Annotated in this window: 51 protein-coding genes (2 of these 51 only partly in view); 18 read left to right on the plus strand and 33 right to left on the minus strand. The window is 59.2% G+C overall.

What is annotated here, in order from left to right:
• Nucleotides 1-363 carry the 3' portion of an endolytic transglycosylase MltG gene (mltG, locus tag JK208_RS02895; RefSeq protein WP_211574250.1) on the plus strand. Its footprint begins 687 nt before the window's first position, so 363 of the gene's 1,050 nt are visible here — the last part of the coding sequence; the start codon falls outside the window, past its left edge; it ends in the stop codon at nt 361-363.
• 35 nt (nt 364-398) lie between these two features.
• Here the strand turns inward: mltG and JK208_RS02900 are convergent, their stop codons facing one another.
• The 3 genes from JK208_RS02900 to JK208_RS02910 all read right to left on the minus strand — a co-directional run bounded on the left by JK208_RS02900 (nt 399) and on the right by JK208_RS02910 (nt 2,689).
• Nucleotides 399-1,265, minus strand: coding sequence for a lipid-binding SYLF domain-containing protein (locus tag JK208_RS02900; RefSeq protein WP_211574251.1), 867 nt, complete (start codon nt 1,263-1,265; stop codon nt 399-401).
• An 86-nt stretch (nt 1,266-1,351) separates the two neighbouring features.
• Nucleotides 1,352-2,140 carry an inositol monophosphatase family protein gene (locus JK208_RS02905; RefSeq protein ID WP_211574252.1) on the minus strand — a complete coding sequence of 263 codons (789 nt, stop codon included), beginning with the start codon at nt 2,138-2,140 and terminating at the stop codon, nt 1,352-1,354.
• A gap of 9 nt (nt 2,141-2,149) precedes the next feature.
• Nucleotides 2,150-2,689: an MmcB family DNA repair protein gene (locus JK208_RS02910; protein ID WP_211574253.1), complete on the minus strand. Its 540-nt coding sequence runs from the start codon at nt 2,687-2,689 to the stop codon at nt 2,150-2,152.
• An 83-nt stretch (nt 2,690-2,772) separates the two neighbouring features.
• Between JK208_RS02910 and JK208_RS02915 the strand changes: the two genes are divergently transcribed.
• Nucleotides 2,773-3,663: a hypothetical protein gene (locus JK208_RS02915; protein ID WP_211574254.1), complete on the plus strand. Its 891-nt coding sequence runs from the start codon at nt 2,773-2,775 to the stop codon at nt 3,661-3,663.
• A gap of 17 nt (nt 3,664-3,680) precedes the next feature.
• Here JK208_RS02915 and JK208_RS02920 read toward each other — a convergent pair whose 3' ends face one another.
• The 6 genes from JK208_RS02920 to JK208_RS02945 are packed head-to-tail and all read right to left on the minus strand — an operon-like array spanning nt 3,681 to nt 9,507.
• Nucleotides 3,681-4,751, minus strand: coding sequence for a glycosyltransferase (locus JK208_RS02920; RefSeq protein WP_211574255.1), 1,071 nt, complete (start codon nt 4,749-4,751; stop codon nt 3,681-3,683).
• Nucleotides 4,748-5,503, minus strand: a complete 756-nt coding sequence (locus tag JK208_RS02925) for an NTP transferase domain-containing protein (protein WP_211574256.1) — start codon at nt 5,501-5,503, stop codon at nt 4,748-4,750. The genes JK208_RS02920 and JK208_RS02925 overlap by 4 nt, the downstream gene beginning before the upstream one ends.
• Nucleotides 5,500-6,315 carry a sterol desaturase family protein gene (locus tag JK208_RS02930; RefSeq protein ID WP_194261394.1) on the minus strand — a complete coding sequence of 272 codons (816 nt, stop codon included), beginning with the start codon at nt 6,313-6,315 and terminating at the stop codon, nt 5,500-5,502. Before JK208_RS02930 ends, JK208_RS02925 begins: the two co-directional genes overlap by 4 nt.
• Nucleotides 6,312-7,421: an LptF/LptG family permease gene (locus JK208_RS02935; RefSeq protein ID WP_211574257.1), complete on the minus strand. Its 1,110-nt coding sequence runs from the start codon at nt 7,419-7,421 to the stop codon at nt 6,312-6,314. Before JK208_RS02935 ends, JK208_RS02930 begins: the two co-directional genes overlap by 4 nt.
• Nucleotides 7,418-8,572 carry an LptF/LptG family permease gene (locus JK208_RS02940; protein WP_211574258.1) on the minus strand — a complete coding sequence of 385 codons (1,155 nt, stop codon included), beginning with the start codon at nt 8,570-8,572 and terminating at the stop codon, nt 7,418-7,420. Before JK208_RS02940 ends, JK208_RS02935 begins: the two co-directional genes overlap by 4 nt.
• On the minus strand, nt 8,569-9,507 hold the full coding sequence (locus JK208_RS02945) for a metallophosphoesterase (RefSeq protein WP_211574259.1): 939 nt from the start codon (nt 9,505-9,507) through the stop codon (nt 8,569-8,571). Before JK208_RS02945 ends, JK208_RS02940 begins: the two co-directional genes overlap by 4 nt.
• Nucleotides 9,508-9,627: 120 nt before the next feature.
• Here JK208_RS02945 and JK208_RS02950 point away from each other — a divergent pair, with 120 nt between their 5' ends.
• Both JK208_RS02950 and JK208_RS02955 read left to right on the plus strand, forming a co-directional pair.
• Entirely contained in the window at nt 9,628-10,593 is a 966-nt protein-coding gene (locus JK208_RS02950; protein WP_249201879.1) for a diacylglycerol kinase family protein, read from the plus strand.
• Nucleotides 10,586-11,524 carry a hypothetical protein gene (locus JK208_RS02955; protein ID WP_211574338.1) on the plus strand — a complete coding sequence of 313 codons (939 nt, stop codon included), beginning with the start codon at nt 10,586-10,588 and terminating at the stop codon, nt 11,522-11,524. The genes JK208_RS02950 and JK208_RS02955 overlap by 8 nt, the downstream gene beginning before the upstream one ends.
• A 35-nt stretch (nt 11,525-11,559) precedes the next feature.
• Here the strand turns inward: JK208_RS02955 and spt are convergent, their stop codons facing one another.
• The 5 genes from spt to JK208_RS02980 form a co-directional block, all read right to left on the minus strand.
• Entirely contained in the window at nt 11,560-12,753 is a 1,194-nt protein-coding gene (spt, locus tag JK208_RS02960) for a serine palmitoyltransferase (RefSeq protein ID WP_211574260.1), read from the minus strand.
• The gene (locus JK208_RS02965; protein ID WP_062027581.1) at nt 12,750-13,004 is read right to left on the minus strand and encodes an acyl carrier protein; all 255 of its coding nucleotides are present in this window, start codon (nt 13,002-13,004) and stop codon (nt 12,750-12,752) included. Before JK208_RS02965 ends, spt begins: the two co-directional genes overlap by 4 nt.
• A gap of 113 nt (nt 13,005-13,117) precedes the next feature.
• A complete protein-coding gene (locus tag JK208_RS02970) occupies nt 13,118-14,929 on the minus strand; it encodes a fatty acyl-AMP ligase (RefSeq protein WP_211574261.1) in 1,812 nt (603 codons plus the stop codon).
• Nucleotides 14,929-16,059 carry a sensor domain-containing protein gene (locus JK208_RS02975; RefSeq protein ID WP_211574262.1) on the minus strand — a complete coding sequence of 377 codons (1,131 nt, stop codon included), beginning with the start codon at nt 16,057-16,059 and terminating at the stop codon, nt 14,929-14,931. Before JK208_RS02975 ends, JK208_RS02970 begins: the two co-directional genes overlap by 1 nt.
• Complete coding sequence (locus JK208_RS02980) at nt 16,056-17,423, minus strand: lipopolysaccharide biosynthesis protein (protein ID WP_211574263.1); 1,368 nt, start codon at nt 17,421-17,423, stop codon at nt 16,056-16,058. Before JK208_RS02980 ends, JK208_RS02975 begins: the two co-directional genes overlap by 4 nt.
• Before the next feature lie 226 nt (nt 17,424-17,649).
• Between JK208_RS02980 and alr the strand changes: the two genes are divergently transcribed.
• Nucleotides 17,650-18,753, plus strand: coding sequence for an alanine racemase (gene alr, locus JK208_RS02985; protein WP_211574264.1), 1,104 nt, complete (start codon nt 17,650-17,652; stop codon nt 18,751-18,753).
• 6 nt (nt 18,754-18,759) lie between these two features.
• Here alr and JK208_RS02990 read toward each other — a convergent pair whose 3' ends face one another.
• The 3 genes from JK208_RS02990 to JK208_RS16050 form a co-directional block, all read right to left on the minus strand.
• A complete protein-coding gene (locus tag JK208_RS02990) occupies nt 18,760-21,414 on the minus strand; it encodes a hypothetical protein (protein ID WP_211574265.1) in 2,655 nt (884 codons plus the stop codon).
• Between the two features lie 153 nt (nt 21,415-21,567).
• Nucleotides 21,568-22,155, minus strand: coding sequence for an HD family hydrolase (locus tag JK208_RS02995; protein WP_211574266.1), 588 nt, complete (start codon nt 22,153-22,155; stop codon nt 21,568-21,570).
• Nucleotides 22,156-22,184: 29 nt separating this feature from the next.
• Nucleotides 22,185-22,310, minus strand: coding sequence for a hypothetical protein (locus tag JK208_RS16050; RefSeq protein ID WP_268898541.1), 126 nt, complete (start codon nt 22,308-22,310; stop codon nt 22,185-22,187).
• A 206-nt stretch (nt 22,311-22,516) separates the two neighbouring features.
• Between JK208_RS16050 and JK208_RS03000 the strand changes: the two genes are divergently transcribed.
• The 3 genes from JK208_RS03000 to JK208_RS03010 all read left to right on the plus strand — a co-directional run bounded on the left by JK208_RS03000 (nt 22,517) and on the right by JK208_RS03010 (nt 25,402).
• Nucleotides 22,517-22,738 carry a hypothetical protein gene (locus JK208_RS03000; protein ID WP_211574267.1) on the plus strand — a complete coding sequence of 74 codons (222 nt, stop codon included), beginning with the start codon at nt 22,517-22,519 and terminating at the stop codon, nt 22,736-22,738.
• 143 nt (nt 22,739-22,881) lie between these two features.
• The gene (gene cysG, locus JK208_RS03005; RefSeq protein WP_211574268.1) at nt 22,882-24,303 is read left to right on the plus strand and encodes a siroheme synthase CysG; all 1,422 of its coding nucleotides are present in this window, start codon (nt 22,882-22,884) and stop codon (nt 24,301-24,303) included.
• A 142-nt stretch (nt 24,304-24,445) separates the two neighbouring features.
• Nucleotides 24,446-25,402, plus strand: a complete 957-nt coding sequence (locus JK208_RS03010) for a glutaminase (protein ID WP_194266403.1) — start codon at nt 24,446-24,448, stop codon at nt 25,400-25,402.
• Between the two features lie 3 nt (nt 25,403-25,405).
• Here the strand turns inward: JK208_RS03010 and JK208_RS03015 are convergent, their stop codons facing one another.
• Nucleotides 25,406-26,740 (minus strand): Nramp family divalent metal transporter, encoded by a 1,335-nt coding sequence (locus JK208_RS03015; protein ID WP_211574269.1) that lies wholly within the window; start codon nt 26,738-26,740, stop codon nt 25,406-25,408.
• A 169-nt stretch (nt 26,741-26,909) separates the two neighbouring features.
• Here JK208_RS03015 and mntR point away from each other — a divergent pair, with 169 nt between their 5' ends.
• A complete protein-coding gene (mntR, locus tag JK208_RS03020; RefSeq protein ID WP_211574270.1) occupies nt 26,910-27,401 on the plus strand; it encodes a manganese-binding transcriptional regulator MntR in 492 nt (163 codons plus the stop codon).
• Nucleotides 27,402-27,424: 23 nt separating this feature from the next.
• On the opposite strand, the gene JK208_RS03025 is transcribed toward mntR, so the two are convergent.
• The 6 genes from JK208_RS03025 to metH form a co-directional block, all read right to left on the minus strand.
• On the minus strand, nt 27,425-28,243 hold the full coding sequence (locus JK208_RS03025) for a DeoR/GlpR family DNA-binding transcription regulator (RefSeq protein ID WP_099285016.1): 819 nt from the start codon (nt 28,241-28,243) through the stop codon (nt 27,425-27,427).
• 121 nt (nt 28,244-28,364) lie between these two features.
• Nucleotides 28,365-29,864: a malate dehydrogenase (quinone) gene (gene mqo / locus JK208_RS03030; protein ID WP_211574271.1), complete on the minus strand. Its 1,500-nt coding sequence runs from the start codon at nt 29,862-29,864 to the stop codon at nt 28,365-28,367.
• A 56-nt stretch (nt 29,865-29,920) separates the two neighbouring features.
• On the minus strand, nt 29,921-31,342 hold the full coding sequence (locus JK208_RS03035) for an FAD-binding oxidoreductase (protein ID WP_211574272.1): 1,422 nt from the start codon (nt 31,340-31,342) through the stop codon (nt 29,921-29,923).
• A gap of 155 nt (nt 31,343-31,497) precedes the next feature.
• Nucleotides 31,498-31,944: a hypothetical protein gene (locus JK208_RS03040; protein ID WP_194266399.1), complete on the minus strand. Its 447-nt coding sequence runs from the start codon at nt 31,942-31,944 to the stop codon at nt 31,498-31,500.
• A gap of 100 nt (nt 31,945-32,044) precedes the next feature.
• Complete coding sequence (purU, locus tag JK208_RS03045) at nt 32,045-32,923, minus strand: formyltetrahydrofolate deformylase (RefSeq protein WP_211574273.1); 879 nt, start codon at nt 32,921-32,923, stop codon at nt 32,045-32,047.
• A 39-nt stretch (nt 32,924-32,962) separates the two neighbouring features.
• Entirely contained in the window at nt 32,963-36,469 is a 3,507-nt protein-coding gene (metH, locus tag JK208_RS03050; RefSeq protein ID WP_211574274.1) for a methionine synthase, read from the minus strand.
• A 178-nt stretch (nt 36,470-36,647) separates the two neighbouring features.
• On the opposite strand from metH, the gene JK208_RS03055 reads away from it, so the two are divergent.
• Both JK208_RS03055 and JK208_RS03060 read left to right on the plus strand, forming a co-directional pair.
• Nucleotides 36,648-37,001 (plus strand): hypothetical protein, encoded by a 354-nt coding sequence (locus tag JK208_RS03055; RefSeq protein WP_211574275.1) that lies wholly within the window; start codon nt 36,648-36,650, stop codon nt 36,999-37,001.
• 79 nt (nt 37,002-37,080) lie between these two features.
• Entirely contained in the window at nt 37,081-37,722 is a 642-nt protein-coding gene (locus tag JK208_RS03060) for a TetR family transcriptional regulator (protein WP_211574276.1), read from the plus strand.
• 7 nt (nt 37,723-37,729) lie between these two features.
• Here JK208_RS03060 and JK208_RS03065 read toward each other — a convergent pair whose 3' ends face one another.
• Complete coding sequence (locus JK208_RS03065; protein WP_211574277.1) at nt 37,730-39,937, minus strand: TonB-dependent siderophore receptor; 2,208 nt, start codon at nt 39,935-39,937, stop codon at nt 37,730-37,732.
• A 286-nt stretch (nt 39,938-40,223) separates the two neighbouring features.
• Between JK208_RS03065 and JK208_RS03070 the strand changes: the two genes are divergently transcribed.
• A complete protein-coding gene (locus tag JK208_RS03070; protein WP_211574278.1) occupies nt 40,224-41,309 on the plus strand; it encodes a glycosyltransferase family 4 protein in 1,086 nt (361 codons plus the stop codon).
• Nucleotides 41,310-41,356: 47 nt separating this feature from the next.
• On the opposite strand, the gene JK208_RS03075 is transcribed toward JK208_RS03070, so the two are convergent.
• From JK208_RS03075 to JK208_RS03085, 3 genes are read right to left on the minus strand one after another with little or no spacing between them, the layout of a single operon-like run.
• Nucleotides 41,357-43,204: an FUSC family protein gene (locus JK208_RS03075; RefSeq protein ID WP_211574279.1), complete on the minus strand. Its 1,848-nt coding sequence runs from the start codon at nt 43,202-43,204 to the stop codon at nt 41,357-41,359.
• Nucleotides 43,185-44,234, minus strand: a complete 1,050-nt coding sequence (mdtN, locus tag JK208_RS03080; RefSeq protein WP_211574280.1) for a multidrug transporter subunit MdtN — start codon at nt 44,232-44,234, stop codon at nt 43,185-43,187. The genes JK208_RS03075 and mdtN overlap by 20 nt, the downstream gene beginning before the upstream one ends.
• 2 nt (nt 44,235-44,236) lie before the next feature.
• Entirely contained in the window at nt 44,237-44,419 is a 183-nt protein-coding gene (locus tag JK208_RS03085) for a hypothetical protein (RefSeq protein WP_235993225.1), read from the minus strand.
• Between the two features lie 376 nt (nt 44,420-44,795).
• On the opposite strand from JK208_RS03085, the gene JK208_RS03090 reads away from it, so the two are divergent.
• Nucleotides 44,796-45,740 (plus strand): ribokinase, encoded by a 945-nt coding sequence (locus tag JK208_RS03090; RefSeq protein ID WP_211574281.1) that lies wholly within the window; start codon nt 44,796-44,798, stop codon nt 45,738-45,740.
• A gap of 9 nt (nt 45,741-45,749) precedes the next feature.
• On the opposite strand, the gene JK208_RS03095 is transcribed toward JK208_RS03090, so the two are convergent.
• Nucleotides 45,750-46,166, minus strand: coding sequence for an RcnB family protein (locus JK208_RS03095; RefSeq protein ID WP_211574282.1), 417 nt, complete (start codon nt 46,164-46,166; stop codon nt 45,750-45,752).
• A 227-nt stretch (nt 46,167-46,393) separates the two neighbouring features.
• On the opposite strand from JK208_RS03095, the gene JK208_RS03100 reads away from it, so the two are divergent.
• From JK208_RS03100 to JK208_RS03120, 5 genes are all read left to right on the plus strand, one after another.
• Nucleotides 46,394-47,179: a DeoR/GlpR family DNA-binding transcription regulator gene (locus JK208_RS03100; RefSeq protein ID WP_211574283.1), complete on the plus strand. Its 786-nt coding sequence runs from the start codon at nt 46,394-46,396 to the stop codon at nt 47,177-47,179.
• A 118-nt stretch (nt 47,180-47,297) separates the two neighbouring features.
• Nucleotides 47,298-48,878: a glycerol-3-phosphate dehydrogenase gene (gene glpD / locus JK208_RS03105; RefSeq protein ID WP_211574339.1), complete on the plus strand. Its 1,581-nt coding sequence runs from the start codon at nt 47,298-47,300 to the stop codon at nt 48,876-48,878.
• 36 nt (nt 48,879-48,914) lie between these two features.
• Entirely contained in the window at nt 48,915-49,811 is an 897-nt protein-coding gene (locus JK208_RS03110; protein ID WP_211574284.1) for an MIP/aquaporin family protein, read from the plus strand.
• Nucleotides 49,812-49,854: 43 nt separating this feature from the next.
• A complete protein-coding gene (gene glpK, locus JK208_RS03115) occupies nt 49,855-51,393 on the plus strand; it encodes a glycerol kinase GlpK (protein WP_211574285.1) in 1,539 nt (512 codons plus the stop codon).
• A gap of 187 nt (nt 51,394-51,580) precedes the next feature.
• The gene (locus JK208_RS03120) at nt 51,581-51,835 is read left to right on the plus strand and encodes a hypothetical protein (protein WP_062027483.1); all 255 of its coding nucleotides are present in this window, start codon (nt 51,581-51,583) and stop codon (nt 51,833-51,835) included.
• Between the two features lie 82 nt (nt 51,836-51,917).
• On the opposite strand, the gene JK208_RS03125 is transcribed toward JK208_RS03120, so the two are convergent.
• From JK208_RS03125 to JK208_RS03140, 4 genes are all read right to left on the minus strand, one after another.
• Nucleotides 51,918-53,234 (minus strand): cytochrome c, encoded by a 1,317-nt coding sequence (locus tag JK208_RS03125; protein ID WP_211574286.1) that lies wholly within the window; start codon nt 53,232-53,234, stop codon nt 51,918-51,920.
• Complete coding sequence (locus JK208_RS03130) at nt 53,227-54,864, minus strand: GMC family oxidoreductase (protein WP_211574287.1); 1,638 nt, start codon at nt 54,862-54,864, stop codon at nt 53,227-53,229. Before JK208_RS03130 ends, JK208_RS03125 begins: the two co-directional genes overlap by 8 nt.
• A 20-nt stretch (nt 54,865-54,884) precedes the next feature.
• Complete coding sequence (locus tag JK208_RS03135) at nt 54,885-55,502, minus strand: sorbitol dehydrogenase family protein (protein ID WP_211574288.1); 618 nt, start codon at nt 55,500-55,502, stop codon at nt 54,885-54,887.
• A gap of 428 nt (nt 55,503-55,930) precedes the next feature.
• A protein-coding gene (locus JK208_RS03140; protein ID WP_211574289.1) for a lactate permease LctP family transporter crosses the window boundary here: on the minus strand, nt 55,931-57,413 show its 3' portion. 164 nt of this gene lie beyond the right edge of the window; the window shows 1,483 of its 1,647 coding nt (coding positions 165-1,647); the start codon falls outside the window, past its right edge; its stop codon occupies nt 55,931-55,933.

Raw genomic sequence — 57,413 nt, forward strand, 5'->3', positions numbered from 1 at the left:
CCCATGGTGGCGCGCGTATTCCTCAACCGTTTGAAGCTGGGAATGCGACTACAGACAGATCCGAGCGTGATTTACGGGCTCAGCAACGGAGCCGGGACGCTTGATGCGCCCCTGACCCATGAGGACCTGCAAACACCGGGGCCGTACAATACCTATCTTCAGGCGGGATTGCCGCCCGGGCCAATCTGCTCACCGGGGCAGAGTTCTCTGGATGCGGCGGCGCATCCGGCTGATGGCAAGATGCTATATTTCGTGGCGACAGGGTCGGGCGGGCATAATTTTGCCGAAACCCTTGCCGATCAGGATAAAAATATTCGTGCCTATCGCGCGCATTTATCCGGGGCGTCGCAGAACCCGAACTGATGTCCCGCTCTTTGGAAGAGAGCGGGACGGGTTTTTCAGTGCTTCAGCGGAGCGAGGCTCTGGCTCTGGACGCCTGCGGCCTGCGCCGAATAGGGGCGCGACGCATCGTAGGTCGTCGGGTAAGGACTGTTGCCGACTACATCCTGTGCGGCTGTGGTGGCCGCCTGCGTTGCGCGCGATGAGACTGTGGAGGCTGCTGGCGTCTGGGCGACCGACATCAGGGCGCGGCGCAGCGGATCAGCGGACGGGTTGTTGACGCGCATCGTCACGACGATGTCTTCAGGACCGACCGTCTGGTTGTAATAGGCACGGTTCGCGCCGCTATCGACGGTCAGTTTCGAGCCACCCAGAGCGGCGCCGGCATAGAGACCCTCGTTTTTCTGGGCAGCATAAATGTCGGTATTGTGCGCGCCAGCCGTGCTGTTTTCGACACCCGTACCGATGCTGGCGAAAGAGGCGGAAGCAGAGGCGTCAAATTTGAACTGGCTGTCCAGAATGGCCTGAATGCCGCGCTGGGACATGATGAACAGAATGGTTTCCGCGCTCTGGACGCCGACCTGTAATCCCAACGAAGCCGTGCTCAGGCGATAGAACGCCGGATCGGACCATGACCCGCGTGCATCACGGCTGAGGAGCAGACAGCGCCCACCGGAGCCGCCGATGCCGAAGGACATGTTCAGGACGGACGGGCAGACCATGACGGCCTTGGCTTCTGCAAGCAGCTTCTGCGAGCGCGACTGAGGCGTGGTCCCCGCGAAGAGATCCTGGACAGCCAGTGTGGCGCGATCAACGATAAGCTGCTGCTGGCTGGCAGTGGTCTGGGGTGCGTCGGAGCAGGCCGACAGGGCAAGACAGCCCGAAGCGACGAGCGTGGTCGTACGCAGGAGACCGGACAGGGTCATGGAAGATACCTTCTGCAGTCATCGAAAAGATGTTTCCCGCACTATGCGCCAAATGCGGCCAAATCACGAGTGCGGGAAAGGAGATGTCAGATTTCTACGTTGACCGCGGCTGAGAGGACCTTTGCGACGCCCGGAGCTGCTGCAAGGATTGTCGCCCCGCCCGTCAGACCGCCCGTCTGGAGGAAGGGCGAGACGGCCGCGCCGGACTCCGCGAGAATGGCCAGTGCGGCGGCCACATCCCAAAGCTGGATGACAATTTCCAGATAGCCGTCGGAGCGACCACAGGCCACATCCGCCAAAGCCAGCGCGCCGGACCCGCCCGAGCGTGGCATGGCACCCAGCGCCATGATGGCTGCGATCTTTTCGTTGAAAGTTTCGGCAGGAACGCGGGAGGACCAGCCCATTTCGATCATGGCCTCCTGCGTGTTGGTGATGGGAGAGGCCTTGATGGGCTTGCCGTTCAGGAACGCGCCCTTGCCTTTGCTGGCCGTGAAGACTTCACCCAGAGCCGGGGCCTCGATCACGCCCGCAACAGGTTCGTCGCCTTCCAGAAGGCCGAGGGAGACGCACCAGCGGTCCCGACCACGGGCATAGTTCGATGTCCCGTCGATCGGGTCTACGACCCAGCGGAAGCGGCCCTGGCGGGTGGCACCGTTTTCTTCGCCCTGAAAACCGTCTTCGGGAAAAAGCTCCTGAATGCGGCGGCTGACGAGGGCTTCGACAGCGCCGTCCGCTTCGGTCAGATAGTCCTGACGTCCCTTGAGAGTGCCGCTCGGGCCGCCGGGGGCCGGGCGCAGGGAGAGGGCCAGCTGGGCGGCGTCGCGGACGACGCTGCGGGCGGCTTCTAGGCGGACGGCAATCGGATCGAAGGTCATGGAACAGTCCTATTCAGCGCGTCGTGCGGCGCGGAGGGATGAGGTGATGGCGGGGTCTTCAAGGCCCATGAGTCGGATGGCGGCGGTTGTTGCGAACAGATGCACCAGTGTCCGCCTCCGGGCAGGGGCGAGTCTGTGGAGGGCGGGTTCCCGGATGATCGTGCATTCTGCCAGAACGCCTTCGCGCAGGGCAGGGGGGACGGCGCTGACGCTGACGACGATCAGACCCACGTCCGGCGGAATGAGGTCTACGGGAAAAGCGTCATCCACGGCGAAAAACAGGCGGTCGGACCAGTCACGGTATTCGGGCCATTTCTGATCGGTCTGAAAGTCGCGCAGGCCGGACTTGATTTCGATGCAGATCAGGGAATGGTCGGGCAGAAGCGCCATCACGTCCGCGCGACGGCCTGCGGCGGGCAGGGAGAATTCATTGATGGCCGCCCAGTTCATCGTCCGGCACAGGCCGAGAACGGCGCGCCGGATGGCCAGTTGCGTTTCGGGCAGACCACAGGCGATGTCTGTGGGAATTGCGGAAAGAGCCTCACTCATGGTTCCATCCTGCCCCGATCTGCGCTCTACGTCTGCCCCGGCAGATATTTTTTGAAGCTGTATTTTTGCGGGAGGAGTGCCTCATGCCATTTCTGCGGACGGATCACTGGCGATGCGCCATCGTTCATGCGCCTCTGGCGGAGATCGTCGATGCGGCCAGCCTGAACGGTTTTCCCATCACGACGCTGCCTGACATCGGGGACCATCGTTTTCTGGCAGATCCTTTCGGACTGTGGCGGGATGGAAAGCTGTATGTCTTTGCCGAAGCGTTCGATTATCGCCATCCGAAAGGCACGATCGAGGTTCTGATCTATGACGGTACGGGGCGTCTGCTGTCCCGCGAGAGCGTTCTGGAAGAGCCTTGGCACCTGTCTTACCCTTTTGTGCTCGAGCATGAAGGAGAGGTTTATCTGCTGCCCGAAGCGAGCGCTTCGGGGCGTCTTTCGCTCTATCGTGCGACATCGTTTCCCAAGGGCTGGGAGCGCGTCGAAGCTTTCGATTTCCCCGAAGCCGCGATCGACGCCACGCCGTTCCAGCATGCCGGTCGCTGGTGGATGTTCTGGACTCCTGCGGGCAGTAAGGTCGAGCGGCAAAGTCTGCTGAATATTTCGGTTGCCGATACGTTGACGGGTTCATGGAAGAACCTTGGGCTTTTCCTGAATGACCGTGCGGGCGCGCGTCCGGCAGGAACACCAGTTGTCGTGGATGGAAAGATCATTCTGCCGACACAGGACTGTCAGGGCACCTATGGACGCGGCATCCGGCTTCTGGAAATTGAGGGGCTGGAGCGTGAACTGCCGAAAGTCACGCCCGGGCTGACGATTTCCATTCCAGCATCCCTGCGTCGGCGTTTTGGGGACGGAATGCACACGCTCTCCGCAGCCGGGCAGGTGACGCTGATTGATCTCAAGAAAATCGGACTTGGCCCCAAACGGGATCTGCTGAATATGAGGCGCAGGATTTTCGGAACCTGAAAGCGTGATCCGGGCGTTCAGAAGCCCGGAATGCGGTCCAGTACGGCGTTCCCATTACGGGTGAAGGCTTCCGGTCCGAAGCGTTCCAGAACCCGCTTGCGGGAGCGTTTCCCCATTGCTGCCAGATCGGCGGGTCTGCCGATCAGATCCGCCAGAGCGGCGGCGAGCGCCGGGGCATTATCGAACGGCACGATGCGTCCCGTTTCGCCGTCGAGAATGCTGGATGGCAATTCTCCGGCAGGGGTCGCAACAACCGGCAGTCCGCAGGTCATGGCTTCATGCCCTGCCACGCACATGCCCTCCCAGTGCGACGACTGGACATAAAGATGCAGGGCTTTCAGGAAATCCATCGGCTTTGACGTATAGCCCGGAAGATCAATCGGCAGATTACCCTCCGTGATGCGGGCCTGAAGCGCGGCATGCAGAGGGCCGTCGCCTGCGATCTGAAGACGAAATGGCGGCAGGTCGGGATGGTCTTTCAGGAGGGCCACGGCATCGCAGAGGATGTCATAGGCTTTGACCGGATTGAGGCGTCCCAGAGAGCCGACACGGACGATTTCGCCTTCTTTCCACGGCGTTGCGATGGGCGCATTGGGATCGGCGCGGAAAATGGGCCAGGCCACGAAATTGTCGCTGAGGCCGAGCTCTTTGGCTGCGAAAGTGATGACGGACTGGGAGTCGGCGACCCAGAGCGTGGTGTAGGGACGGCAGAGTCTCAGAAGAAACGCATTCGCTTTCTTCAGGCGTCCACAATGCTGCCAATGAACTGTCGGAGTCTTGCGACGTAGGGCGACCAGTTGCCCCAGAAGTGTGGCGCGGCTCAGCGACGTCCAGATCAGATCGGGTTGGAACATCTCCATCTCGTCGCGCAGCCAGCGATAGGCCGCGATATGGTCACGCGTTGTGCCTTCTCGCACCCGCACCGGAATGCCTGCTGCTTCGAGCAACGGAATGGCGAGGTCGTCCTTGCGGGCCAGCGCGAAGACCGTCACATCCCCGCCTCGGGCGCGCATGACGGAAACAATATCCGGAATGGGAAGTTGTGCACCGCCACATTCGAGCGAATTGATGATGTAGGCGATTTTCATGGGGTCGTCTGCGCCAGAATCTGTTCAGCCAGCGTCAAGTCGGACGGCTTGTCCACATCCACCGCGGCGCGCCCGTCCGACAGCGTCACCAGCCGGACGTTCGCGCCGGTGAGCTTCTGGATACGGCGGTAAAGAGCGCTGGAATCCAGTGTACGCGTCACGGCGCGCAGCAACGTGCCGAGGCCAAGAGTCAGAGCCATTCGAAGCGGCTGTTTGCGGTTCTGCTGAAGGCGCTTCCACAATTCGATGACGTTCCGCCCTTTTGGCGTCCCGATCAGGAACAGGTTACAGCCTGAGAAACTCATATCCGAAAGATGGATATAGGTGCGTTTCGTGCCGGGAACATCGCGCTCAACCATTGCGCGTAACGCCACGCCTGCTGCCAGATCGCAGTCCTGCGCTTTGGCTAGAAACTCCTCAATCCATTCCGGGCGAAGAAGCGCATGGTCGGCTGTCGTCACCAGACAGGGCGTGCCAATCCTGTCGATCGCCTCGGCAACGCTTTCGCTGGGAGAAGGAGCTGAGCGCAGGATCGTGGCGTCCCCCGCGAGGTCCCGGATGCAGTCGGGGTTTTCGATGCTGATCGTGACGGGGCCAAGGCCGGGCGTGCGGGCGATGGTGTCGAGCACGCGGGCCAGCATGGGCTGACCCGCGACGGGAAGAAGCGCTTTGTGAGAAACCCGCCCGAGTTTTGCGAGAACATCATTCTCGCCGTCACGCGAACCAGCGAGCACCAGAACCGGAAGACTCATGCCGCGGGGTTACGGTCTGACGTTTTGCGTGATGCTGCCGGACGGGCCCCGTCCGGGCGATCTTTCGGCGGCGAGCCGGTCAGGTCCATAACCCATGGATAGCGGTGCGCCTCTTCAAGATCGTAACCGAGATTGAAGACGTGTTTGCTGCGGGGCCGGTCACGCGCTTCACGGTAGAAGCTGCTGAACAGACGGTCCGGCACATAGTTCGTGATGCCGTAATTGCCGTCTTCGTCGTGGAAGTGATGCAGGACGTGCAACTGCTTGATGTTCGCCACCCATTTCCAGCGCGGCTTGTAAGCCAGATGCTGGATGCAGTGGAAGAATTCATAGATACAGGTCATGACCAGTGCGGTCGAAAGGGCGCAGAACGCACCGCTCCAGCCCGCGATCAGACCGCCGATCGGCATCGTAATGATGGCCATCGTCGGCACCGTGTTTAGCGGTGAGCCGAACAGAACGTCCAGCAGATGCGGGTCCTGATGATGGTCAAAATGGATGCGCTTCCACAGGGAGGCGGTCCAGTGATTGCGATAGAGCCAGCGCCCATGAAGGATGAAGCGGTGGATCGCATACCAGGCCAGTGGATAGACCACGATCACGACGGGAACGGGGATGAGTGTCACCCACAGGGCAGTCGAGAAATGCAGGGCCGCCCAGGCCGCGCCCGCGATCAGGGCGAAGTAGAGCAGGATCGTCGGATAGGTCAGATAGGCGAACCAGAGCTGGGAGAGGTTCATCTTCCCCAGATCAAAGCTGCGGCCAGTCCGGATGGCGGACATGTTGCGCCACGGTGCAGTGAAAGTGCTCATCGTTCCTCCATCCGCAGGATCCAGGTCAAACCCAGAAGGGCGCCAAGCAATGGCCCGACGCTGACAGCCAGCGGGGCTGGCAGCGTGCCTGCGTTTCCAAGTGCGGAAATCATTCCCTGCAGGATGACGAAGCCCATTCCGGCGCCAAGAACATACACCGGAAGCGGATTTCGAAGTCCTGCACGGGGAGGGATATAGATCACCGGAAGCGTCAATAGAAGCATTACTGCAATTTCGAACGGTAAAATCATGCCGCCAAAGAGGGCCATGCGGTAGGTGGCTCTGGGCAGACTTGCCGGAGCCCCCTTGTGCAGAATGGCACTGATCTGCCCCGGTGTGACGAAAGCGCCGCTCTGGGACAGTGTCATGATGGTGGACGGGATGGCGGGGATGATGAAGGTGCTGTCGCCCTTCGTGACGTTTACAAACGATTTGTCTTCGGAAAGGGACAGATCCTGCGCGCCATCAGGATGCCACCGACCCTGTGTGTAGGTCAGGGTATTCGTATGTTCGGTTCCGGTGAGCAGCCCCGTGGAGTCACGGTGATAGATCGTCACATCCCGCAGGAAATATCCGCCCTGGGCGATCTGACCGATCCGCACCAGAGTGGGGCCTGCGCGAAACCACAGGATGTCGTCTTCAGGCTGTCCGTCCTGCCCGGCCAGAGGGTCTGTCCTGTTCCACCATGTGGTGAGGGCATTTTCACAGGCGGGGACCAGCCAGTACTGGGCGCAGGTTCCGCAGAGACCGACAATCAGGACGGCGGGCAGAAGGAGGCGGTACAGCGAGGGTGTCGAAAGTCCGGCTGCGCGCAGGGCGGAGATTTCGCTCGACAGCGTCATCTGCGTCAGCAGGAAAAGTGTGCCGACCATGAAGGCCAGCGGCAGAATGTCGATGCTGAGTGCTGGCAGGTGCAGGAACGCGAATGTCAGGATCCCGCGGATCCCGAGATGTCGGTTCAGGATCGGCGTCGTCTTCTCCATAAGGGCCAGAATTTCCAGCAGAGAGACGAGCACGACACCGCATAACATGAACCGGCCAAGCAGGGCCCGGTTGAGCGCCTTGATGAGTACGAAGCGCGGCATGGAAGGCTGAGAGTCGCTCATGCCACAGCCCGTTTCAGCAGACGACGGCGCCAGGAACCCCGGGACCGACGCAGCAGGGCCGCGAGGCAGCCTATACAGAACACGGCCTCCGGCACCCAGATTGCCAGCCAGATCGGCAGACGGCCCGTGGAGGCGAGGCTGTGTCCGAACATCAGGGTCTGGTCGAAGCCGATCAGGATGACTGCGACGGCAATCAGGCCCCAGACGGATTTGCGTCGTCTCGCGCTGATGGCCAGCGCGACCGCCAGTGGAGGAATGAAGGGAATGGCAATGGCGCGGGCCATGCGGAAGTCCATTTCAGCCCGAAGTGTGCGGTATTCGATGCCCGGCAAGCCGTAGCGCAGATCATGGGCCAGTTCGAGCAGGGTCAGTTCACGCTCGTCCGCTCCGCGTGTGCGGAACGCGGTTTCCTTGTCCGGCCGATCGATGACGCGGACGACATGCTCGAAATGCGTCACTGTCGGCTTGTGAGGATGGGTTGCTTGAAACGGATCATCCACGATTTCTCCGTTCCACAGATCGAGGCGCGTGCTGCGCGTTTTTTCCGAAATGGTTAGCGCGCCTGTTTGCGCCGTGATGATGTGGGCGACCCCACTGGGGCTGACTTCGCGGATGAAAACGCGTTTGAGGCGGGTTCCGGCATGGCTGACACTGTCTGCGGTCATGACGGCTTTACTGGAGGTGGAGGCGAACATCCCGGCCTGAAGATGAGGCGCCCAGCCGGTATGTTCGGCAAAATAGAAGCCTGCGCGATAGTCATAGCGGGCCACGGGCTGGATATAGCCGTACAGGAACACGCTCGCCGCACCGAGAAGCAGGCCGACGATCATGAAAGGACGGCTGATCCGCATGAGCGAGACGCGACCGGCCTGAAGAGCGTCGATCTCATTGTTGTCGCTCATGCCGCGGATGGTCAGGAACACCGCGATGCACAACGCCGCGGGCAGGGCGATGCCGAAATAATGGGGCAACAGGTCCGTCAGGAGCGCGATGCAGGTCGCAAGCGAACTGCCTGCGGAGGCGAGATAGTCGAAAAGCGACAGCAGGCGTTCGAGAAGCAGGGCGACCAGCATCGCCAGCAGTGCGATCGCAAATGGCGGCGCCATCTGCGTCAGCAGATAGCGGTCCAGAATATGGGCCCGCTGTTTCACGCGTCTGTCCTTCCTGCCTGTTTTCGCCCGGATCTCTTCCATGACGCCCGTTCGCTGACCGAACCATCCAGCCGGTGACGGGCCAGATCAATGTGCCAGCCCCCTTCATATGGGCGGATCGTCAGATGATTCCAGCACGCCTGTCGGTGAGGGCGGTCATCTGTCAGGGAGGCCGATGCCACGCCCAACAACGGAATATCCGTGCCGGCGATATGGGTCAGGGTCGCATCATGGGAGTGGCCGTGCAGGACGATTTCCGCTCCGGCCCGTCGGAGGAGGGCCGCAACTTCGCGGTGATCCAGCAAGGATTTGCGCCAGGGGACGAGACCGCGCTTTGGGGGATGGTGGATCATCACCACCCGGCATAGTCCTTCTTTTCCAAGCTGCTCCAGCAGGGCTTCAAGCCGTTCCCGCTGTGTGCGTCCAACGCGGCCGTAAGCCATGAAAGGGGCTGTAGGGATGCCGGAATTAACGCCGATGATCGCAACCCCGTTCTGCAGACGCACATACGGATATTGCCGCGCGGACCAGCGTTCCCACTGATTTAGCCCCGCGGAAGCCGGTTGCCGGACCATGCAGTCATGATTGCCGGGGATCACGAGGACCGGAGCGGGGAGTGCTTCCAGCCAGCGGGCGGCCTCGGCGAATTCGTCCGGTGTTCCGAAATTGGTCAGATCCCCGCTCACAAGGATCGTGTCCACGCCTGTGCGTCCGATATCCTTCACCAGTGCAGCGCAGGTCTGAGCGAGATGGACGTACTGGCGGTGTTTTTTCCACGACAGAAGGCTCAGGGCGCGCTTGTTGAGCGCCGCGCGCCAGTGAACCGGCGGTGGAGGCAGATGCGGGTCTGAAATATGGGCCAATGTGACATGAGGCGTTGTGACAGGGGACGTGTGCCGCGACGCGAGGGGATCTGCGGGCAGGTCAGGGGTCATGATCAGAGAAAGGCCTTGTCAGTATCCACGCCATGAACCGGCGCCCGGGACTGCCGGGATGTGCCGTTCTGGCAGTTCCATCATAGCCGTGCTAGACCCGCCCGCATAGCCGAACGCCATATGAAGATTGCCTCCCCAGTGCGCATAGCCTTGATCCATAATGCCCGTAGCCGGAAAAACCGCCGGAACGGTTCCAGTTTTGCTGTCGAGGCCCAGGCCCTTCTGGGGAAGGATTTCGTTCCCTCCGACAGTCGGGAAGGAACCACCGCTCATGTTCGCCAGCTTTACGAACGGGGTATCGACACGATCATTATTGATGGCGGAGATGGAACGGTCAGTACGGCCCTGACTGCGATTGCGCGCGCCTATCCCGCAGACCGTCTGCCGGACATCGTGGTTCTGGCCTCGGGTAATACGAATCTGATTGCCAGTGACGTCGGGTTTGGCCTGCGGGGGATGGAAGCCATCCGTCGCCTGAAGGCAGGGGCCCTGCGCTCAAGTATCCGCACGCCCATCCGTCTGTCCTGGCCCGGAACCGACCGGATGCCCGTATTGGGGCTTTTCGGGGGATGCGCCGGATTTGCGCGCGCCGTCCGCATCGCGCATTCGCCGACGGTCCTGCGTTTTGCACCGCATGATCTGGCCGTCGGAATCACTCTTCTCACCACGTTTGTCAGTCTCATGTTCCGCAAAAGCCGTGAAGCATGGCTCCGGGGAGATCCGCTTCGGATCGAGACAGGCGGTCATGTCTATGATGGGCAAAGCTTCATGTTTCTTGTAACGGGGCTCTCGTGCCTGTCACGCGGGATCTGGCCGTTCTGGGATGCTGAACCCAATGTCGAGGGTCTTCGATATCTTGATGTCAGCGCACAGCCCGAAAGTCTTCTGCGAGCCACATGGGCGCTCCTGTGTGGTCGTGCACCGCGCTGGCTGCGTCGTCATCCCGATTACGTCAGTGGTCGTACGGACGATATGACATTGGTGACGGAAAGCGATTTCGTGCTTGACGGAGAAGTTTTCAGCGCGGCCCCGGATGGCGTGTTGAGGCTGGAACGTGCGCCCAGCTTCCGGTTCCTTCATGCCTGATGCGCTCGAACAACGACTGATCGGTGAACTGACCACCTCTGTCAATCCGGGCGTCAGCGCTTTTGCGGATGCTTTGGCCCGTGCCTGTCCCGAACTGCCGCTTGGCGTGCTGTTTTACGGCTCGCTTCTGCGCAAGGCCGATCCGGACGGTATTCTCGACTTCTATATTGTCACCGAAAATACAGAAGGCTTTTCAGGTGGCCTGATCGCCCGGACCGGAAATCTCGTGCTGCCGCCCAATGTGCGGTATTCGGAATTCCGATATCAGGACCGCGTTTTGCGTGCCAAGATCGCGGTCCTGTCCCGTGAGCAGTTCGCCGCCCGCACCAGTCTTGGCGCTTTGGACACCACGATCTGGGCCCGTTTCTGCCAGCCGGTCCGGCTGGTCTGGGTGCGCGGACCGGAGAGCGCGGACAGTCTTCTCACCCTGATTGCGGGATGTGTGACGACGGCGTCATGCTGGGCAGCCCTTTTAGGCACGCCTTCCATGACGGCGCTGGAGTTCTGGCAAACCCTGTTCGCCCATACTTATGCGTCTGAATTGCGGGTTGAGAAAAAGGGGCGCGGCAACAGTATTCTGGAAGGACAGGAAGCGCGGTACGCGGCCCTGCTGCCGCTGGGATGGGCGCGGGGACGGCTCCGGTTTTCCGCTCATGACGACATACTGGAACCCGTTATCAGTGCGGCCCTACGTCGAAAAGCGCTCCGTCGCTGGGCGTTAGTGCAGACATCCGGCCGTCCGCGGAATGTCGCCAGACTGTTGAAAGCGGCTTTCACCTTTGAAAACGGCGCGTCCTATCTCGCTTGGAAAATACAGCGGCATACCGGTTTCGATATGCAGTTATCGCCTTTTGAAAGTCGGCATCCGCTCGTGATGTTGCCACGACTTCTCTGGCGGGCCCGAAAGCTGTTGGGTCGTCCGAAAGTATAAAAAAGGGGATCCGTTGGATCCCCCTTTTTTATGGATTACAGCCCGAAATGTCTGGCGACTTCGCCGAAGACCGCGACCGCCCGGTCGATTTCCTCGGGCGAATGGGCTGCCATCACTGAGCAGCGCAGCAGAGGACGGTTGTCAGGTGTTGCCGGCGGCAGCGAGAGGTTCACGTACACCCCGTTTTCCAGCAGTGCGTTCCAGAAAGCGACGGCCTGATCCACGGTTTCAAGTGTTACCGCGACGACTGGCGAAATATGCGCGCCGGTCTTGAGACCAGCTTTCTGAAGCCCGGCATGCAGACGTGCCGCATTGTCCTGAAGCTTTGTCCGCAGTTCCGGATGGTCCTGCATGTCCTCGAGCGCTGCCATGGTGGCGGCAATGATCTCGGGGGGAAGGGACGCCGTGAACATGTAGGGGCGTGAGCACAGGCGCATCAGATCCACGCCGTCATGGTCCGTGACGCAATATCCGCCGACGGTGCCCAGCGACTTGGAGAAGGTCCCGACCACGAAGTCGATTCCGTCCTCGCAGCCCTGAACTTCCGCAACGCCACGGCCATGCGCACCCATGACACCGAACGAATGGGCTTCGTCAGCCATCAGATAGGCGCCGTGGCGCGTCTTGATGTCGACGAATTTGTCCAGAGGGGCGACATTGCCCGTCATGGAATAGATGCCCTCGGCGACAATCAGCTTCGCGCCCGGATGGTCCTTGAGACGCGCAAGGCGCTTTTCCAAATCGACCGGGTCATTGTGGCGGAAGCGGATGACCTGCGCACCGGACAGTTTGGCGCCGTCATAGATGCTGGCATGGCTGTCCGCATCGAGCAGCAGAATGTCGTCCTTGTTCACCAGTGCCGAAATCGTGCCGAGATTGGCCTGATACCCGGTGGAGAACACCATACAATGCTTGCGTCGGAAGAACTCGGCCAGACGGGCTTCGAGCTTGCGATGCAGGCCGAAGGTGCCGTTTGCGATGCGTGAGCCTGTCGTGCCGACGCCCATCGTCTCTGCCGTTTCCACGGCGGCTTCGATGGCTTTTTTCGACTGGCTGAGACCAAGATAATTGTTGGTCCCGAACAGGAGCGTTTCACGGCCTTCGATGATACCGACGCTGGCGGAAACCGGACGCTCGATCACGACTTCGAACGGATTACGCGGCGACGTGGCCGTCAGGGCGTCGTAAGCTTCGCGCAGTCCTGCATGTTTGGCGAAGATATCGATCACGCCTGGGCGACCTTCAACGCGTGCAGGCAGCCAGCCAGATCATTGATGGTACGGATATCGGCCAGCTTATCGAGAGGGACGGAAACGTCGATTTCGTCTTCGATTTCCATGACAAAGTTCATGACGGCGAGGCTGTCAAAGGCAAGATCTTCGACAATCTTGCTGTTGCCATCGATGTCCCGGGGAACTTTCGGGTTGGCAAGCAGTTTCTCAATGATCATTGCGGAAATGTCGGTGACGCTGTCAGTCATGGACTTCAACTCTCGATGTCTGTGCAATCTTGGGCAAGCCTTATGCTCCAAACCCGTCCCGTTCGCCAGTCCTCTGTGTTTTCAGGCAATGCGGCAGACGGGGCGGGCAGGATTCAGGCGGCCGAAGACGTGGTTTCGGGCTGCTGGTCAAACTGCCCGGAGAGCAGCATGGTCTTGGCTTTGGCGCGGGTCAGTTTGCCGGAGGATGTCTGGGGCAGCGTGCGGGGCGGAACGAGGATGACGTCGACATCCACCCCGTGCTGGCGGCGGAACAGACTCGTGACTTCGTCACGGAGTTGGTTGCGGCTTGAATCCTCGCTTGCACGGCACTGGACGAGGGCCACGATCTTTTCGCCTTCTTCTCCGTCCACTGAAAATACAGCCACGTCACGCGAACGCAGGGTCGGGATCTCGCTTTCGGCGGACCATTCCAGATCCTGCGGCCAAATATTGCGTCCGTTGATGATGATCAGGTCCTTGGCGCGTCCGGTGACGACGATCTGACCGTTGAGGTGATAGCCAAGGTCACCGGTATTCAGCCAGCCATCTGCATCAAGAACCTCTTCGGTTTCGTCAGGGCGGCGGAAATAACCGCACATGAGGCTCGGCCCGCGCACATAGACGGTTCCGACCTGCCGGTCTGCCAGGTCATGGCCAGATGCATCCCGGACTTCGATCTGGTGGTCAGGGAGCGCCGCACCGCACAGTACAAATGTCCGCAACGGAAGGGATGGATCGTTGGACGGTTCGGCAATGCCGTCCTTTTCAAGGCGGCGCAGATCAATCGTGTCGGTCTGGATGCCGGTGTCGAGCGGGGCAAAACTGATGGCGAGAGTTGCTTCTGCCATGCCGTAGCTCGCGACAAAAGCGCTGGCGCGGAACCCGTTGGACGCAAACCGTTCGGCAAAGCCTTCGAGGATGTGATGGCGGATCATGTCGCCACCAATCCCTGCAATGCGCCAGCAGGACAGGTCCAGGTCAGCCTGACCGCTACGGCGGGAGCAGAGTTCGTAACCGAAAGACGGGCTGTAGGCGATCGTCCCGCGATTGCGTGAAATCAGGTCCAGCCAGACATGCGGACGGCGCGCAAATTCGCGGGTCGGCAGCAGGTCCACGGAAAGCTGGCAGGTCAGGGGAGTCAGGAAGAAGCCGACGAGGCCCATGTCGTGATAGAGCGGCAGCCAAGACACGCAGCGGTCATCGCGTGGGTCTTCGGCCGGATGAACGTGCAGGCCGTCGCGGGCGATGGCTCGGGCGTTGGCCATGCCAGCCGCCTGCGTGACCGAAACGCCCATCGGAAAACGGGTGCTTCCCGAGGAAAATTGGAGATAAGACAGGGCCGTTGGGGCAATTTCGGGCAGCTCGACGCGCGCTTCGGCATGACGGTTAAGATCGGCAGGAGAGCCGCCGAACACCAGATCCAGTCCCTCGACGATGTCGCTGGTCCAGCTTCCGATCACATCGGGCACCACGACGGCACGAGCGGCGGCGCTTTGAATCATGCCACGCAGGGTCGCCACATAGCCGTCCTTGCCGCCGAACGCGACGGGGAGGGGAAGCGGCGCCGGAACAAGACCGGCATACTGGCAACCGAAGAAAATACGGGCAAAATCGCCATCGCTTTCCGCAACGATTGCAACACGGTCACCGGGCGTGAGGCCAAGACCCAGCAGACGGCAAGCCATGGAACGGGCCTGCTCGCGTAATAGACGGTAAGGGAGTGCTTCGAGAAGCTGCCCACGACCGGAATAGATGTTGAATCCGCTCTCACCCTGTGCCGCGTAATCGAGTGCGGCTGCAAAGCTGGGGAAATCTCCGTAACGTCGTTCCAGACCGGATCGGCTGGGCGTCGGGACGGAATTGGCGGTTGGGTTCTGGTTGGCCTCGGTCAAACCTGGACTAGCTCCGTTTGGGTTGCCTGACATCAGGCTGCCCTTTTCAGAAAATCGACGATTGCGTCCGCCGCAGCGGGAGCAGTGGGTTCATCACCCAATGTTTCGAATGTCTCTAAACCATATTGGCGCTGCGCCTCAAGAAAACGAGGATGCGTTTCGAAGGCATTCTCGATCCTGTCGCCCAGATCCAACACATTTTCCGTCACCGGCCCGAGCGTCCAGAACTGATAATCCGGATCTCCGACCCATTTCACATGGTGGGCGTTGAGGAAGAGACAAGGGCGGGGACGGATCATGAATTCCGCCACCTGACTGCTGACATCCCCCAGATAGAGGTCTGCACCCATCGTATAGGTCATGTCGATGCTCCGGTGGCTTCCGGGGTCGATCAGCATGTGGGGGAGATGCCCATACTGACGTTTCAACGCTTCGCCTTCTTCGCGACGATTGTCGAAAAGACGGAAATGAGGCGCGAAAACAAGATTGTAGCGGTCCTGCTTCGCAAAGAACTCCAGAATCTGATGCCCCATCCCCGGCCATGAGGACAGGCGGCGTACGAAATGCGGATTATACAGGATCGTGGGCCGGTTGTTATTAAAAAGCTTTGGCCGCTTCGCATCCATGCGCCGCACGAGATCAAACTTGGCATAGGTGCCGCGATGATAGGCGCCGGGACGGATGATGCCTTTTTCCAGCATACGCTGCTCTACTTTGCGTCCGGGAACCAGCAGAAAGTCGAATTTGCCCAAGTGGCGGGCAAATCCGATGGCCCGATCTCCGGCGCCATGTCCCGTCCAGATCATTTTTGGACGTCTTACGCCCATGCGGCGAAGCTGCAGGGATGTGGCTTCCGGCACGATGATGGCGTCGAAACTTCGAAAATAATGCCGGGATGCGAAGAGGCCGATCAGCCGGTCTACCACCCGCAGTCCATGTTTCTCGATGCGGCGGCGGAGGGTTTGGGAAATAGGCAGCAGGTCGAACTGGACGCGGGCTTCTGGATAAAGTGTTGCGAGGGAACGGGCCAGTTCCAGATGGCTGACGGTCAGGCACGAGACATGAACCGCTACGTCGGGATGGCGGGCGGAAATCTCTAACGCGACGGGCAGGGCATGCAGGGTCTGGTGGCGCTGGCCGATGAGGGGAAAGGCCACCTTCATGCTGCAAGACCATCGGGGCTGCGGGCCGCGCGGATCACGAGGACAAGCTGGATCATGATGAGAAGGGTGACGCCGCAGAACGTGGCTGGACCGACACCACTCAGTCCGTACTGGCGGACCATCATCACCAGCGCAGGGAGAAAGAACAGGCATTCGAGAATGCGCGCGCCGATCGCAGCGCCGGAGCGGTTTGTCGTGAACAACAGCGGCTCCAGCGGCAGACCCCAGACGGTTACGACTTCGGCAGCAAGCAGCCACAGCGTGACGGGCAGAGCTTCCGTCGCGCCCGTGTTCCCGATGTAAAGCTGAAGCAACGGGCGTCCTGCGAATAGTGTCAGCAGGAGCAGGGCCGTCCCAATTCCTCCGGCCATCAGGGCGATCTGTCCCGTCATGCGATACAGACGGTTCATGGCCCGATCACGCCAAAGCCGAGCCATTTCCGGATAAACGGTCGTCTGGATCAGGGTGGCGGGTTTTGCAATCCCTGCCGCGATCTGGCTGGCAATCCGGTAGTAGCCTGCACTGGTCGGACCGACGAATGCGCCCACCACGAGCGTGCCGATATGCCCGAAAGCGAGGGCTAGCGTGGAATTGAGGTTCGTGTTCAGTGCAAAGCGCCAGATACCGGGATAGGCGCGAAAAAACTGTCCGTTCAGAAGTTCGGGGATAATGCCGCGCATTTCCTGAAACAGTCCGCGGATCAGGTCGCGGCGATACATTTCGCGCGCTGCCATGAAGAAGATCGTGCCCCACGCAGCGGCTTCCGCGGCGATCCAGACGCTGGCGAGCGCTGTCACAGAAGCCCAGCCCAAAGCCATCGAGGCCGTTCCAATCACCCGGACGATGGTGGCAATGGTCCCCTGTACGGCCAGCAGGTCATAGCGGTCGAACACCCGCAGCAGGCCGGTCGCGGTCGCGGACGCCATAAAGAGAATGGAAACGCAATAGACGACGCCGATGATGTGGATCTGAGGTGGCCATCCTAGAAAATTCATAGCCAGAAGACTGATGAGAACACCGCCGCCAAAACCCAGAAGCCCTCCCGCGCCATCCAGAAGAAGGCTGAAGGACACGATTTTCTGGAAACTACGACGATCCCCCTGCGTTAGGGGCTTCAGGCCATAGTGCAGAACGGTCTGCCAGGATTGGAAGTCGACGATATCCCCCATCGTTCGTGCGAAGGCATACATCATCGCAACGAGTCCGAAGCCGTAGCTGCCCAGCAGATGGGTCGCGAGCCAGATATGAAGGAGGCTCAGCGGAGCATTCACGGCACGTCCCCCGAGAAGGACACCCAGATTGCTCATAACGCGCTGGATACCGCCGGGCCTCGCTGCCTGAGAAGACGATGAGTCGTCTGACATCAATTTATGGAAACTTTCGTAACAGTCTTGTCGTTAACGTCAGTGGCGAACAGAAATAGGCGTTTCCCTGAAAATCTGAACTCACTTTTTGTGACGGAAAATTGCATTCATATACGGATCAGAGCGTCTTGTTGCGCAGAATGTCCGATCTGAAAAGAGGGTTGCGGCCGTTGCGTCGTATGGTGGGCGTGCCATAAAGGTGCATTGCATCCTTGCGGACGGTCCCATGCACATATTCTCTCAGGACGACGCATCCGCCAGAGCGGGCGCGTGGCTTACCGTCAATCTGAAGGCCATTGCCGATAATTATGATCTCGTCGCCGGACTAGGCGCGGGGGCAGAGTGCGCGGCGGTGGTCAAGGCGGATGCTTATGGGCTGGGGGCGGCGCAGGTCGCGCAGGCTCTGGCCGCGCGAGGCGCTGAAACGTTCTTCGTCGCGCATCTTGATGAAGGCATGACGTTACGGGAGACGCTGCCCCACGCACGGATTTTCGTGCTGCATGGCTTCATGCCAGACTGTGAGAGCAGGATGCAGGCTCATGGTCTTATGCCCGTTCTGAACAGCCTTGATCAGGTGCGGAGCTGGAAGCAGTTGTGTGAGCGGGCGGGACAGGCTTTTCCCGCAGCGCTCCAGTTCGATAGCGGGATGTCGCGTTTTGGTCTGAGCGTTGAGGATCTGGCGGAGCGGAACCTTTTCGAGGGGCTGAACTTGCAACTCGTGATGAGTCATCTGGCCTGTGCGGATGTGCCCGACAGCTCTGCCAACGAGATGCAGAGACAGCGTTTCGTGACGATGGCGGCGGGTTTTCCCGGCGTTCCACGGTCTCTGGCGGCGTCATCCGGGATTTTTCTGGGGCCGGACTATCATTTTGAACTGATCCGGCCGGGGGCGGCCCTTTACGGGATTGCGCCTTCCGAAGGGCATCGTGTTCTTGCACCGGTTGTTTCGCTCGATGCACGCATTGCTCAAATCCGCACGATCCAGCCCGGAGACCGGGTGGGGTATGGCCTAAGCTGGGTGGCCTCGAAACCAACGCGCATCGGCACGCTTGGTCTCGGATATGCGGATGGCTTCTTCCGTGCTCAGGCGGGGCAGGCGAGTGTCTGGCATGGTCAGACGCGGCTTCCGGTTATCGGGCGCGTCTCGATGGACAGTATTTCCGTGGACCTGACCGATGCGCCTGCCGACCTGAAAGCAGGGGATGTCCTCTCGGTTCTTGGGCCGCAGCAGGATGTGGACGCGCTGGCACGGTCCGCGGGGACGATCGGATATGAAGTTCTGACCTCACTCGGAAGCCGCTTTCATCGGGTTTATACCCCGGCGGGTTGACCTTTCTCAGACTGATTTGCGGATCGAGATGGAGACAGTCCGGCCCAGCGGGTCCAGAAAAGCGGGTTCATAGCCCGCCGGTGTCACGCCAAGGCCGTTGCGGGCGCGGATGCGGCTGTTGAACAGGTTGCTGACCGACACCATGACCCGGAAATTCTTGGCCCAGCTGCGCTTCTGCCAGCGCGGAATTTCCCCCAGATCGGCAAAAGCCGTCATATCCACTGTAGCCAGATCGCTGAAGAACAGACTGCTGGCATGGGTGCTGGCGAGCGTGGAGGTTGCGGACTGCCATTTTGTCACGAGGCGGAAGCTGAACCCGTTTTTGAAAACGCCGCCCTGAAGCTCAACTTCATGCCGAGGCTGCCCGCCTGTTCCGCCGATGGTTCCGCCGTTGAGCAGGTCGATGGGAGGCAGCCCCCCGCGGAGCTGCACGGTGTCCTTGAGGCGCCAGACCTGCGTCAGAACAATATAATACCGTCCTCCCGCACCATGTTTTCCGCCTTTTCCTTCCGGCTTTTTTCCAAGCGGTCTGGAAAACGAGAATGTCGCGTTCCACTCATTGCGCTTTTCCATCAGCGCATTGACCGGACGGATATCGACGACGTCGAGAATTCCGTCCGAATTGCGCTGGTACCGGTCCGGGAAAGCGTCTTCGATGGCGGCGGTTGCGGTCGGCAGGCTCATGACCGGGTTGTGGTTGCGGTCCCGGACGTAGTTCACATGCAGACGGGCGCCGTCGAGAAAGCTTGGGGAAATGATCGTCCCGATGCTGATTTCATGGCGGTCTGCGGCCTGAAGATTCCGGTTGCCGCCTGAAATCGTCGTCACCTGAACCGACCGTCCGGTGACATAATCATAGGTCGTGACGTTGGGCGTCTCGATCCGGGGGGCAATAAGGTCGGTGGCGTCGGGGGCCTCGGTCCGGTCGGTGACGGAGAACGGGAACTGGACCCACGGCGCAGGCTCCCACGTCACGCCGCCGCCGATCGTTCCCAGCGTTCCGAAATGGGACACCTGACTGATGGCGCCATTGATGTTCGCATCGAGCTTGCCCAGAAATGACAGGACATGCTTGCGCGCATTGGCGATGGGAATATCGCCGTCGATCTGAAGGGTGCCGACATCGCGGCTGATATGGGTGCGTTGCAGCTTGCCCTGACTGAGCGAGGTGGCGTTCTGCTCTGTTAAAGTGCCCGTCGGCGCGATGCTGGTGGAGACATCACCCGCGGGCAGGGAAAAGAGCGAGCCTGACAGCAGGCCGGTGACTTCACCGCTCGTGCCCGTGGTGTGGCCGCGATTAACCAGACGGTTGTTCAGCCAGTTGCGGTCCACTTCGGAAAATGGATCAAAACTGCTGAGGCCGCTGGTCAGGGCTGTCTGGGCGGCGCTCAGGTTAAGGCCGGTCTGGCTGTTGGTGGACGTGGTGGAGCGGTCGAAGCTTCCTGTGCTGTTCCACTTCCAGTCTCCTACGTCGCCGTTGAAATTCACCCCGGCATGAACGGTGTCCGTATGCGCCGTGTGCTGCAGGGCGGGAACGGTGGTGTAGTTCCGGTAGAGCAGCGTGTCCTGGGAAAACGGCGAATAAAGGCTGTCAGCCGGCAGGGTGAGGATGCCGCGTGCCGGTCCCTGAAGGCTTTCGGAATTGCTGTGGGTGTAACTGGCATTGAACGACGCCGACACGGTCTTGAAGATCTGGTCGGCATAAACGCCGTTCAGCTTCAGTTCGTGCGTTCGGGGTTGCAGGCTGTAATCGGAGGCGTTTGAACTGACATGCGGCGCATTGGCATAAGCCGTGAAATCCTGAAGCGTCGGAACCTGCCCTGCTGCGAGTGACGGTACGCCTGCGGATGTGACACTCTGTCCGACAAGCGCATCCAGCGTCGGATCAAGGCTGCCACCACTGCTGGACGTGACATTGCCCGCGTTGGAATAGAGGCCGCTTGCGGACGGGGGCGTGACACCGCGATCACTGTTGAGCAGACGGGCCTGCGCCTCATAACGCGCGCTCAGATTGATCCGCCTCTCGCCTGAGAGTTTTGTAAAACTCGCGCCCAGAACCCCATCGTCTCCTCCACCATCCGTGGACGTGCTGCCATAGGCACGCATCCGGATAGCGCGGAAATTTTTTACCGTAATGATGTTCACCACGCGCTCATCAGCTGGATAGCCGTAGCGCAGAGCTTCTTCTTCAGTGAAGATTTCGACCCGGGCAATGGCTTCGAACGGCAGGTCGTTGACCTCCTGCATTCCCGAAATGCGCTTACCGTTGAGCAATACAACCGGCGTATTTCCGGTAGCACCCCGGCCCGAGCGTGTTTCGGGGGCAATGGCCGTCAGGAGATCTGCTGCGGTATCGACGCCATAGGAGCGGATTTCATCAGACTGGATCTGCATGATCGCCTTGGCATCACCCAGAATGGCTCCAGCGGGTTTGTGTCCCTTGACGACGATTTTTTCGCCACCGTTTACGGATGTGGTGGAGGTCGTAACACTTGTGCCGCTGTTCTGTGCTGCGGGCTGTGTCGTGACAGATGCTGTAGTCGTCTGTGCGGATGCGCTGACCAGCAGGCTGCCGAGGCCACAGACCAGCCCAAGCGTCGGACACAGCAAAGGACGACCTATAGGAGGAAGGATGCCAGTTTTCAGGTCATGATCTGCCATGCGCTTGTCTGCGTCCTTCTGCATTCCATGTGGGCCAGAACGTCCATATCGGATACAGATTGTCACGAATCTGCAAAGATTTCGTAACAGCGGAAGGCCATTTGAAGCCGGTTTTGACGGATTTGCTTTCAGATGTCGAGCAGAAACGGCCGCTCAGCCTACGATCATGTTCCGGCTTCGCATCATATTGCGGCGCGTTTCCTCGTCCAGAATATCGCGGATCCCGCGTGTCAGTTCGGTCGCATCGGTATATTTTCGGCCATAGGTCAGATTGAATGTATGGTCGAAATCGTCCGGGTTAAGGCCTGCATTGTGCTGGCTGATGGTTTCGATCTTATCGAACGCTTTGGCCAGCCGTGCTTCGGGGGACGCTGCGTTTTCATATTCGTCCCACAGCTCCAGAAACTCTGCCTGCAGGTCGGCAGGCAGAGGGGCCATGATCGTCAGCAAGTCTTCGCGCTCCTGCGCCGCCTTGTTGGCGGAGGCATGAGTGGAGATTGCGGGGACGTCGCCATGAATGGCTTCACCCAGATCATGAAGAATGCAGATTTTGAGGAGCTTTAGAAGGTCGATGTCCTCAAGCTGGTCGGCAAAGGTCATAACCAGAAGGCAGAGCGCCCAGGTATGTTCCGCCGTGCTTTCGGTCTGCCCGCCGTGGGTATAGGTCCGTCTAAGGATATCCTTCAGCCGGGAGGCTTCCCGGAGAAAATCGAGGCGCTTTTCAAGATCGCCTTTCGTCATGAAGCAAAGTCCAGTCTGTGGTGAACGCCTTATCCGACAAGCGCGTACAGGATTTCATACCCCACAAAAGAAGCAACGGCCAGCAGCACGAGCAGGATGACGAAGCCGGGCCCCTGCTGGAGGGATCTGAAGATTTTAACCATCAATCCAGCCATGAGACATGTTCCTTGCAAGAAGCGCAGTCCGCGAGGCCAGTTAACAGGCTCTCCGATCCTGAAGAATTACGGCATTTCTGCCGTGTCGTCTGCGGAAATATTTCTCCATGATCATGGATTGTTATTTTCCGTTACCGTGCGGTCCTTGAGAACGCCATATTTCGCCGGGCATGATGGTCATCGACACAGTCTTGATGGAGTATCTCATGAAAAAAATTCTTGTAGTGGTTCTCGGGACCACGCTGAGCCTGTCGCTTGCAGCCTGTGACGGCCCTTACGATGACCGTCGGGACAATAACCGGCATCACCATCATCATGGTGACAGGGGGTACGGTCAGAATATGGGAAGCCAAGGCATGGGAAATCAGGGCCGTGGGGGTATGGGCGGCGGCATGAACGGCGGTCCGGGCGGACAGGGCGGCTGGTAACAGTCTTTATGGGTATCTGCTGATAGCGGATGTCTGCCCCACCCCTGAAGGCATGATTTTCGGATTTGACGTCGTGGCCGGGTTGTCGCTGAATGCGGCCTCTTAAGCCTCTGCCCGCCCCAGATCCGGAAATCCGTGCCTCAATGAACAGCCAGCCTCCTCATTCCAGTTCAGACGCCCCTCCAGAGGGTGGGTGGTTTCCGGTCTCCTTGCGGCTTGCGGGAGCGCGCGTCCTGTTGGTCGGAGGCGGGGAAATCGCCGTGAACAAAGGGCGGCTTCTGCTCGATCATGGTGCCCGGATTGATGTGCTGGCCGAGACCCTCAATCCGGTGGTGCAGAGCTGGGTGGAGAGCGGTGCTGTGCGTCATGTTGGCGGACGGGCGGATGAGGCGGCCCTAAAGGAGCATCTGCCGGGTTGCCGTCTGGTCTATGCTGCAACCGACAACCGGGACGTCAACCGGCAGGTGGCGGCTTTGGCTGATGCGCTGAACATTCCCGTCTGCGCGGTGGATGATCCGCAGCCGTCGAGCTTCATCACCCCGGCGCAGGTTCGCCGGGGTGCAGTGCGCGTTGCTGTTTCAACAGGAGGGGCGGCGCCTGTTCTGGCGCGTCGTCTGCGAGAGCAAATCGAAGCGCTTCTGCCCGAGGGGACGGGGCGTTTGTCCGCTTATATGCAGTCCCGCAGGTCGCAGGTTTCGGAGCGCTATCCGCAGGTACAGGACCGTAAGCGCATCTGGGAAGATTTTCTCGATGGTCCGGGTGCGGAGGAGGCTCGAAACGGCAATGATGTCCGCGCGGATGCGCGACTGAACGCGCTTCTGGACGCGGCGCGTAAACCGGGAGAGGTCTGGCTGGTTGGAGCAGGCCCCGGCGATCCGGATCTGCTGACCCTCAAGGCGCTGCGTCTGATGCAGAATGCGGATTCCGTTCTTTATGACAATCTCCTTTCTCCGGCCCTCCTCGGCATGGTTCGCCGCGACGCGGAACTTGTATTTGTGGGCAAACAGCGGGACCGACATGCCCTGCCGCAGGACGAGATCAACAGTGAAATGATCCGTCGCGCGCAGGCAGGGGAACGCGTTCTGCGTCTCAAGGGCGGCGATCCGTTCATTTTCGGTCGTGGCGGAGAGGAAATCGAAGCGCTGGTTGAGGCCGGGGTCGCTTTTCGGCTGGTTCCAGGCATTTCCGCGGCGAATGGATGTGCCGCTTATTCCGGCATTCCTCTAACGCATCGCGATTGCGCGCAGGCCTGTCTGTTCGTGACCGGACACGCAAAAGCAGACGGGGTTCTGGATCTGCCCTGGGACGATATGGCCGATCGCCGCCAGACGGTCGTGATCTATATGGGGATTTCAACCCTGCCGCAGCTTGCCGCCGGACTTCTGGGAAAAGGACTACCGGCTGACTGGCCTGTGGCGATTGTGGAGCGGGGCACGCAGCCGGCGCAGAGGGTTTTCACCGGGACGCTATCCAATATCTCCCTTCAGGCGGCTGAAGCGCAGGTTAAATCGCCTGCGCTGGTGATCGTGGGGCAGGTGGTGCGGCATCGGGTGATTTCTCCCTGATCTGCATGGGAAGAAGACATGCTCTTTCAGCTATGTTGTAAATGCATATCCCACTTCACGCCCATGCGGGTTGTCCGCAGGGGCGGCAGCTTGTGAAACTCCTGTTCTTTCAGTCACATCGCGTTCCGTACACCGAGGCCCCATGACCACACTTGCGTCCATTATCGTCTCGATCGCAGAGGAAATGCGGACAGCCTCAGAACGGGGTGCTGTTGCCAATTACATTCCTCCGCTCGCACGGGTGGACCTCAACCGTTTCGGCATGGCCGTTGTGGGGATGGATGGAGAGACACACACGGTCGGGGATGCGGCTGTTCCGTTTTCTGTTCAGAGCGTGTCCAAGGTGTTCAGCCTCAGCATGGCGCTCAATGCGATGGGTGAGGAATTGTGGGGGCGGGTGCGTCAGGAGCCTTCGGGCAGCGCATTCAACTCCATCGTCCAGCTTGAAAACGAGCACGGTATTCCGCGTAATCCGTTCATCAATGCGGGCGCCATCGTCATCGCCGATATTCTGGTGTCCCGCTATGGCCGCGAAAATGCCCGGACGCGCTTGCTGGATTTCCTGCGCCCGCTGGTAGACGATCCGGCCTCGATCGACATCGACACGGATGTCGCGCGTCAGGAGCGCGAGACCGGGTTTCGCAATATGGCGCTTGCAAACTACATGCGGACCTTCGGCAATATCCGCAACGTGGTTGAGGACACGCTGGATTTCTATTTCCATCAGTGCGCTCTCACCATGAGCTGCCAGCAGCTTGCACAGGTTGGAACCTATCTCATGACGGGCGGCCTGAACCCGCTGACAGGCGAGCGTGTCATGTCAGAGCGCAATGCCCAGACGATCCTCGCGCTGATGATGATGTGCGGCCATTATGACGGTTCGGGGGCATTTGCCATCCGTGTCGGTTTGCCCGGAAAATCCGGTGTGGGTGGTGGCATTCTCGCGATTGCGCCGGGCGTGGCGTCCATCGCGGTGTGGTCGCCGGGGCTGAACGCGCAGGGCAATTCCCTTCTGGGAACGCGCGCTCTGGAGCGGCTTGTGCAGCACACAGGATGGTCGGTGTTTCGCGCCAGTCCGTGGGTTGTCAATCCAACCTGACTCTCAGCCCGCCAGAGTGTCGTAAAGCAGCTTGAAATTCAGCAGCAGGATCAGCCCCGCCACGCCCCATGACAGGATACGGATGGGCATGGAAATCACGAATTCGCCCATCTTGCGCCGATCCGAAACAAACATGACGAGCGGAATAACGGCAAAGGGCAGTTGTAGCGACAGGATGACCTGACTGGCCATCAGCAGATCGCTTACGCCCCGGTTGCCATAGATCAGTGTGACAATCGCCACGGGAATGATCGCCAGCCCGCGTGTCAGCAGCCGCCGCGCCCAGTGCGGGATGCGAAGGTGCAGAAAGCCTTCCATGATGATCTGTCCGGCCAGCGTGCCGGTGATCGTGGAGTTTGTGCCTGCTGCCAGAAGTGCCAGTGCAAACAGCGTGGAGGCGATGCCAAGTCCGAGGATCGGGGAGAGCAGCCTGTAGGCATCCTGAATTTCCGCCACATCCTGATGGCCGGAGTTGTGGAACGCTGCCGCCGCAACGATCAGGATGGCGGCGTTGATGAACAGCGCCAGAGTCAGGGCAATCGTGCTGTCCCATGTCGTCCAGCGAATGGCGTCCCGCCGTCCGGCCGGGGTGCGTTCATAGGCGCGGGTCTGGACGATCGAGGAATGCAGATACAGGTTATGCGGCATGACCGTGGCGCCAATGATGCCGATGGCGATGTAGAGCATCCCCGGCGTCGTCACGATTTTCGGGTCGGGGAGAAGGCCAGCCAGAACGCTGTGGACAGGTGGTGCTGCTGCGACGAGCTGGATCCCGAAACAGAGGGCGATGATCCCCAGAAGCGCGATCACGAACGCCTCCAGATATCGGAAGCCCCGGTTCATCAGCATCAGCACGATCAACGCGTCCAGAATGGACAGCAGGGCCCCGCCGAGGAGGGGCAGGCCGAACAGGAGCTGAAGCGCCACGGCTGTGCCGATGACTTCCGCCAGATCGCAGGCAATGATGGCCAGTTCACAGGCCAGCCACAGAACGATGTTCACGCGCGGGGAAAAATGGCTCCGGCAGGCCTGTGCGAGATCCTGTCCCGTCGCGATCCCGAGGCGGGCGGAGAGTGCCTGAAGCAGGATCGCCATGAGGTTCGACAGCATGATGACGCAGAGCAGCGTATAGCCATACCGCGCGCCGCCCTGAAGGTCGGTGGCCCAGTTTCCCGGGTCCATATAGCCGACCGAGACCATGAATCCTGGCCCGACGAAGGCCATGAAACGGCTGAACCACGACGCTTCCGCACCAGGAACTCGGATGCTGGAGAACACATCGGGCAGGCTCGGGCGCATGGCCGGGGAGGGCGTACGGGGGGCGTTGGTGTTTGGCATCGGGACTGTATTCAATCCCATCCGGAATTGATATTCAATATGCTATATTGATGAGCCTCATGAAAAATACGGAATCTCTGGAAATCGTGATTGCCCGGACTGGCAGAGCGGTCCGGAATGTTTTATTCCGCCGTGAATAATGTTTTCTGGATAGAGGCACAGGACGGGAATGGAACGGAAAAAACGGCTGAAGGACACCGCGCTCAAAGAGATGCTGCCTGATGTCGAAACCCATTCCGAAGGCTTCCGCGCCAATCGTGAGGCGCGGCGCAATGTGCTGGTGGAAGACTATGTCGAACTGATTTCGGACCTGCTGTCTGAAGGGCAGGAAGCCCGGCAGGTCGATATAGCCGGGCGTCTGGGCGTGTCGCAGCCTACAGTGGCGAAAATGCTCGCCCGTCTCGCGACGGAAGGTTACGTCACGCAGAAACCTTACAGAGGGGTATTTCTGACGCCTGCGGGGCAGGAGATGGCGGACAAGGCGCGGCACCGGCACCGGATCGTGGAAGCATTTCTGCTGGCGCTCGGCGTCAGCGAGGAAAATGCCCGCGTCGATTCCGAAGGGGTGGAGCATTACGTCGGGAGCGAGACTCTAACGCTGTTTGAAAAGGCGATCCGGGGCAATCTGCAACAATTCATGCAAAACTTACCGGACGCCTGATAGGCCGTGTCCGAAATCTGCACTCAGGTGCAGATTTCGAGATTGACGTCTTCCTGCGCCAGAGCCTTCGCGATGGACGGCTTAAGATGGGAATCTGTCAGGACGTGGTCGAATTCCGACAGGGACGCCAGACGGTGCAGGCCGCCTTTGCGGAACTTCGTGCTGTCCACCAGCAGAACGCATTGGTCCGCCATATCCATCATGATCCGCTTGACCTTGACCACATCCTGATCGTTCTGGAACGCGGTGGCGTTATGGATGATGGAGGTTGAGAGGAACATCATGTTCGCCCGCAGGGACTGCGCGGCCTGTTCGCAGACCAGCCCGAAAAACGCATTGCGCGGCGGATTATAGTCGCCGCCAAGGCAGATCAGTTTCAGGTTGGGATAGGGCGAGAGCGCCTGAATGACGCCCACGGCGTTGGTGATGATCGTCAGGGGCGCGAGAGCGGGCAGAAGCGGCAGCATGGCCGCGACGGTCGTGGAGTCATCAAGGACCAGAACCTGCTCGGGCTGGATCAAGGAGACGGCCCGCTGGATGATCGCGTCCTTGAGGTCTGTCGCCCGCGAGCGTCGGAAATTGACCGTTTTCTGGGTCGTAACCTTGTTGCGCAGGACGATACTGCCATGGAGCTTGTCGATCAGACCCTGTTGTACGAGGGCATGAGAGTCGCGGTGGATCGTCATGCGACTGACCCCGAAACGCTCTGCCAGACCTTCGATGGTGGCGCTTCCGGTTTCGAGAAGGACGTCGAGGATCTGTTTCTGCCGGGCCGAATTATCCCGCCTTTTCGAACTCTGCGGCGAGGCGGTGGTGATCACGGAGCCCGAACCATCAGTCATGTGTCAAATCGATTCCTGAGCGTGAAAGCAAACAGACAAGTGTAAAATCACACATACCATATCAGAGCCGAATGGACGTGTAACGTCCGTTGAGCGAAATCCGGCCCTAAAAAGGTGACTATTACGCTTTTGCCGTGATCTTCAGAACACGGGCAGTTTCTTCCCGGAGTGTCGCGCAGGCTTGGGCGTCTTTGATCAGATCGATCCCGTAGGCCGGAAACACCTGACGCAGGCGGGGCAGCCAGTCAGCCTCTGTCAGCCGTTCGGGAAAGACCTGCTGGACGACCTGAAGCGCCACGGAGGCGGCAACGGACGCTCCGGGCGATGCGCCGAGGATGGCTATAAGGGAGCGGTCGGCGCTTTTCACAAGCTCGGTCCCAAAGCGCAGGGTTCCGTGCAGCCCCTTGTCCGGACGGATAATCTGCACGCGCTGTCCGGCCACGACTTTCGTCCAGTCCTCGGGTCTGGCTGTCGGGTAGAAATCCTGAAGGGCTTTGAAGCGGTCCTCGTTCGTCTGGAGAACCTGACGCACGAGATAGTCCAACAATCCGAGATTGTCTTTCCCGGCGGTCAGGGCGGGAATGATGTTTTGGGGTGTCAGAGAGCGGAAATAATCCGTCCATGAACCGCTTTTGAGGAATTTCGTGGAAAACCCCGCATAAGGTCCGAACAGCAGGCAGGACTCGCCGTCGATGACGCGCGTATCGAGATGCGGGACCGACATGGGGGGCGAACCGACAGGGGCCTTGCCGTAGACCTTGGCGTGGTGTTGCCCGGTAATGGCCGGGTCCATGCAGCGCAGCCAAAGTCCGCTGACAGGGAAACCGGCATAATGTGCCGCTTCGGGAATGCCGGATGCCTGAAGCAGTGGCAGCGCATTGCCGCCCGCGCCGACAAAAACAAACCGCGTCAGAACCGTGATCGTGTGGCCGCTTTCGGTATCGGTGGCCGTCACGCGCCAGCGACCGTCCGTGGTGCGTGTCAGGCCGGTGACACGATGGTTGTAGTGGGTGGCAATGTTGCGGTCTGACTTGAGAGAGGCCGTCAGTGCGTGGGTCAGGGCGCCGAAATTGACGTCCGTGCCCTCTTTGATGCGCGTGGCCGCAACGGGTTGGGACGTATCGCGCCCCGCCATCACGACAGGCGCCCATTGCGCGATGACGGCCGGATCGGACGTGTATTCCATGTCCGCAAAGCAGTGATGGGCGACCATCGCCTCATAACGGGCCTTGAGAAAAGCCACGTTCTCCTCGCCCCAGACTAGACTGATATGGGGGCAGGGCTGCACGAAAGCTGCCGGATTGGCAATGCGGCCTTCGCGCACCCAGTGCGCCCAGAGCTGCCTTGAGAGATCGAACTCCGTGTTGATTGCCAGCGCCTTGGAAATGTCGATGCTGCCATCCGCGCGCTGTGGCGTATAGTTCAGTTCGCAGTTCCCGGCATGTCCGGTCCCGGCATTGTTCCAGGCATAGGAACTTTCCTGCCCGCAATCCGGCAGCGTCTCGAACATCATCATCGACAGCGATGGATCGAGCTCACGTAGCAGGGCCGCGAGTGTGGAACTCATGATCCCCGCACCGATCAGGACGACATCGGGGCAGAGGCTGGAAACTGACGGCATGAGGCTGAAATCCGGCAAGGGCTGGAAAGAAAAGAGGGCGAAAGATCCCCGAAAGTTCAGCCCGTGTAAACCGGGCCTGCGGGCAAGAGCTTACCGGGATTGAGGATATGATGCGGGTCCATCGTGTTTTTCAGCGCCCGCATCACACTGAGGCTTCCAGCACCATGTTCGGTTTCCAGAAATTCCAGCTTGCCCATGCCAACGCCATGCTCGCCGCTGCATGATCCGTTCAGCGACAGGGCGCGGGCAACGATTTTCCGGTCCAGATCGAGGGCGAGATCATGCCCTTCGGGTGTGTCATCCGTAATGATGAGCGTATGAAAATTGCCGTCCCCAACATGGCCCAGAAGCGGCGCGCGTAGGCCGGACGCTTCGATGTCACGATGCACGCCTTCGATCAACTCGCCCAGACGCGAAATCGGAACGATACAGTCCGTGGAAATGACCCGCGCGCCCGGAACAATGGCCTTTGCCGCCCAGTAGGCGTCATGCCGCGCCTTCCACAGACGGGTCCGGTCTTCCGCACTCTCCGCCCACGCAAAACCCAGCCCGTTATTGCCCGACGCAATGGCTTCCGTCGTCTCGACCTGTTCGCGCACGGCCGCAGGCGAGCCGGTGAATTCGAAGAACAGCGTGGTCAGCGGCTGATATTCCGTAAGGCCGGAATATTGGATGGAGGCCGCCATCTGCACACTGTCCATAAGTTCCACGCGGGTGATGGGAATGCCGCACTGGATAATTTCCATGGCGGTCCGGATCGCGTCATGCAAGCTCTCGAACTGGCATATGGCCGCGGATACAGTCTCGGGGCGTCCATGCAGACGAAGCTGGGCTTCCGTGATGATCCCCAGTGTCCCTTCCGAGCCGACGAACAAGGATGTCAGATCATAGCCGGTGGAGGACTTGCGGACGCGGCCACCCGTGCGGATGACTTCGCCGGTCGCGAGCACAACCGTAAGGCCAAGCACGTTTTCCTTCATTGTGCCGTAACGCACGGCGGCTGTGCCTGAGGCGCGGGTGGCGCACATGCCGCCGATCGTCGCTTCTCCACCCGGATCGACCGGAAAGAAAAGGCCGGTGTCACGGATTTCCACATTCAGCGTCTGGCGCGTGATACCTGCCTGAACCCGACAATCCAGATCTTCGGCGTTCAGTTCCACGATGTCGGTCATGCGCGACAGGTCGAGGCTGATGGCCTGTTCGGGCGGGACGACATGCCCTTCGACCGAGGTGCCCGCTCCGAATGCCACAACTGGAACCCGCCATTCATGACAATGGCGCAAAACGGTTGCGACATCCTGCGTGTTTTCCGCGAAGACCACCGCCTCGGGCAGGCGGGAGGCATTCATAGCCTCGCCGTGGCTGTGTTCCTCGCGAACGGAGGGTGCCGTGCTGATCTGCTGCTCTCCCATGAGGGGCTGAAGGGCCTTGAGAACGGCCTGTAAGCGGTCCTGAGCAGAAGCGGAAGAGACGGTCATGACTGGGTCCGGCATGAAGAAATAAGGACGCTCTTCATAGGGCGGATTGCAGGCTTGGGAAATATCTTCAGGCCGATATGGGGATATAGAATGAAATAATCTGTCTAAAAATGGATCTGAATTGCAAGATCAGGCTCTGTTGGAGGGCGGCGGCCTTATTCAAAGAAAATATTGCTCGCTCGGCTGACGAAAATATAGGTCCGCTCGTCCCCTTTGGTGTTGACGATGATCCCCTGTTCCAGATCCGCCCCGACTTTCATGGCCGATCCGATCACCAGAATTTTTTTGTTCAGCACCATGTTGCGGAAATCGCCACCAAACCGGATGTCGGCGTTGTAGGCCACGCTTGACGTGATCTGCACGGCGACATTGGCACGGTCCAGATAGGTATCTTCCGAGTTGAGGAAGACCATCTTGTTGAAAACGTTCACGCTTTTAACGGTCATGACGAACGTGCCGGGAACCACAGTGCGGTTCGATGTTTCCCTCAGTGTATCCGCTGGTGTCAGTCTTTTTTCGAGAACCCAGTCTCCCGAACAGGCTGTCTGGCCGATCAGCGCTGTGAGGAGGGTAAGTGAAAAAAGAGCGTTACGGACGGTCATCTGACGAGTGCTACCGACTGTGAAATACTGGATCGACCCTAGGAGAGAATATTCCGGGTGTCGTGCGAAATTTATATGTCCCGTCGAAGAAAAGCCTTGTTCAGGTCGCAAAGACGACTGTGCGGCTACCGTTGATAATGGTTCGGCGTTCGATGTGATACCGGACGGCACGTGCCAGAACGCGACGTTCGATATCGCGTCCTTTGCGGATCAGGTCCTCGGGTGTGTCGGCATGGGAAATACGCTCCACATCCTGCTCGATGATCGGGCCTTCATCCAGATCCAGCGTGACGTAATGGGCCGTCGCGCCGATCAGCTTCACGCCGCGGGCAAAGGCCTGATGGTAAGGGCGCGCGCCCTTGAAGCCGGGGAGGAAGGAGTGGTGAATATTGATACAGCGACCGGACAGGCTGGCGGCCATCTCGTTGGACAGAACCTGCATGTAACGCGCGAGAATGACCAGCTCGGCACCGCTCGATGCCAGCAGGTCCAGCACGTGGGCTTCCTGCGCGGGCTTCGTTTCTTTCGTGACGGGGACGTGGTGAAACGGAATGCCGTAGAAATCCAGATCCGCGAACACGTCGCGCGGGTGGTTCGACACGATGCCAACGGGCTCGATCGGCAGTTCCCCAATGCGCCAGCGATACAGCAGATCGACCAGGCAGTGATCGAAGCGCGAGACCATCAGCAGGACCTTCGGCTGCACGCTGCGGTCATGCAGGGCCCACTCCATGCTGAAACTGTTTCCCAGAACGGCCAGCGCCTCTTGAAGCTGCTTCATGCTGGTCCGGTCTTGTGCGACTTCAAAGACGATCCTCATGAAGAAGACCGTGCTGTCCCGGTCATCGAACTGCTGAGCTTCCGTGATGTTGGCATCCAGCTCCGCCAGCTTCCCGCTGATGGCCGCCACGATACCCGGGCGGTTGGGGCAGGAAAGTGTCAGGACATAGGTCGTCTGCGGAACTGAAGGGGCCGTCATGGAAGGTCTTTTCTCGTCTTTTTTAAAAGTCTGCCGTCTTCAGACGGTAAAGTATTTTGCACGCGGATTCAGCATCACGAGTGCTGATGTCGACTGTTCCGGGTGCAGCTGATAGCCGTCCGAAAGGGACACGCCGATGCGTTCGGCATCCAGCATTTTCAGGATCGGCTCCTGATCCTCAAGCCGGGGGCAGGCGGGATAGCCGAAGGAATAGCGCGAGCCGCGATAGGACTGGGAGAGCAGCCTTTCCATGTCTCGGTTGTCGTCGCCCGCGAAGCCTAGTTCGGCGCGGATGCGCTTGTGGGTGTATTCCGCCATGGCTTCCGCCATTTCGACCGACAGGCCATGCAGGTACAGATAGTCCTGGTAGCGGTTGTCCTCGAACCACACCCGCGCCAGATCGGATGATTTCTGCCCGACGGTCACAACCTGAAGCCCGACCACGTCACGGACATCGTCGCTGATATCGCGCACGAAATCGGCGATGCACTCGCCGTCATCCTTGGGCTGGCGCGGCATGGTGAAGCGTGCGGCTTCCGTTTTACCGTCTTCTTCGAACAGCACGAGATCGTTCCCGTCTCCCGCTGCTTTCCAGTACCCGTAAATCGCCTGTGGACGAATGATGTCCTGTTCAGCACTCAGCGCCAACATGCGCTTGAGCACGGGGCGGAGTTCGATCTTGGCGTATTCCATGAATTCGTCGAGCGAGCGGCCCTGTTTCCGAAAGCCCCACTGAAACTGATACAGCGACCGTTCATTAAGAAACGGTAGAACCGCATTCGGCGTCGCTTCCAGAACGCGCGCGCCCCAGAAGGGCGGTGTAATGACAGGCTCGGAGCCTGAAATACGCTCACGCCGGGCTTTTGCGGCCTCACGATCCACCTCCCCAAAGCCCCGCGTTTCCGCGATTTCCGGCGCGCGTTCCGTCTTGCGGCTCGCCTGGCTGGCGCGGCGCGTCTGGATTGCGCCCAGATAGGAGTCGAGGTCGTTATTGGCGATCTTGTCCATCAGGCCTAGACCGTCGAACGCATCACGCGCATAGGCCACACGCCCCGGTTCACCAGCGCCATAAGAGCGGGCGCATTCTTCCTCGACGTAATTGCGCGTCAGGGCGGCGCCGCCGAGGATGACCGGAAGGTCAAAGCCCTGACGGTGCATTTCCGCGAGGTTTTCGCGCATGATAACCGTGGACTTCACCAGAAGCCCGGACATGCCCAGCGCATCGGCGTTATGTTCCTTCACGGCCGCAATCATGTCCGCAAGCGGCACCTTGATGCCCAGATTAATGACCCGGTAGCCGTTATTGGTCAGGATAATGTCCACGAGGTTCTTGCCGATATCGTGGACGTCCCCCTTGACGGTCGCGAGCACCATCGTGCCGCGATGCTGGCCTTCCGTGCGCTCCATATGCGGCTCAAGCCAGGCGACGGCAGTTTTCATCGTCTCGGCGGACTGCAACACGAACGGAAGTTGCATCTTGCCCGAACCGAACAGCTCGCCCACGACCTTCATGCCGTCCAGTAGAACATTGTTGATGATATCGAGCGGCGGCATTTCTGTCATTGCGGCCGCCAGATCGTCCTCGATGCCCTTGCGGTCACCGTCCACGATCCGGTCTTTCAGACGTTCTGCTGGCGTTTCCGCACGACGCTTCTTGACGGCATCAGCGGCTTTTCGGCCCGCAAACAGTTCCAGAAGTTTCTGAAGCGGATCGTAGTCTTCGGTGCGACGGTCGAAGATCAGGTCTTCCGCGACCTTGACCTCTTCAGCCGCGATCAGGTGCAACGGACGGATCTTGGAGACATGCACGATCGCGCCCGTCATGCCCGCCTTGACGGCATGGTCGAGGAACACCGAATTCAGCACAGCACGCGCGGCCGGATTCAGGCCGAATGAAATATTCGACAGGCCGAGAATGATCTGGATGTCGGGGAACTTGTCGCGGATTAGCTTGATGCCTTCAAGCGTCCACTGTCCGAGCTTGCGATCGTCTTCCACGCCCGTCGCGATGGTGAAGGTCAGCGGGTCGATCATCAGATCAGACTGCGGCAGCCCGTACTGGGTGCAGGCGAAATCAACCAGTCGCTCGGCAATGCGCAGCTTGTCCTGCGGCTCTTTCGCCATGCCAACTTCGTCGATCGTGAGCGCAATCATCGCCGCGCCGAACTTGCGGGCCAGCTTCATGCGGGCATGCGCCTGTTCTTCACCGTCTTCGAAATTGATCGAGTTGATGATCGGCTTGCCACCGTGCAGCTTGAGCGCGGCTTCAATAACGGGGGTTTCGGTCGAATCAATCACCAGCGGCGCATTCACGGACGACGTGAAACGCGTGACGACCTCGTTCATTTCGCGGACTTCATCCCGTCCGACGAACGCCGTGCAGATATCGAGCGCGTTGGAGCCTTCGGCGGCCTGCTCACGCCCGATGGCGACGCAGCCGTCCCAGTCATTGGCTTCCTGAAGCTCACGCCATTTCTTGGAGCCGTTCGCATTGCAGCGCTCGCCGATGGAGAAATAGCTGTTCTCCTGACGCAGCGGCGTTTGCGTATAGAGGCTGGAGACCGACGGCACCCAGACCGTACTGCGCTTGACCGGGGCAGGGCGCAGCTTCGTGCCGCCCACACGACGCAGCATCCCGTCCAGTGCCTGAATATGCGGGGTGGATGTGCCACAGCAGCCGCCGATCAGGTTCAGCCCGTCTTCCTTGACGAAGCGCTCCATCCAAACGGCCATTTCCTCGGGGCTGAGCGGATAGACGGTCTTGCCGTCCACAAGCTCGGGCAGGCCGGCATTGGGCTGCATGGAAATGAGGCCGGGCCAGTTTTCCGAAAGCCAGCGGACATGCTCGCCCATTTCCTGTGGACCGGTCGCGCAGTTCAGGCCGAGCGAGGGGACGTCCAGCGCCTGAACGGTCGTGGCGGCCGCGGCGATATCGGGTCCAACCAGCAGCGTGCCGGTGGTCTCGACTGTGACCTGCACGAAGATCGGCGCATCCGAACCCAGTTCGATCCGGGCAATTTTGGCAGCGTTCACGGCTGCCTTGATCTGAAGTGTGTCCTGACACGTCTCGATCAGGAACCCGTCCACGCCGCCATCAATCAGGCCACGGCACTGTTCGATCAGACCAGCTTCCAGATCGTCATAAGCAATGTTGCCCAGCGTCGGCAGCTTCGTGCCCGGACCGATGGAGCCCATGACGTAGCGGTGCCGTCCGTCAGAGAACGTTTCGGCCGCCTCACGAGCCAGCGTGGCCGCCGTGCGGTTGATTTCCCGTGTACGGTCCTGCAGCCCGAATTCCGCCAGCGTGACGATGGAGCCGCCGAACGTGTTCGTCTCCACCATGTCCGCCCCGGCTTCGAAATAGCCGCGATGGATTTCACGCACGAGTTCCGGACGGGAGAGGTTCAGGATTTCCGTGCAGTTTTCCTGTCCCCAGTAATCGCGCTCGACTTCGAGATCCAGCATCTGCACCCGGGACCCCATGCCGCCATCACAGAGCAGGACCTGATCGGCAAGGGCATCAAGCAGATGGGGACGTGAGGACATGGGCAGCAGGCTCTGTAACTGGAAAGGACGGGAGACAGGTTCGGGAACCCGTGATCGGGACAGCGCCTCCATATACGGTAAGAGGCAGAAACGGTGTAGCAAACCGCCTGCATGGCGGCAAAGAGTTGGAGGCATGAAAATGCTGCCCGGTTGCGCAGGCCCTGCTAAAGAGGATTCAATGACCGCGTCCCTGATCCCCCTGAGCTTCCTGTCCGGAGAGTCTTCGTGGCCGGAAGAGCGTAGACGTCATGCGCTGCTCATCGGCGGCGCACGGCCTGAGGAAACGTGGGGCGACGTCGCCGCCATTCCGGCACCGTTGCCCTTCAGGAACCGCCACGCTACGGGATGCTTTTGTTGCAGTCGTGATCCGGTGGTCATGGTTCTGGCGCAGGTTTTTCAGGACCGCGTGACGGGTAGACGTCCGTTTTTTCACGAGGTGGCGGTTCTGACTGCCCCGCAGGAGATGTCGGCGCTCCGGCAGCAGCTTGAAAATGACGTGCTGGTCCGGGCGCGTTACCGGCTCGTGTCCTGAAGCCGGTGGTTTCTGCCTGCTGGAACGCTTCAGCAGATCGGGTCTATGCTGGTTGCGGACTTCGGGATAACTGGACGGCATGACGATAGACGCACAAGAGGATGGCGAACAGGACGGACCGCTGCGGCAGCGCAAGAAGGACCGCACCCATGCCGCGCTGGTGCGCGAAGCCATGCGCCTGTTTTCGACTTATGGTTATGAAGAAACATCCGTCGATGAAATCGCAGAAGCCGCGCAGATCTCGCGTCGGACGCTCTTTCGTTATTTTCCGGGCAAGGCCGATATCATTCTCGCCTGGACCAACGGCGTTACAACGATCCTGACCGATGCCATTCGCGCCGTGCCGCTGGACGTTCCGCTACAGGACGCCGTTCTGGCAGGGCTTGTGCCGGTCGTCGCCTGTTATTCGTCCGACCGGATGGATGCCTATGGGGTCGTCAGGCTGGTGGAACAGACGCCCGCGCTGCGTGACATGGCCCTGCGTCGCTATTCCGAATGGGAGGAAACACTCGCTTCCGCCCTGATCGCCCGCTTGCCCGCCACCGAAATGCCGTCCCTTGTGGCTCGTTTGCTGGCCCGGACGGCGATTGCGACGTTCCGGACGGCTCTGGACGAATGGGTCAAGACCGAAGGCCGGTCGGATCTTGAAACCATCCTGCGCCGGACCTTCACGCTTCAGCCTCTGCTGTGGCAGAACGATTTCCCGATGAGTTCAGGCTGAGCCCCGCTCAGAGGTCCAGCTCGATGCTGAAATGGTACGTCCGCGGCAGGCCGGCCACTGCGGAGTTGGTAGCATTGCTGACGCCATTAATGCTGGACGGATAGACGGACGCCCAGTAGCTCTGGTTCGTCACGTTGTTCACACCAAAGCGGAACACCAGCGGCTGGCCATAGGCATGGGTCGCATAACGTGCGCCCAGATCCAGCGTGACGTAAGACGGCGCAAAGGTCGTGTTGTAAACATTGGCAGCACGACGGCCCATATAATGAACATTCGCGTTGACGGCCGCGCCTTTGAGAAACGGCAGGCGATAATCCAGCAGTGCATTCGCCATCAGTGGCGGGACGCCCACAACCTGCTTGTTGGCCGTCAGCGACGATCCCGTACCCAGCATCTGGGCATCGAGCCATGTCATGCCACCAAGAAACGTCAGATTATCGGTGATATTGCCCGATGCCTGAAATTCGACGCCATAGTTTCGCTGCGTGCCGTAATTCGCATAGACATGCGTCACAGGGTCCGTGAATCCGAACGGGCGTGACATGCGGAAGCCCGCAATGTTGACCTGCATGCGCTTGGCGATCAGGATCTTGTAGCCGACTTCATATTCTTCTGAGCGCAACGGAGCCGTGACGTCATTCACGTTGACCGACCCCACCGGGGCGGTCGTTCCCGCCTGTAGCGAACGTCCCCATGTGAAATACAGCGTCTGGCTATCCGTCGGCTTGTACATCAGGCTCGTCATCGGGCTGAATGCGGCGGCGCGGGTGTAGCTGGATGTTTTGGTGCCGGTCTTGGCGTAGTTGTTGGTACTCAGCCAGCTCCAGGCGAGGGAGCCCATGATCGACCAGTGCTTGCCCAGCGAAATGGTATCGCCTGCCAGCAGCGACTGGTTCATCGTATCAGCGGATTTGTAGCGACCGGAATAATAAGGCTGCACGCTTGAGAAGCTCTTGGGGTGGCCGATCGTGGCTTCTCCAAGAGTGATGGTTCCGGTGGAGGAAGTGGGGTTGTAGTTCCCCATCATATAACCGTTCGTGCCGAGTTCGATCTGGTGTCGCAGCGGACCGGTGCGGAATTTGCCGTTCAGGTAAGCCATATTGCTTCCTGCGACGAAATCATTGGCCGTGAGGGCTGCGGAAATCGTCTGGCGATACAGGCCCGAGGAATTCAGAAGCTGATTGGACGTGCTGAAGACATTGCGCGCCGCATTCTGCCATAGACCGCCGAGCTTCAGGCTCCAGTTGTCGTTGAAATTATGGATGATCTTGGCCAGAGCCGTATCGGTTTCCATGTTGTAGCCCGCCTGTGGCTGGCCATAACCCTTCTGGCTCAGATCCGGTGCCTGAGGAAGCTGGATTGCGGTGCTATAGGCGAAACCGCCCGGATAGCCGCGCTCGGCATAGGTATACTGGCTGGCATCGATCTGGATGACAGTCTTGTCCGAGAGATGAATGTCGAAATCGCCGCTGACGAGGTCACGCCGAAGATGCGAACCTTCGACATAACCTTCGCCGTTCTGGTTCAGCAGGTTCAACCGGTAGCCGAACCATTTGTTTTTCCCCACGCGCCCCGAAACATCCGCGCTCTCCAGAGGAGAACCGATGGAATCCGTCCCTACGACAAAGCGTTCGGTCATACGGTCCGTCGGGCGCTTGAGCGTGAAGTCGAACGTGCCCGCCGGGTTCTGCGGTCCGTAAAGCGCGCCTGCCAGACCGTTCAGAACCTGAAGGCTGTCGAACTGTTCGGCGGCATAGGGCGTGGTGATGACCATGTTCAGCCCGTCCATGCGGGTGTTGGCAATCACATCGCCTTCAAAGCCACGGGACTGCGGCCGGCTGGTGTTCGGATCGCCGCGCATTTCAAGCTGTGCGGACGGTACATACGCCACGAGATCGTTAATATTGCGGCTCTGCTGGTTCACCAGAACATCATGCGGAACAACCATGATGGACATCGGTGTATCGAGCACGGAGCGCGTGCCGAGCGGCCCCAAAGCCACGTCTTTGTTCAGATAATCCGCAGCAGTTCCAGAGCCGTTTCGACTACGAACCGTGATGGTCTCTGCTTTGGGGGTTTGTGTTTTGGCATAAGATGACGGGGCGGGTACGGCTGTTTTGGTCTTGGAAGCTGGTTGTGTCTCCGCTGCGAAAGCGGGCATACTGCTTAGGACAGATCCGGAAAGAAGACAAAGCAGCAGGCGTGCGGATTTCATGAGCGGTCCTGATCAGTCGGTATGGGTGGGCTGAGGTCTCCTGTCCACATTATGGCACTGAGTGTCAAAATGATTCGCCTGTTTTGGTGCCGATATGCGGCGCGTTTCCTCATGACTGTTTCTTGAAAGACACAGATACAAACGCTTTGTTCGATCACAAAACGGAACAGGGGTTTTCATCCTGATGTGAAAATGAGGCCAAAACCCCATAATTTCCCGTTAATTTTCCGTTGATTCTGCCGTTAAAGTTAAGTATTTAGCAATCATTGCAACTGGATGTTGTGTGATGAAAGTTTTTGTGCAGCTTGCGTACGGTTTTGGCAGCAAAACCTGGCGGGAACGCTGGGAAGCGGGCCGAATATTGGGATTGAATGAGGAGCAGGCTTATGGCTACTCCCGAGCTGCCTCAGACGACATAGAAATCGTTTATTCTGAAGATCAGCGCGAAAATCCGCTCAACAAAGCGCTCCGCTATGGTGCACGTCTTGTGCTTGGTTTCGACTTTGTCCATGCGTGGCGGAACCGTAAGCAAATTCTTGCGTCCGATGTGGTGTGGACGCATACAGAATCGCAGACTCTGGCAGTTCTCCTCCTGTTCCGAATTCTGAAGCCTGTGCGCAGGCCAAAGCTTCTTGGGCAGGCTGTCTGGCTGATTGACCGCTGGCGCAAACAGCCTTTTTGGAGGAAATGGTTCTTCCGGCGTCTTATGAAAGACCTCGACCTTCTGACAGTACTTTCGGTTTTCAACCGGGATGACGGTCGGCGTATGTTTCCGGATCTGCGTGTTGAGCGGGTGCATTTCGGCATCCGGGCAGACGATATGAAGCCTGCTCGCAAAACCTGCCAGGGGAAAAAACTCAAGGTCCTTTCGCTTGGCAACGACGAGCACAGAGACTGGAAGACCTTCTGCGCTGCGGCAAATGCATTGCCGGATGTGGAATTCAGCATCGCAAGCAGTTCGCCTGCTGCATTTGAAGCAGCAAAGAATGTTCCTAATGTCACGCTTGTGCGGGCGAAAAACAATGCTGAGCTGATCGGCCTTTATTCTGACGCTGATATCGTTGTTGTCCCCCTTCAGTCCAATCGACATGCTTCTGGCATTACTGTCGTTGAGGAAGCCATTATCCTTGGGGTCCCGGTCATTTCTTCAGACTGTGGTGGTTTGACAGATTATTTCGGGTCAGATTCTGTACTCTATGTGCCAGAACGAAACCCGACGGCGCTTGCAGAGGCGATTTCTGCGGTGCGTACCAATCCGTCTGGTGCTTTACAAAGAACCGAAGCTGCTCAGGAACGGGTGAAAAACGCCATTAATTCCGTGGCATATGCCCGAAAGCATGTTGAGCTTTCAAAAGAGCTTCTGGACGCCTGATTTCGCTCTCTGAGGGAGAGAAAATCCCTCACAAACGCCAGGACCTATTACCCTGCAAGTCGTTCCAGGCGTGCGGTGTGATTGGTCAGATCTGCTCTCTCGGGTGTGACGAGCAGATCTTCCGAGAGACAGCCAGCATCAGCAAGCGCCTGTTTTGTTTCTCTCAGGCGCGGGAGATCAACGCGCGTGTTGATGGGTTCCGCCATGACATATTCCAGAGTGCGCTCGCTTTCCGAAAGGGCGGACTGGGTGCTGGCAATGGCCTCTGCGCGGGCTTGCGGCGTCATGGCCTGAGACTGGAGTTTCAGGGCTTCCGCCAGTTTGCGCAGACCTTCTCCAATTCTGTCTCGGGCGGTTGCAGGCCAGAAGCTCGTGAACATGGCATAGGTGATGAAATTGCCCAGCATGATTCCGATGATGCGGTCCCGCGCGGTTTCCATGTCGCTGGTAGGACCGAAGCCTTTCAGATCCGACAGGTAAAAGGCCAGACCGATCTGAAATCCTGCATAGGCAATGCGCTCATCGCCCGTTTTGACCCATGCCGCGAGCAGGGACACCACGAAAATCAGAACCAGAAAACCGGTGATCCCATCCAGATAGGGCATGACGAAAATGATGGAGCCAATGCCAATCGCCCCCCCGACAAGCGCTCCTGAAATACGCAGGGTCAGCTTGGAAACCATTTCCCCCATGGTTGGCAGCGCAACGATGAAGCAGGTGATGATGCAGGTGTGGATGCCCGGCCAGTCCAGCACCATGAAGGCCAGATAGCTGAGCATAACCCCTGCCGTGCCCTTGACCGCAAACCGGACATGTTCGGGATTGCTGAATGCGTCGTCCGCAAAGAACCCGGATTTTTTCTCCAGAGGGGCAGCTTTCGTACTTTCTGCAGGGGGTGTGGTAAACGCGGGCAGCATGTCCGCCATGGCGGAGGCTGCTGGAGATGCGGTGCTGACAGTGGGGCGCTCGATGTCGGCGGGATAGTCCCCGGCTGCGAAAATGGCGGCCATTTTTTCAAGGGTTGCTATCAGACAGGCCGCGTCTTCTGCTGATAGTCCGGTTCGGTCTGCTTCATCGGCGAGCGCGAGGACGGCCACGCTGCTGCTTGCGGACTGTTTGAGGCAGACCAGATCCTTGGCTGCCCAGATTTTTTCCAGCCCGGCCATTTTCGCAGACTTCATCATGTCTGTCGTGCCGATGCGCAGCATGTCCGTCGCTTGTTCGCGGGTACGGTCATCAGCGCCCCGTAGCAGGCGGCACGCCATGAGAAGACGGGCTGCAATATCGTCGGTCAGAACCCTGCGGGGAGACGGGCAGATCAGCATACCGAGCACGATCATGACTGCTCCCGGCACAGCCAGAAACAGATCCGTATAAAGAATAGCCCGCGTAATGACTTCCCCGACCGGAACCTGATCAATCACGACCAGTCCAAAGACGATAATCAGGCCGAACATATAGGCCACGGGTTTGAGTTTACTGGCCGACCCCAGAAAGAAAAACCCGAACGACAGAAGGGCGATCACGATCACCAGTTCCATCGCGTGATCCAGCGTGATCTTGATCAGGCCATAGATCAGCAGGAGCAGGAACACCACCACGATGTTCACCAGAACCCCGACGAGGGCATTGGTCACGCGGTCTTTCTGCCATAACGCCATCGTCACGAGTGCCGGAACACCCAGATCGGGAACCTGCCAGATTTCCCCGACCAGAACGGTGGTCGTGCAGCCAGCCGCCATGCGCAGCGCATAGCCCAGACGTCCCGGCGCAGGGTCCCATATCAGGCGCCAGATCCGCGCCAGCCCGAGGGTGCGAAGGGGTGATGCGTCCTGGATCACGTCCTGATCCGAAAAGTCCGGGGAAGGGGAGGTTTCAGGGACAGGCAGCGCCATGCCGGACCTCGACCGTCGCGGTGGCGCCGAGACGCAGCAGAAGCGGGTTCGCCTTCTCTAACTGGATGCGAACCGGGAAACGCTGGGCCACATGCACCCAGTCCATCTGTCGCGGCACGAGGGGGAGCGAACGGGCAATTCCGGAAGAATCAACCGAGAGAACGCCCCAACCGATACTTTCAACATGACCACGGATCGGCGTGTTCCGATCGATCATGGAATGGACCGTCACGCAGTCTCCAACCCCGACGGCTTCAAGATCGCCCTCCCGGATATTGGCCATCGCATACCACTCGTTGTCCGCGATTAGCGTAAATAAAGACTGCGAGGGCGCCAGAACTTCGCCAACCTTGACGCGCAGGCTGGTGACATATCCGTCCGCAGGGGCAATGACCGTGGTCTGTCGCAGTTCATAGCGGACACGATCATACGCTGCCTGACTGGCATCACGCGCTGCGATCGAACTTTTCAGATCGCCAATTGCAGTCGTGGCCGCTGTGGACTGGATGCGGGACTGGGCCAGGGAGATTTCGGCGTCGTGTAGGGCAACGCGGGCCTGATCGTATTGCTGCCAAGGAATATAGGATTTCCCGGCCAGAGGCTGAAGCCGCTCCACCGTCCGCGCTGCCAGATCCCGGTTGGTCTGGGCGCGGGAGACTTGATCGCCGGCCGTCGCGGCGTTGGAGGTTTTGACGCTGAGCAGACGTGTCTGGTTCTCCACTTCCGCATTGGCCAGATCCAGATTGGCTTTCGCCTGTCGAAGCGTCAGTTCGTAAGGTTCAGGGTCAATCTGGTACAGCACATCGCCTTTGTGCACACGCTGGTTGACCGTCACGTTCAGTGTTTTGATGCGCCCTCCCACAACCGAAGCGATATGCACCACTTCCGCATCGATGATGCCGCTATCGGAGGAGGGGTGAGCACTGTCCTCATGGGCGACATGTATGCCGAAAGCGGTGGCCGCTCCCACGCACAGGACCGCAATGATGATGCCGACTGGTTTTTTGCTGGAAACAGGGATGCGCTGCACGATCAGGGTCCGAATACCAGCGTCCACACCGTGAGTGCGGCGATGACGCCAAGGGCGACATAGGTGAAGAGGCGGAAGCTGAGCAGCGCATCAAGCCCTGTCAGCAGAAAGAGGACGCGCAGGCCCACAGCCGTCGCCACGCCGATCAGTGCGCAGGCCATCCAGCCCGGGAAATAGGCTCCCATGATCGGAAAGGCCGGAGCGCCGCGAAGAGTGCATCCGCCCGTCAGGAGAAAAGCGGGGCCGGAGATGCAGGATCGGAGGCGGGCAGGTCGCATTGGAGGCAGGAAACTTTCGCGCGGCCATCAGGAGGGCTGAAGCCTATCACAATCATTTGCGAAAGACACAGTCCTGTCGACCCGGTAGGGAAGTCAAGAAAAGAAAACTGCTGCTTTTGTGAAAAGTTGCACGGATAAGCAACAAATCGGGATTTAGGGAGAGTAATGATGCTCTGTTGCTTCATTGCGGCGGGTCTTCCGGCTGCTCTGCTTGAAGGGCGTGGGGTCATCCGATAAGCAGGCTTGAAAATCTTCCCTTTCTCCAGCTTTCGGCCTGATGGACATGACTTTGCGGACGCCTCTGATCCTTTCCTTCGGCAGTATCAATATTGATCTGACGGCCCGCAGCCAGCGGCTTCCCCGCCCCGGCGAAACTGTTCACGCCGACAGTTATGCGATCGGACTGGGCGGGAAGGGCAGCAATCAGGCGGCGGCTGCTGCAAGGCTTGCACAACCGTTCGACGTGGATGTCGCTCTCGCCGGTCGTGTGGGGTGCGATGCGTTCGGAGCGCAGGCCCGGGCCAGTCTGGAGGGTTTCGGCGTGGATCTCTCGCCGCTGCGGGATGATCCCGAGCACCCGACCGGCATTGCCCTGATCGGGATCGATGCTTCGGCGGAGAACTGCATCACCGTTGCCGGAGGTGCAAACATGGCGGTGGACGGAACGGATGTCGTGGCAGCCTCGCCTTGGCTGGACAGGGCGAAGGTCCTGCTGCTCCAGCTTGAAATTCCACAAACAGTCGCTCTGGCTGCCGCGATTCAGACAAAGCGGGCGGGCGGTCTCGTCATACTCGATCCGGCTCCTGCGCCTGAGCATGGTCTTCTCGACGCTTTATGGACAGAGATCGATATTCTGACACCCAATGAAAGCGAGACTTTCAGTCTCACCGGCATTCGTCCCGCGACTGTTGAAGAAGCAAAAACGGCCGCAGAAGCTCTGCTGGCGAAAGGTGTTCGCGCCGTTCTGGTCAAGATGGGAGCGAAAGGCGTGTTCTGGCACGATGGAACGTCATCAGGGCACATCCCGCCATTTCAGGTAACTCCGATCGATACTGTAGCCGCGGGAGACTGTTTTAATGCAGGGCTTGCCGTTGCTTTGGCTCGTGGAGAAAATCTGCCGGAAGCAGCCCGGATCGCCTCAGCCTGTGGGGCTTTGGCGACGACCCGTCGTGGCGCCGCAGACGCCGCACCGGAATGGAGCGAGGTCGCGGCGCTTATTCAACAATAGGTCGCTTCCTTAGCGTGGCCCCGGTCCATATCCCGGTGGGGGCGGCGGAGGCGCTCCTGGAGGCGGTGCCGCAATATTGGCGCCCACGACCCCGGCAATCAGACCCGTTGCCAGAGCTGTCAGCAGGAACTGGTTTCCAGAACGCGTCCAATAATAACCGGGTGGCGGAGCATACAGGCCACGATAGCTGCGCCAGTTATTGACGGCCCAGCGATTGCCACGGGGGCCGTCATAACGGTCTCCACGACGCCATACCCGGTCAGGACCGCCGCGCCGACCGCCACCGCGATAATCTCCATTTCGTCCCGGACCATCATGCCATCCGGGCCCACCCTGAGGACCGGAATTCCGTGGATCGGCAGAAGCCAGAGGCGCTGCGGCGAGGAGGCAGCCTGCCATCAATCCTGCGAATAATTTTGTCTTCATAACTCACCTTCAGGCCCGACTGTTCAACTCCGGGCACTTACAGTCTCAAGGTAAATCCTCTGACGTGGCCGGAATATGGCTTTTAGGGCTCGATCTGTAACGGTTTGTGAAATCCCGGAGTTGCTTTGTCGGTTCCGGAATAAAGATTCTTGCAGAGCGGAAGGCTTTTCGTGCTCAGGAATGTGCGCTTATGTTCGCTTTCTTACATTTCGCGTCAGGATTCCATCATGCCTCACGATCCGCCTTCCACCAGTCCAAGACAGGACCAGATCGTGCGTCTGGTTCGCAGTCAGGGCTATATGGCCAATGAGGAGATGGCACAGCATTTTAGCGTTGCGGTTCAGACCATTCGCCGGGATGTGACCCATCTTGCAGAACTTGGTTTGCTGTGCCGCCATCACGGAGGTGCAACGCCCGTCTCTACGGTTGAAAATCTGGATTACGATGCGCGCCAGATCCTCAATTCCTCTGCCAAGGATGCGATCGGACGTTATGCGGCGGCCCTGATTCCCGATCGTTCGTCTTTATTCATCAATATCGGCACAACGACGGAAGCCTTTGCCCGATCTCTGACAAGCCACAGGGATTTGCGGATCGTGACGAACAATCTGCATGTGGCATCGCTTGTTTCTGGGCGGACGGATTTTCATACCATTATTGCGGGCGGCCAATTACGTCCGCAGGACGGTGCCATTCTCGGGGCCACGGCCATCGAAACCCTGTCCTCGTTCCGCACGGAATTCGGCGTGATCGGGATCAGCGGGATTGAGGAAGATGGCACTTTGCTGGATTTCGATCTGGAAGAAATCCAATGCGCACGGACAATTATCCGGAACTCGCGCCGTGTTCTGCTGTTGGCGGATCATACGAAGTTCGCGCGCCATCCGCTGGGTAGAGTGGGGGATCTGCGGGATATCGACGACCTGATCACGGATCGTCCGGTCTCCGACTCCTTTCAGCGGCTTCTGGATGCTGCGGGTGTCACGCTGCATGTGGCTGAAAATCACGAATAACGCAGCGTCTTCTAACACTATTGCGTTACGAATCACATAAACCCCTTTCTTTATCGCTCAACATGCTCCAAAACGAACATCGACCGCTCGTTTTGGAGCGTGATGACAGGAGATCATGATGTCATCGATTCACGAGGTTTCATCTGCGGCCAATCCATCCGCGCCCTACGACCTTCTGGTTGTGGGCGGGGGGATCAATGGCTGCGGAATTGCAAGAGATGCCGCGGGCAGGGGGGCGAATGTGCTTCTCGTCGAGCAGGATGATCTTGCAAGCCATACATCGTCCGCCAGCACCAAGCTTATTCATGGCGGCCTGCGCTATCTCGAATATTACGAGTTCCGGCTGGTCCGTGAGGCCCTGATGGAGCGTGAGCGTCTGCTGAAGATCGCACCGCACATCATCTGGCCGATGCGCTTCGTTCTGCCGCACTCGAAAATGCTGCGCCCGGCATGGCTCCTGCGTACGGGGCTGTTCCTGTACGATCATCTTTGCCCGAACATGACGCTTCCTAAAACGAAGGCGCTGAACCTGCGGTCTGCTCCGGCGGGCAAGCCGCTGCGTTCGGAGTATGTGCGCGGTTTTGAATATTCGGATGGCTGGGTGCAGGACAGTCGGCTCGTGGTTCTCAACGCCATGGATGCGGTGCGCGTGGGTGCGAACGTCCAGACCCGCACGCGTCTCATCAAGGCTGTTCGCGGCCCGCAGGTCTGGACAGCCACGCTCGAAAACACCCAGACGGGTGAGCAGCGCATGGTTCAGGCAAAGGCCCTCGTAAACGCCGCAGGCCCATGGGTGGCCGAACTGCTTCAGGACCGTCTGAATGTGCCAAGCCGCAACAAGGTGCGTCTGGTCAAGGGCAGCCACATCGTGGTTCCGCGCGTCTTTGAGGGGTCACAGGCCTACATCTTCCAGAACCCGGACAAGCGGATCGTTTTCGCCATTCTCTACGAGCAGGACTTCACCCTGATCGGCACCACGGATGTTCCGTGGGAGAAGGACCCGGGGAAGGTCGATATCTCGCCTGACGAAATCAGCTATTTGTGCGAGAGCGTAAACCGCTATTTCACGAAAACCGTCAGCCCCGATGATGTCGTCTGGACCTACGCAGGCGTCCGCCCGCTCTATGACGACAATTCGGGCAATGCCTCGGCCGTGACGCGTGATTATGTGCTGGATGTGGATGCGACGGCCGCGCCGATCCTGTCCGTTTTCGGCGGTAAGATCACGACGTTCCGCAAGCTGGCCGAACATGCCGTCGAGAAGCTCGCTCCGCATCTCCCCGTCCTGCACAAGCCGGGCTGGACGGATGGTACTCCGCTTCCCGGAGGAGAGTTCGCGCCGAAGGATTTCGACGCGCAGCTTCGTCGCTTCCGTGGATACGCGCCGCATCTTTCCGAACGCAGTTCATGGCGTCTGATGCGCAATTACGGGCTCCGGGCTTATGAAATCGCCACTGCCGATGTGGAAGGCATGGGCCAGATGTTCGGCGATACGCTCAGCGCGCGGGAAGTGGATTACCTGATCGACAACGAATGGGCCCGCACCGCCGAGGACATTCTGTGGCGTCGCTCACGGCTTGGCCTGTTCGTCAACGATACCGATCGCGCGGCGCTTCAAACCTATGTCGAGGGACGTCTGCCAGCGGGCGTCGCCTCCGTTCCCAATCCCGATCCGGTCGCGCGGCAGAACGTCGCCTGACCATTTTTACTTCATTTTTCATGGCGGATATCAGTCATGTCAGAAAACAGACGTTATCTCGGTGAGCTCCTCGCGGAGTTCTTCGCAGTCGCAATCATCATTCTCTTCGGGGACGGCGTTGCGGCCATGTACTCGCTCTACGATCCCAGTCCGTACAAAACGGCCTATTGGGGCGTGTGTATCGTCTGGGGTCTGGGTGTGACGGTGGCAATTTATGCCACCGGCGCGATCAGCGGAACGCATGCGAACCCGGCTGTCACGCTGTCTCTGGCCATGTTCCGCGGCTTCTCGTGGAAAAAAGTGCTTCCCTACATTAGCGCTCAAGTTCTGGGTGGTTGTGCCGGTGCAGCGGTGGTTTACTCACTTTATGTCCCGGTTATCGACCATTTCAATCTGGCGCATAACCTGACGCGCGCCGTCGACGGCGGGGCTTCGGGTGTATTCTTCACCCATCCCGGTGATTTCGTCACGGTTTCCCATGCGTTCTGGGACGAACTGGTTCTGACGGCTGTGCTGGTTTTCGGGATTTTCGCGATCACCTGCCAGTACAATACGCAGGCTCCGCAGGCCAATTCGAGCGCGCTCATCATCGGTCTGCTGGTGGCAATCATCGGCGCGTCCTGTGGCTATCTGGACGCCTGGGCGATCAATCCGGCCCGTGACTTTGGCCCGCGTCTGTTCTGCTTTTTTGCGGGTTGGGGACAGAGCGCACTGCCAGCACCGGGCAACTACTTCTGGGTGCCCATCGTTGCTCCTCTGATCGGTGGTCCGATCGGTGCAGCACTCTATCAGTTCGGCCTGCGTCCTTTCATGCCGCGCTATCTGGAGCAAACGGTCGTTGTGTCCCCCGAGGGGATCAATCCCGCCGAACCGGTTCTGGTCGTGTCCAACCCTGGCGATCCTGCTTTCCCGGTCGTCAACAGAGTGTCCTGAAAATCAGTCTGAAATTTTTTGAACCTTTATTGGAGTGTCCATCATGAACAAGAAAGACTGCATCCTCGCCATCGATCAGGGCACGACCTCGACCCGCAGCATCGTCTTTGGAAAGGACGCGCAGGCGCTGGCCATCTCCCGCCGTGAGTTTCCGCAGCATTATCCCGAACCCGGCTGGGTGGAGCATGACGTCGAAGACATCTGGCGCGATGTATTGGCCACGGCGCGGGAGACCATCGACGAAGTGGGTGGGCCGGAGCGGATTGCGGCTCTGGGCATTACGAACCAGCGCGAAACTGTCGTCATCTGGGATCGCGAGACGGGTCGCCCGATCCACCGCGCGCTCGTCTGGCAGGATCGCCGGACGGCCCATGAGTGCAGTCTCCTGCGTCAGCAGGGCAAGGAAGCCGTCGTCCGTGACAAGACCGGACTTCTGCTGGACCCGTATTTCTCGGCAAGCAAGATTGCCTGGCTTCTCGATCACGTCCCCGATGCGCGTCGTCGTGCGGAAGCCGGAGAACTCGCAGCAGGCACGATCGATTGTTTCCTGCTATGGCGTCTGACGGGTGGACGCAAACACGCGACTGACATCACCAATGCCTGCCGCACGTCTCTGTTCAACATCCATACCCAACAGTGGGATGATGAACTTCTGGAGCTTTTCAACGTCCCGCGCGCCCTTCTGCCGGAAGTCTGCGACAACAGCAGCGATTTCGGCGAGACGGAAGCTAAGCTGTTTGGTGAGAAGATTGCCATTGGCGGCATGGCAGGCGACCAGCATGCTGCTGTTATCGGGCAGGCCTGCTTCCATGAAGGCATGGCCAAGGCGACTTACGGCACGGGCTGCTTCATGCTGCTCAACACTGGTGAAAAGCCGATCACGTCCAACAATCGTCTGCTAACCACGATCGCCTATCGCATCGGCGGCAAGACCTTCTACGCGCTGGAAGGCTCCATTTTCGTAGCAGGCGCTGGAATCAAGTGGCTGCGTGATGGCCTGCAACTAATCACGCATGCCTCCCAGACTGACGACATGGCAACCCGTATCCCGGACAGCCACGGCGTTTATATGGTTCCGGCCTTCGTGGGCCTTGGTGCTCCGCACTGGGACCCTGATGCGCGCGGCCTGATCTGCGGCCTGACGCTCGGCTCCACGCAGGCGCATATCGCCCGCGCCATGCTGGAATCCGTGGCCTATCAGACCTATGATCTGATCCGCGCCATGCGCGAGGACGGTGCCATGCGCACGAGCATCCTGCGGATTGATGGTGGCATGGCAGTCAACGACTGGTTTGCCCAGTTCTTGTCCTCCATGCTCAAGGCCGAGGTTGAGCGTCCGGTCAATATCGAGACCACGGCTCTTGGGGCAGCCTTCCTTGCCGGATTGCAGGTCGGGCTGTGGAAGAGTCTGGACGAAGTTGCGGCGACCTGGAAACAGGAGCGCGTTTTCGCACCGAAGATGGACCCGGCACAGCGTCGCATCATGATCGATGGCTGGCATGATGCCGTCCGTCGCACGCTGACGCCTCCTGCTGCGGCCGCGCCCGCGACAGTTGCTGCGGTCTCCAGTCAGGCTGCTTGAGCGGTCAATAACTTCTGAAAACCGGTGCCCCATAAAGGCGCCGGTTTTTTTCAATAGCTCTGCTTCATCGAGTTGAGGCTTTGATCCTGCCGAACTTGGCAGTATCCTTCCCCACCGCCCGGCAGCATGAAAACCACGAGTGGCGTGCTTTTCCTATGCTCTGCCGACGAACAGGAAGTATGCCCTCATGAGCGTTGCGCCGCAGTCCAGGTCGTTTTTTCAGCAACTGCGCGAGATCAACGGCGATCGTGGATTTTTTGCCAATCTGGCCTGCCTTTTCTCGGTGATCTGCATGATGGGTCTGAGCAATCTTCTCAGCCAGTCGCTGCTGCACCAGAACATGAACTGGCTTCTCAAACCGCTCATGGTCGTGATCGCGCTCTATTTCTTCGTGCCGTATTTCCTGCTGCGGCTGACAAAGCGCCCTTCCAGCGAAGGCTGACCCGCAGTTTTCTCGATAAAAAAAGGGGAGGTGGATCTGGTCCATCTCCCCTTTTTTTATCGTTGCCCGTGACTGGTGGCGCTCAGTGCGGAGTGTGGTCCTTGCGAACCTTTGCGACCTGATCCGCGGTCACGGTATAGGTGCCGCTACCGAAGGTCTTATTGACATAGTTCACAAGACTCGCGACTTCCGTATCATCCAGACGCTGCACATCTGAAGTGCTGCCGAACGCCGGCATGCTGGCATGACCATCCGCCGTCTTGCGGTTCACACCCGTCAGGATTGTCATGATCAGATTGTCCGGACGGCCCGCACCAACCACGGAGTTTTTGTAAAGCGACGGCGCATACTGATCGACGGTGCCCGCGCCGTTCTGCCCGTGACAGGCGGCACAGTTGGCATCGAACAGGTTTTCCGGGGCTTTCTGCGACAGGTTGTCGATCCGCGTCAGGTTGCCCGAACGCAGGTCGGGAATGTCGTTCGCCTTGCCAAAACCGTCGCGCGGTTGGTGTTCGGAAGAATCGTCGATCGCTTTCACCTGAAGAACAAATGCCGCCAGCGCATGCAGATCCGCATCCGTCAGATGGCTCGTGCTGTGTTCGACAGCTTCCCCCATCGGTCCGGCTGCCTGACTTCTGCCCTTGACCCGACCAGTGTGCAGATACTGGACAAGATCGTCCTCGCTCCAGTCTCCGATCCCGCCTGTTTTGCTGGGGGTGATGTTCGGAGCGTACCAGCCGGACAGCGGGCTGCCCGCCAGATACTGGTCTGACTTCTCCATCAGCATGACGTTGCGCGGTGTGTGGCAGGTTCCGCAATGTTCGAGCGCAATGGCCAGATACCGGCCACGCCGCATCTTGTCATAATTCGCCGAATCACCCGTTTCCTGCGTCTCGGTTCCTGCCAGCATGTTCCAGCCTGACAGCGTCAGACGGATATTGCTCGGAAAGCTGAGCTGCGTGGCGGGCGGCGTCTGCGCGACAGGTTTGACCCCGTTCATGAACCACACATAAAGCGCGTGAACGTCCTGATCCGTCAGGGCCGCATAGGAGACATACGGCATGACCGGATAGAGGTTTGCGCCATCGCGCCGCTTGCCCTTGCGGAGTGCCTGTTCGAAATCATGCTCCGAGTATTTGCCGATCCCATGATCGGCATCGGGCGTGATGTTCGTGGAAATGATGTCGCCCATGGGCGTTGCAATCTTCAGCCCTCCCGCGAACGGTGTACCGCCCGGCTTGGTGTGGCAGGCGATGCAGTCCGCAGCCGTGGCGAGATAGGCGCCACGGTTCATAACATCCTGATCCACATCCGCCGCCCGCGCAGCGAAAGAAGACAGTCCAGCCAGAACCGTTCCACCAACAAGAAAAGACCAGAAAACGGTTTTGAAATCAGGCATGGAGCAGTTCTTTTTTCAGCGTATCGGCAACACGAAGCGCAAGGGCTGCGACGGTGAGGGTAATGTTTCCGGTTCCGACCGTGGAGAACACGGACGAACTTGCGATGAACAGGTTCTCGTGGTCATGCGTCCGGCAATGGCCGTCCACCACGGAATCCTTGGGGTCTACGCCCATGATGGTGCTGCCGGAGGGATGATCCTGCGGGAAATAGCCCGGCGTCCACTGTTCATCCGTGCCATGCATCAGGCCGATAAGATCCTTGAACAGTCCGCGTGTATGCTCGCAACTGCGGACCGTGTAATCCGGCAGCTTGTAATAGACATCCGGGTGCGGAATGCCGAGCGCGTCCTTATGCGTCTTGCTGAGCGTCAGACGGTTGTCCGGATCGGGCAGGGCCTCGTTGTGGCTGAACAGACGGACGGTGTGGGAAGCCAGATAGCGGATCTGATCTTCCAGATCCTTGCCGACATACCCCTTTGAAATCGCAAGCTGCGTTGCGAAATCGACCTGGTTGTCATCAACCATGTGGACGAGATACGCGCCACGATCGCCACGCCAGTCGCCATCGCGGAAATTGTCGATCACGTTGGTCTCAAGCGGGCCACGTCCCGGCCAAAGGGCCTTGTCGCCGCTGATGAACGTCACCTGAACGCCGGTATGATCCATCATGTTCCGGCCAACATGGCCCGAACTGTTGGCGATACCATCTGGGCTCTGCTCATCGGCCGAAACCAGCAGCAGCTTGGCTGTCTCGATGCAGTGCGCTGCGATCACGAAATACTTGCCCGTCACGCGGTGCGATCCTTTGTCCGGATCGTAATAGTGAACGGCCGTTACCTTCTTGTTCGCGCTGTCACGCTCAATTTTATAAACCACAGCATTGGGTACGAACTTCGCCCCGGCAGCCTCGGCGTGATAGACGGAATAGCCGCCGTTATACATCGCCCCGATCGGGCAGATCGGCATGCAATTGTTGTGTCCCTCGCAGGTCGGACGGCCGTCATAGGGTCGCGTGTTGCGAGCCTGTGGCTCATGCACGACGCGATACGGTGTCTTTTCCGTGATAAGCTTGCGGAACTGCTGGGCCGCATAGGAAATCGGCAGTGCTTCCATCGGATAGGGCTGCTGGCGGGGGGAGCCCAGATCCTCGACCTTCGGATCAGGGCCGCACACGCCCATCATGACTTCGGCCTGATAATAAAACGGCTCGAGATCGTCGTATTTCAGGGCCCAGTCACGGCCCTGCCCATAGCGGGTCTTAAGCTCGAAATCCGATGGCAGATAACGCCATGCACAACCGGCCCAGTGCCAGGTCGTGCCACCCATCATCCGCAGATAGACCTGCTGATAGGCCTCCGCGTTCGGGCCGCTTGTATGCAGATACTGGTTCGGCGTCATCTGGTTGGGCGGATGTACGGCCCAGGGCGTGGACGGGAAGGGGCCTTGGTAGGACGGCTTGTTTTCCAGATTGCGGAAATTATCCACGAAATGCTGCCGGTCCACACGAGGCCCGGCTTCCAGCACGATGACGGAAATGCCCGCACGCGCCAGTTCGTTCGCAATGGAACTGCCAGCGACGCCGGACCCGACGATCACGACATCGGCGGAGAGATTCTGATCAGAAGACATAAGAGATGCTGTTCCCGCTCTCAGGTAGGTTCCACGTCGAACTTGGACGGCGACAGCGCAGGCGCGCCGGTCGGCTTGTCGACTTCGGGAGGTTGGGTCGTCCAGTAGAACGGGCCGCCTGCGGCATAGGTCTTGGGGTAGATCGCGTCCTTGGTGACGTCGAACATCAGGGCGGAGCGATAGACCACAACCTTGCCGTCCGCGACCCCGCGATACCAGCCGGTCATGATGTCATGAATGACGTCCTTGAACGCCGGGTCGGCCTGTTCGGCGGCCTTGGCGAAGGCGGAGGCATTTTCATAATTCCCGCTCTCCAGAAGCGTCTCGAGCTTTGAAAGCTGAGCTTTAAGCTCCGGGCCGGACTGGAGAATGCGCTCGTACAGTGCCTTTCCGATCCGGGGATCAAGAGAGGCGCGATCTGTCAGGCGCGTTGACACCTTCATGAAGCGCTCAAGTTCCGGATCGGCGCCAGTCGCAGGCTCTGCGGCCACGACATTTCCAACCGCCAGAACGCCCACGCCCGCCATGCCTGTCATCAGCGTATCGCGGCGCGACATCCGCGTCAGCCGGTTCAGGCGCATGGCATTGGGGGAGGACGTATGGAGGTCAACAAGAGGGCAGTGACGATCTTTCGTCATGTAGGATCACTCTTCGCATACACTCGAGACGGATGACATGACCGTGATCAGTGTCACCTTACAGAGGTCTGCAACCTACAGACGTCGCGTGATCATGCAACCGTGAAGAGCTGATTATCGGTAAATAATCCCATGAAAAGTAAAGTTTTCGGACGATATCGCGAAAGGATAGAAAGCGAAAACGCTTGTTATCTTATTATGGTTCCCGAAAAATCCTGAAGAGTTCGACGATGCTCTATTGTCAGGAATCTTCGAGGAAACGCGAGTAGTCGTCGGGATGTTCGTGCAATGAGGTTTGTTATTATTGAGAATGCTTCTCAATTCGTTTTTGGGGGCCTTATACGGCAATTCTGTTCAGACCCTGAAAAGAAAACGGGCGCAGAAATGTTCCTGCGCCCCATCATCACCGCTCTCAGGTCAGCGCAGGATCAGGCGCCTACCCCCATGAAAACCAGTGCTGTCGTGATGAGCCCAACCAGAACGGCCAGAATGATGCTGCATTTCAGCGTGAAATGCAGCAGTTCGCCCTCGCGCCCGACCAGCCCGACGGCCGCAGAGGCCACAGCGATGGATTGCGGAGAAATCATCTTTCCAACTGCGCCGCCGACAGTATTCGCTGCCACCAGAAGCTCCCCGCTCACTCCGATCTGCCGTCCGGTTGCCGCCTGAAGTCCGCCGAACAGCGCGTTGGAAGACGTATCGGAGCCTGTGAGGAACACCCCAAGCCAGCCCAGAAGCGGTGCGAAGAACGTGAAAGCGCCCTTGGTCATGGCGAGCACCAGAGCCAGCGTGGTGGAAAGGCCGGAGTAGTTTGCAAGAAACGCAAAAGCCAGCACCATGCCGATGGCGTAAATGGGAATACGCAGTTCGCGCAAAGTGTCGCGGAATGTTGCGAGGGCATCTGTGGGGCGCATCTTCAGGAACAGAACAGTCATCACACCGGCGAGCAGAATGGCTGTTCCAACAGAGGAAATGAAATCCAGCTTGAAGATTGCGGCGTAAGGGGTCGGGTTGGGGACGATCGGAGCCGTTTTCAGGACAAGGTTATGCAATCCCGGAAACTGAATGACGAGAACCGTCCAGTTCAATGGCCCACCAGCGGCAAACAGCGCCTTGAAGGGCTTGATGCTCCAAATGGCGACGAAGGCCGTGAGAATGATGAACGGAGACCAGGCCCGTATGATCTGCGATGACGTGTAAGACACTTTGTCAATCACGGCATCTGCGGGTGTATCGCCGGTGTCGAAACGGAAAACCCGGCTTGGCTTCCAGAACCGCAGAAAGACCGGGATGGCAACCATCGTCACCAGCGGTGCAATGATATCAGGAAGTTCCGGCCCGATCAGCAGGGCCGTCAATGACTGCGTGAGGGCAAAAACAACGCCGGTAAAGAGAATGACGGGCCATGTCTCACGAATGCCGCGCATGCCGTCCACAACGGCGACCAGCCAGAACGGAATGATGATGCCAATCAGGATCAACTGCATGACGACAAGCCGTCCCACAGCATAAGGCTCGGCCCCGATCACCTGTGCGCCAACGATCACGGGAATGCCCATGGCTCCGAATGCGCCGGGGGCTGCATTGGCGATCAGGCACAGTCCTGCGGCATAGATTGGTGGAAATCCAAGTCCGACGAGCAGCGCGGTTGTAATGGCTACAGGCGCGCCAAAACCGGCAGCTCCTTCCAGAAAGGCTCCAAAAGCGAATGCAACCAGAAGAAGCTGGATACGCTGATCTTTCGAGACTGTGGAAATGGAATGACGGATAATGTCGAACTGACCTGTCCGGACGGAAATCTTGTACAGAAAGACCGCCCCGATGATGATCCAGGAAATCGGCCATAATCCATAAGCGAAACCATACAGACCGGCGGCGACAGCTGTGAACACGGGCATTCCATAAAACAGG

Origin of the sequence: Gluconobacter sp. Dm-74 (assembly GCF_018256135.1) — a bacterium.
Lineage (GTDB): Bacteria > Pseudomonadota > Alphaproteobacteria > Acetobacterales > Acetobacteraceae > Gluconobacter > Gluconobacter cadivus.

Bases quoted from the DNA above. Each gene is read 5' to 3' on its own strand.
- JK208_RS02900 (WP_211574251.1), bottom strand. From the start codon at position 1,265: ATGACCCTGTCCGGTCTCCTGCGTACGACCACGCTCGTCGCTTCGGGC.
- JK208_RS02930 (WP_194261394.1), bottom strand. From the start codon at position 6,315: ATGAGCACTTTCACTGCACCGTGGCGCAACATGTCCGCCATCCGGACT.
- JK208_RS02935 (WP_211574257.1), bottom strand. From the start codon at position 7,421: ATGAGCGACTCTCAGCCTTCCATGCCGCGCTTCGTACTCATCAAGGCG.
- JK208_RS03110 (WP_211574284.1), top strand. From the start codon at position 48,915: ATGTCAGAAAACAGACGTTATCTCGGTGAGCTCCTCGCGGAGTTCTTC.
- mntR (WP_211574270.1), top strand. From the start codon at position 26,910: ATGGAACGGAAAAAACGGCTGAAGGACACCGCGCTCAAAGAGATGCTG.
- JK208_RS03125 (WP_211574286.1), bottom strand. From the start codon at position 53,234: ATGCCTGATTTCAAAACCGTTTTCTGGTCTTTTCTTGTTGGTGGAACG.
- cysG (WP_211574268.1), top strand. From the start codon at position 22,882: ATGAACAGCCAGCCTCCTCATTCCAGTTCAGACGCCCCTCCAGAGGGT.
- JK208_RS02980 (WP_211574263.1), bottom strand. From the start codon at position 17,423: ATGTCAGACGACTCATCGTCTTCTCAGGCAGCGAGGCCCGGCGGTATC.
- JK208_RS03040 (WP_194266399.1), bottom strand. From the start codon at position 31,944: ATGACCGTCCGTAACGCTCTTTTTTCACTTACCCTCCTCACAGCGCTG.
- JK208_RS03100 (WP_211574283.1), top strand. From the start codon at position 46,394: ATGCCTCACGATCCGCCTTCCACCAGTCCAAGACAGGACCAGATCGTG.
- JK208_RS02915 (WP_211574254.1), top strand. From the start codon at position 2,773: ATGCCATTTCTGCGGACGGATCACTGGCGATGCGCCATCGTTCATGCG.
- JK208_RS02920 (WP_211574255.1), bottom strand. From the start codon at position 4,751: ATGAAAATCGCCTACATCATCAATTCGCTCGAATGTGGCGGTGCACAA.
- JK208_RS03090 (WP_211574281.1), top strand. From the start codon at position 44,796: ATGACTTTGCGGACGCCTCTGATCCTTTCCTTCGGCAGTATCAATATT.
- JK208_RS16050 (WP_268898541.1), bottom strand. From the start codon at position 22,310: ATGGCTGGATTGATGGTTAAAATCTTCAGATCCCTCCAGCAGGGGCCC.
- JK208_RS03015 (WP_211574269.1), bottom strand. From the start codon at position 26,740: ATGCCAAACACCAACGCCCCCCGTACGCCCTCCCCGGCCATGCGCCCG.
- JK208_RS03095 (WP_211574282.1), bottom strand. From the start codon at position 46,166: ATGAAGACAAAATTATTCGCAGGATTGATGGCAGGCTGCCTCCTCGCC.
- JK208_RS03130 (WP_211574287.1), bottom strand. From the start codon at position 54,864: ATGTCTTCTGATCAGAATCTCTCCGCCGATGTCGTGATCGTCGGGTCC.
- metH (WP_211574274.1), bottom strand. From the start codon at position 36,469: ATGTCCTCACGTCCCCATCTGCTTGATGCCCTTGCCGATCAGGTCCTG.
- JK208_RS02945 (WP_211574259.1), bottom strand. From the start codon at position 9,507: ATGACCCCTGACCTGCCCGCAGATCCCCTCGCGTCGCGGCACACGTCC.
- JK208_RS02925 (WP_211574256.1), bottom strand. From the start codon at position 5,503: ATGAGTCTTCCGGTTCTGGTGCTCGCTGGTTCGCGTGACGGCGAGAAT.
- purU (WP_211574273.1), bottom strand. From the start codon at position 32,923: ATGACGGCCCCTTCAGTTCCGCAGACGACCTATGTCCTGACACTTTCC.
- JK208_RS03120 (WP_062027483.1), top strand. From the start codon at position 51,581: ATGAGCGTTGCGCCGCAGTCCAGGTCGTTTTTTCAGCAACTGCGCGAG.
- glpK (WP_211574285.1), top strand. From the start codon at position 49,855: ATGAACAAGAAAGACTGCATCCTCGCCATCGATCAGGGCACGACCTCG.
- JK208_RS03070 (WP_211574278.1), top strand. From the start codon at position 40,224: ATGAAAGTTTTTGTGCAGCTTGCGTACGGTTTTGGCAGCAAAACCTGG.
- JK208_RS03025 (WP_099285016.1), bottom strand. From the start codon at position 28,243: ATGACTGATGGTTCGGGCTCCGTGATCACCACCGCCTCGCCGCAGAGT.
- glpD (WP_211574339.1), top strand. From the start codon at position 47,298: ATGTCATCGATTCACGAGGTTTCATCTGCGGCCAATCCATCCGCGCCC.
- JK208_RS02975 (WP_211574262.1), bottom strand. From the start codon at position 16,059: ATGAAGGTGGCCTTTCCCCTCATCGGCCAGCGCCACCAGACCCTGCAT.
- JK208_RS03035 (WP_211574272.1), bottom strand. From the start codon at position 31,342: ATGACCGTCTCTTCCGCTTCTGCTCAGGACCGCTTACAGGCCGTTCTC.
- JK208_RS03075 (WP_211574279.1), bottom strand. From the start codon at position 43,204: ATGGCGCTGCCTGTCCCTGAAACCTCCCCTTCCCCGGACTTTTCGGAT.
- JK208_RS02995 (WP_211574266.1), bottom strand. From the start codon at position 22,155: ATGACGAAAGGCGATCTTGAAAAGCGCCTCGATTTTCTCCGGGAAGCC.
- mqo (WP_211574271.1), bottom strand. From the start codon at position 29,864: ATGCCGTCAGTTTCCAGCCTCTGCCCCGATGTCGTCCTGATCGGTGCG.
- JK208_RS02970 (WP_211574261.1), bottom strand. From the start codon at position 14,929: ATGTCAGGCAACCCAAACGGAGCTAGTCCAGGTTTGACCGAGGCCAAC.
- alr (WP_211574264.1), top strand. From the start codon at position 17,650: ATGCACATATTCTCTCAGGACGACGCATCCGCCAGAGCGGGCGCGTGG.
- JK208_RS03055 (WP_211574275.1), top strand. From the start codon at position 36,648: ATGACCGCGTCCCTGATCCCCCTGAGCTTCCTGTCCGGAGAGTCTTCG.
- JK208_RS03135 (WP_211574288.1), bottom strand. From the start codon at position 55,502: ATGACGAAAGATCGTCACTGCCCTCTTGTTGACCTCCATACGTCCTCC.
- JK208_RS02950 (WP_249201879.1), top strand. From the start codon at position 9,628: ATGAAGATTGCCTCCCCAGTGCGCATAGCCTTGATCCATAATGCCCGT.
- JK208_RS02955 (WP_211574338.1), top strand. From the start codon at position 10,586: ATGCCTGATGCGCTCGAACAACGACTGATCGGTGAACTGACCACCTCT.
- JK208_RS02965 (WP_062027581.1), bottom strand. From the start codon at position 13,004: ATGACTGACAGCGTCACCGACATTTCCGCAATGATCATTGAGAAACTG.
- JK208_RS03060 (WP_211574276.1), top strand. From the start codon at position 37,081: ATGACGATAGACGCACAAGAGGATGGCGAACAGGACGGACCGCTGCGG.
- JK208_RS02990 (WP_211574265.1), bottom strand. From the start codon at position 21,414: ATGGCAGATCATGACCTGAAAACTGGCATCCTTCCTCCTATAGGTCGT.
- JK208_RS03010 (WP_194266403.1), top strand. From the start codon at position 24,446: ATGACCACACTTGCGTCCATTATCGTCTCGATCGCAGAGGAAATGCGG.
- JK208_RS02910 (WP_211574253.1), bottom strand. From the start codon at position 2,689: ATGAGTGAGGCTCTTTCCGCAATTCCCACAGACATCGCCTGTGGTCTG.
- JK208_RS02905 (WP_211574252.1), bottom strand. From the start codon at position 2,140: ATGACCTTCGATCCGATTGCCGTCCGCCTAGAAGCCGCCCGCAGCGTC.
- JK208_RS03000 (WP_211574267.1), top strand. From the start codon at position 22,517: ATGAAAAAAATTCTTGTAGTGGTTCTCGGGACCACGCTGAGCCTGTCG.
- JK208_RS03065 (WP_211574277.1), bottom strand. From the start codon at position 39,937: ATGAAATCCGCACGCCTGCTGCTTTGTCTTCTTTCCGGATCTGTCCTA.
- JK208_RS03085 (WP_235993225.1), bottom strand. From the start codon at position 44,419: ATGGGAGCCTATTTCCCGGGCTGGATGGCCTGCGCACTGATCGGCGTG.